The organism is Pseudomonas sp. GW822-FHT02D10, from assembly GCF_058802345.1.
Genome location: NZ_JBXAOB010000008.1, coordinates 169,312 through 225,221, shown reverse-complemented (window position 1 = coordinate 225,221; position 55,910 = coordinate 169,312). Strand labels below are relative to the sequence as shown.

The 55,910-nt window shown below is 60.1% G+C and carries 53 protein-coding genes and 4 pseudogenes (2 of these 57 only partly in view); 30 read left to right on the top strand and 27 right to left on the bottom strand.

From position 1 onward, the window contains the following. The 3 genes and pseudogenes from AC1RPZ_RS15870 to AC1RPZ_RS15860 form a co-directional block, all read left to right on the top strand. Window positions 1-290, top strand: partial view of a BMP family ABC transporter substrate-binding protein gene (locus AC1RPZ_RS15870; protein WP_493137940.1) — the 3' end only. The gene continues 793 nt to the left of window position 1, outside the view; 290 of the gene's 1,083 nt are visible here — the last part of the coding sequence; its start codon lies beyond the left edge, outside the window; its stop codon occupies window positions 288-290. 94 nt (window positions 291-384) lie between these two features. Further along, window positions 385-576: pseudogene (locus tag AC1RPZ_RS15865) on the top strand (2OG-Fe(II) oxygenase); the annotation flags it as partial. 82 nt (window positions 577-658) lie between these two features. Next, window positions 659-1,612, top strand: coding sequence for an adenosine deaminase (locus tag AC1RPZ_RS15860; protein WP_493137939.1), 954 nt, complete (start codon window positions 659-661; stop codon window positions 1,610-1,612). A gap of 132 nt (window positions 1,613-1,744) precedes the next feature. Here the strand turns inward: AC1RPZ_RS15860 and AC1RPZ_RS15855 are convergent, their stop codons facing one another. From AC1RPZ_RS15855 to AC1RPZ_RS15845, 3 genes and pseudogenes are all read right to left on the bottom strand, one after another. Next, on the bottom strand, window positions 1,745-3,127 hold the full coding sequence (locus AC1RPZ_RS15855) for an MFS transporter (protein ID WP_493137938.1): 1,383 nt from the start codon (window positions 3,125-3,127) through the stop codon (window positions 1,745-1,747). Window positions 3,128-3,258: 131 nt separating this feature from the next. Continuing rightward, window positions 3,259-3,993, bottom strand: a complete 735-nt coding sequence (locus AC1RPZ_RS15850) for an ArsR/SmtB family transcription factor (RefSeq protein ID WP_493137937.1) — start codon at window positions 3,991-3,993, stop codon at window positions 3,259-3,261. Window positions 3,994-4,310: 317 nt separating this feature from the next. Next, a pseudogene (locus AC1RPZ_RS15845) lies at window positions 4,311-4,472 on the bottom strand (LysR family transcriptional regulator); the annotation flags it as partial. Here AC1RPZ_RS15845 and AC1RPZ_RS15840 point away from each other — a divergent pair. Next, a pseudogene (locus AC1RPZ_RS15840) lies at window positions 4,462-4,563 on the top strand (hypothetical protein); the annotation flags it as partial. The pseudogenes AC1RPZ_RS15845 and AC1RPZ_RS15840 sit on opposite strands and share 11 nt — an antisense overlap. A gap of 136 nt (window positions 4,564-4,699) precedes the next feature. Next, window positions 4,700-4,870: a hypothetical protein gene (locus AC1RPZ_RS15835; RefSeq protein WP_401124379.1), complete on the top strand. Its 171-nt coding sequence runs from the start codon at window positions 4,700-4,702 to the stop codon at window positions 4,868-4,870. A gap of 1 nt (window position 4,871) precedes the next feature. Here the strand turns inward: AC1RPZ_RS15835 and AC1RPZ_RS15830 are convergent, their stop codons facing one another. Beyond that, complete coding sequence (locus AC1RPZ_RS15830; RefSeq protein ID WP_493137936.1) at window positions 4,872-6,065, bottom strand: multidrug effflux MFS transporter; 1,194 nt, start codon at window positions 6,063-6,065, stop codon at window positions 4,872-4,874. A gap of 94 nt (window positions 6,066-6,159) precedes the next feature. Beyond that, window positions 6,160-6,357: a heavy-metal-associated domain-containing protein gene (locus tag AC1RPZ_RS15825; RefSeq protein ID WP_493137935.1), complete on the bottom strand. Its 198-nt coding sequence runs from the start codon at window positions 6,355-6,357 to the stop codon at window positions 6,160-6,162. Window positions 6,358-6,503: 146 nt separating this feature from the next. Here AC1RPZ_RS15825 and AC1RPZ_RS15820 point away from each other — a divergent pair, with 146 nt between their 5' ends. The 3 genes from AC1RPZ_RS15820 to cueR all read left to right on the top strand — a co-directional run bounded on the left by AC1RPZ_RS15820 (window position 6,504) and on the right by cueR (window position 9,791). After that, complete coding sequence (locus tag AC1RPZ_RS15820) at window positions 6,504-6,881, top strand: hypothetical protein (protein WP_493137934.1); 378 nt, start codon at window positions 6,504-6,506, stop codon at window positions 6,879-6,881. Between the two features lie 103 nt (window positions 6,882-6,984). Next, a complete protein-coding gene (locus AC1RPZ_RS15815) occupies window positions 6,985-9,381 on the top strand; it encodes a heavy metal translocating P-type ATPase (protein WP_493137933.1) in 2,397 nt (798 codons plus the stop codon). After that, window positions 9,378-9,791: a Cu(I)-responsive transcriptional regulator gene (gene cueR / locus AC1RPZ_RS15810; protein ID WP_493137932.1), complete on the top strand. Its 414-nt coding sequence runs from the start codon at window positions 9,378-9,380 to the stop codon at window positions 9,789-9,791. Before AC1RPZ_RS15815 ends, cueR begins: the two co-directional genes overlap by 4 nt. A gap of 50 nt (window positions 9,792-9,841) precedes the next feature. Here the strand turns inward: cueR and AC1RPZ_RS15805 are convergent, their stop codons facing one another. Beyond that, window positions 9,842-10,735 (bottom strand): PA4780 family RIO1-like protein kinase, encoded by an 894-nt coding sequence (locus AC1RPZ_RS15805; protein WP_493137931.1) that lies wholly within the window; start codon window positions 10,733-10,735, stop codon window positions 9,842-9,844. Between the two features lie 367 nt (window positions 10,736-11,102). Here AC1RPZ_RS15805 and AC1RPZ_RS15800 point away from each other — a divergent pair. After that, window positions 11,103-12,191: pseudogene (locus tag AC1RPZ_RS15800) on the top strand (cache domain-containing protein); the annotation flags it as partial. 90 nt (window positions 12,192-12,281) lie between these two features. Continuing rightward, entirely contained in the window at window positions 12,282-13,049 is a 768-nt protein-coding gene (locus AC1RPZ_RS15795) for a methyl-accepting chemotaxis protein (RefSeq protein ID WP_493137954.1), read from the top strand. A 116-nt stretch (window positions 13,050-13,165) separates the two neighbouring features. Here the strand turns inward: AC1RPZ_RS15795 and AC1RPZ_RS15790 are convergent, their stop codons facing one another. Beyond that, window positions 13,166-13,957 carry an AraC family transcriptional regulator gene (locus tag AC1RPZ_RS15790; RefSeq protein WP_493137930.1) on the bottom strand — a complete coding sequence of 264 codons (792 nt, stop codon included), beginning with the start codon at window positions 13,955-13,957 and terminating at the stop codon, window positions 13,166-13,168. Window positions 13,958-14,040: 83 nt separating this feature from the next. Between AC1RPZ_RS15790 and AC1RPZ_RS15785 the strand changes: the two genes are divergently transcribed. Further along, on the top strand, window positions 14,041-15,069 hold the full coding sequence (locus AC1RPZ_RS15785) for a bile acid:sodium symporter family protein (protein WP_493137929.1): 1,029 nt from the start codon (window positions 14,041-14,043) through the stop codon (window positions 15,067-15,069). On the opposite strand, the gene AC1RPZ_RS15780 is transcribed toward AC1RPZ_RS15785, so the two are convergent. Beyond that, complete coding sequence (locus AC1RPZ_RS15780; protein ID WP_493137928.1) at window positions 15,056-16,333, bottom strand: acetyl-CoA C-acetyltransferase; 1,278 nt, start codon at window positions 16,331-16,333, stop codon at window positions 15,056-15,058. The genes AC1RPZ_RS15785 and AC1RPZ_RS15780 overlap by 14 nt on opposite strands. Before the next feature lie 303 nt (window positions 16,334-16,636). On the opposite strand from AC1RPZ_RS15780, the gene AC1RPZ_RS15775 reads away from it, so the two are divergent. After that, window positions 16,637-17,989 (top strand): 3-oxoacyl-ACP reductase, encoded by a 1,353-nt coding sequence (locus AC1RPZ_RS15775; RefSeq protein ID WP_493137927.1) that lies wholly within the window; start codon window positions 16,637-16,639, stop codon window positions 17,987-17,989. 2 nt (window positions 17,990-17,991) lie between these two features. Beyond that, a complete protein-coding gene (locus tag AC1RPZ_RS15770; protein ID WP_493137926.1) occupies window positions 17,992-18,846 on the top strand; it encodes a MaoC family dehydratase in 855 nt (284 codons plus the stop codon). Window positions 18,847-18,866: 20 nt separating this feature from the next. Here AC1RPZ_RS15770 and AC1RPZ_RS15765 read toward each other — a convergent pair whose 3' ends face one another. Continuing rightward, window positions 18,867-19,316, bottom strand: a complete 450-nt coding sequence (locus tag AC1RPZ_RS15765) for a DMT family transporter (protein WP_493137925.1) — start codon at window positions 19,314-19,316, stop codon at window positions 18,867-18,869. A 139-nt stretch (window positions 19,317-19,455) separates the two neighbouring features. After that, window positions 19,456-19,659, bottom strand: coding sequence for a Flp family type IVb pilin (locus tag AC1RPZ_RS15760; protein ID WP_493137924.1), 204 nt, complete (start codon window positions 19,657-19,659; stop codon window positions 19,456-19,458). Between the two features lie 330 nt (window positions 19,660-19,989). Here AC1RPZ_RS15760 and cpaB point away from each other — a divergent pair, with 330 nt between their 5' ends. From cpaB to AC1RPZ_RS15725, 7 genes are all read left to right on the top strand, one after another. Next, window positions 19,990-20,934 carry a Flp pilus assembly protein CpaB gene (gene cpaB, locus AC1RPZ_RS15755; RefSeq protein ID WP_493137923.1) on the top strand — a complete coding sequence of 315 codons (945 nt, stop codon included), beginning with the start codon at window positions 19,990-19,992 and terminating at the stop codon, window positions 20,932-20,934. Between the two features lie 60 nt (window positions 20,935-20,994). After that, complete coding sequence (locus tag AC1RPZ_RS15750) at window positions 20,995-22,185, top strand: CpaE/TadZ family protein (protein ID WP_493137922.1); 1,191 nt, start codon at window positions 20,995-20,997, stop codon at window positions 22,183-22,185. After that, window positions 22,182-23,456 (top strand): TadA family conjugal transfer-associated ATPase, encoded by a 1,275-nt coding sequence (locus AC1RPZ_RS15745; RefSeq protein WP_493137921.1) that lies wholly within the window; start codon window positions 22,182-22,184, stop codon window positions 23,454-23,456. Before AC1RPZ_RS15750 ends, AC1RPZ_RS15745 begins: the two co-directional genes overlap by 4 nt. A gap of 18 nt (window positions 23,457-23,474) precedes the next feature. After that, window positions 23,475-24,359 carry a type II secretion system F family protein gene (locus AC1RPZ_RS15740; protein ID WP_493137920.1) on the top strand — a complete coding sequence of 295 codons (885 nt, stop codon included), beginning with the start codon at window positions 23,475-23,477 and terminating at the stop codon, window positions 24,357-24,359. A 1-nt stretch (window position 24,360) separates the two neighbouring features. Continuing rightward, window positions 24,361-25,245 carry a type II secretion system F family protein gene (locus AC1RPZ_RS15735; RefSeq protein WP_493137919.1) on the top strand — a complete coding sequence of 295 codons (885 nt, stop codon included), beginning with the start codon at window positions 24,361-24,363 and terminating at the stop codon, window positions 25,243-25,245. A 220-nt stretch (window positions 25,246-25,465) separates the two neighbouring features. Continuing rightward, window positions 25,466-26,809, top strand: a complete 1,344-nt coding sequence (locus tag AC1RPZ_RS15730; RefSeq protein ID WP_493137918.1) for a hypothetical protein — start codon at window positions 25,466-25,468, stop codon at window positions 26,807-26,809. Then, window positions 26,806-27,594, top strand: coding sequence for a hypothetical protein (locus AC1RPZ_RS15725; RefSeq protein WP_493137917.1), 789 nt, complete (start codon window positions 26,806-26,808; stop codon window positions 27,592-27,594). The genes AC1RPZ_RS15730 and AC1RPZ_RS15725 overlap by 4 nt, the downstream gene beginning before the upstream one ends. Before the next feature lie 116 nt (window positions 27,595-27,710). Here AC1RPZ_RS15725 and AC1RPZ_RS15720 read toward each other — a convergent pair whose 3' ends face one another. The 3 genes from AC1RPZ_RS15720 to quiC all read right to left on the bottom strand — a co-directional run bounded on the left by AC1RPZ_RS15720 (window position 27,711) and on the right by quiC (window position 31,305). Next, window positions 27,711-28,100: a DUF6124 family protein gene (locus AC1RPZ_RS15720; protein ID WP_493137916.1), complete on the bottom strand. Its 390-nt coding sequence runs from the start codon at window positions 28,098-28,100 to the stop codon at window positions 27,711-27,713. A gap of 521 nt (window positions 28,101-28,621) precedes the next feature. Next, window positions 28,622-29,299: a TetR/AcrR family transcriptional regulator gene (locus AC1RPZ_RS15715; protein WP_493137915.1), complete on the bottom strand. Its 678-nt coding sequence runs from the start codon at window positions 29,297-29,299 to the stop codon at window positions 28,622-28,624. Window positions 29,300-29,400: 101 nt separating this feature from the next. Continuing rightward, complete coding sequence (gene quiC, locus AC1RPZ_RS15710) at window positions 29,401-31,305, bottom strand: 3-dehydroshikimate dehydratase QuiC (protein WP_493137914.1); 1,905 nt, start codon at window positions 31,303-31,305, stop codon at window positions 29,401-29,403. 569 nt (window positions 31,306-31,874) lie between these two features. On the opposite strand from quiC, the gene AC1RPZ_RS15705 reads away from it, so the two are divergent. Further along, entirely contained in the window at window positions 31,875-33,212 is a 1,338-nt protein-coding gene (locus tag AC1RPZ_RS15705) for an MFS transporter (protein ID WP_493137913.1), read from the top strand. 47 nt (window positions 33,213-33,259) lie between these two features. Here the strand turns inward: AC1RPZ_RS15705 and AC1RPZ_RS15700 are convergent, their stop codons facing one another. Both AC1RPZ_RS15700 and AC1RPZ_RS15695 read right to left on the bottom strand, forming a co-directional pair. Further along, window positions 33,260-34,138, bottom strand: coding sequence for a DMT family transporter (locus AC1RPZ_RS15700; protein ID WP_493137912.1), 879 nt, complete (start codon window positions 34,136-34,138; stop codon window positions 33,260-33,262). Window positions 34,139-34,291: 153 nt separating this feature from the next. After that, window positions 34,292-35,068: an IclR family transcriptional regulator gene (locus tag AC1RPZ_RS15695; RefSeq protein ID WP_493137911.1), complete on the bottom strand. Its 777-nt coding sequence runs from the start codon at window positions 35,066-35,068 to the stop codon at window positions 34,292-34,294. A 333-nt stretch (window positions 35,069-35,401) separates the two neighbouring features. On the opposite strand from AC1RPZ_RS15695, the gene AC1RPZ_RS15690 reads away from it, so the two are divergent. Further along, the gene (locus AC1RPZ_RS15690) at window positions 35,402-36,367 is read left to right on the top strand and encodes an alpha/beta hydrolase (protein WP_493137910.1); all 966 of its coding nucleotides are present in this window, start codon (window positions 35,402-35,404) and stop codon (window positions 36,365-36,367) included. A gap of 131 nt (window positions 36,368-36,498) precedes the next feature. On the opposite strand, the gene AC1RPZ_RS15685 is transcribed toward AC1RPZ_RS15690, so the two are convergent. From AC1RPZ_RS15685 to AC1RPZ_RS15675, 3 genes are all read right to left on the bottom strand, one after another. Then, window positions 36,499-37,092 (bottom strand): HAD family hydrolase, encoded by a 594-nt coding sequence (locus AC1RPZ_RS15685; RefSeq protein ID WP_493137909.1) that lies wholly within the window; start codon window positions 37,090-37,092, stop codon window positions 36,499-36,501. Further along, window positions 37,089-37,958, bottom strand: coding sequence for an acyl-CoA thioesterase II (gene tesB, locus AC1RPZ_RS15680; RefSeq protein WP_493137908.1), 870 nt, complete (start codon window positions 37,956-37,958; stop codon window positions 37,089-37,091). The genes AC1RPZ_RS15685 and tesB overlap by 4 nt, the downstream gene beginning before the upstream one ends. Before the next feature lie 96 nt (window positions 37,959-38,054). After that, a complete protein-coding gene (locus AC1RPZ_RS15675) occupies window positions 38,055-38,624 on the bottom strand; it encodes a GNAT family N-acetyltransferase (RefSeq protein WP_493137907.1) in 570 nt (189 codons plus the stop codon). A 77-nt stretch (window positions 38,625-38,701) separates the two neighbouring features. On the opposite strand from AC1RPZ_RS15675, the gene AC1RPZ_RS15670 reads away from it, so the two are divergent. Continuing rightward, window positions 38,702-39,625 (top strand): histone deacetylase family protein, encoded by a 924-nt coding sequence (locus tag AC1RPZ_RS15670; protein WP_493137906.1) that lies wholly within the window; start codon window positions 38,702-38,704, stop codon window positions 39,623-39,625. Between the two features lie 294 nt (window positions 39,626-39,919). Continuing rightward, window positions 39,920-41,161, top strand: coding sequence for a TIGR03862 family flavoprotein (locus AC1RPZ_RS15665; protein WP_493137905.1), 1,242 nt, complete (start codon window positions 39,920-39,922; stop codon window positions 41,159-41,161). A 107-nt stretch (window positions 41,162-41,268) separates the two neighbouring features. On the opposite strand, the gene rhlE1 is transcribed toward AC1RPZ_RS15665, so the two are convergent. The 5 genes from rhlE1 to AC1RPZ_RS15640 form a co-directional block, all read right to left on the bottom strand. Then, a complete protein-coding gene (rhlE1, locus tag AC1RPZ_RS15660; protein WP_493137904.1) occupies window positions 41,269-42,603 on the bottom strand; it encodes an RNA helicase RhlE1 in 1,335 nt (444 codons plus the stop codon). Between the two features lie 52 nt (window positions 42,604-42,655). Then, window positions 42,656-43,582, bottom strand: coding sequence for a drug/metabolite exporter YedA (yedA, locus tag AC1RPZ_RS15655; protein ID WP_493137903.1), 927 nt, complete (start codon window positions 43,580-43,582; stop codon window positions 42,656-42,658). A 176-nt stretch (window positions 43,583-43,758) separates the two neighbouring features. Then, on the bottom strand, window positions 43,759-44,370 hold the full coding sequence (locus AC1RPZ_RS15650; RefSeq protein ID WP_493137902.1) for a 3'-5' exonuclease: 612 nt from the start codon (window positions 44,368-44,370) through the stop codon (window positions 43,759-43,761). Window positions 44,371-44,392: 22 nt separating this feature from the next. Next, entirely contained in the window at window positions 44,393-44,872 is a 480-nt protein-coding gene (locus AC1RPZ_RS15645) for a LabA-like NYN domain-containing protein (RefSeq protein ID WP_493137901.1), read from the bottom strand. Window positions 44,873-45,010: 138 nt separating this feature from the next. Continuing rightward, window positions 45,011-45,793, bottom strand: coding sequence for a DUF2076 domain-containing protein (locus AC1RPZ_RS15640; protein WP_493137900.1), 783 nt, complete (start codon window positions 45,791-45,793; stop codon window positions 45,011-45,013). A 177-nt stretch (window positions 45,794-45,970) separates the two neighbouring features. Here AC1RPZ_RS15640 and AC1RPZ_RS15635 point away from each other — a divergent pair, with 177 nt between their 5' ends. Both AC1RPZ_RS15635 and AC1RPZ_RS15630 read left to right on the top strand, forming a co-directional pair. Then, window positions 45,971-46,645, top strand: a complete 675-nt coding sequence (locus tag AC1RPZ_RS15635; protein WP_493137899.1) for a YciC family protein — start codon at window positions 45,971-45,973, stop codon at window positions 46,643-46,645. Window positions 46,646-46,706: 61 nt separating this feature from the next. Continuing rightward, entirely contained in the window at window positions 46,707-47,786 is a 1,080-nt protein-coding gene (locus AC1RPZ_RS15630; protein ID WP_493137898.1) for an endonuclease/exonuclease/phosphatase family protein, read from the top strand. Between the two features lie 145 nt (window positions 47,787-47,931). Here AC1RPZ_RS15630 and hrpB read toward each other — a convergent pair whose 3' ends face one another. Further along, window positions 47,932-50,466 (bottom strand): ATP-dependent helicase HrpB, encoded by a 2,535-nt coding sequence (gene hrpB / locus AC1RPZ_RS15625; RefSeq protein ID WP_493137897.1) that lies wholly within the window; start codon window positions 50,464-50,466, stop codon window positions 47,932-47,934. Between the two features lie 109 nt (window positions 50,467-50,575). On the opposite strand from hrpB, the gene AC1RPZ_RS15620 reads away from it, so the two are divergent. Both AC1RPZ_RS15620 and AC1RPZ_RS15615 read left to right on the top strand, forming a co-directional pair. Then, window positions 50,576-50,995, top strand: a complete 420-nt coding sequence (locus tag AC1RPZ_RS15620) for a polyribonucleotide nucleotidyltransferase (RefSeq protein WP_493137896.1) — start codon at window positions 50,576-50,578, stop codon at window positions 50,993-50,995. Window positions 50,996-51,023: 28 nt separating this feature from the next. Next, on the top strand, window positions 51,024-51,920 hold the full coding sequence (locus AC1RPZ_RS15615) for a cation diffusion facilitator family transporter (protein ID WP_493137895.1): 897 nt from the start codon (window positions 51,024-51,026) through the stop codon (window positions 51,918-51,920). On the opposite strand, the gene AC1RPZ_RS15610 is transcribed toward AC1RPZ_RS15615, so the two are convergent. Next, entirely contained in the window at window positions 51,914-52,990 is a 1,077-nt protein-coding gene (locus tag AC1RPZ_RS15610; protein ID WP_493137894.1) for a DUF6515 family protein, read from the bottom strand. The genes AC1RPZ_RS15615 and AC1RPZ_RS15610 overlap by 7 nt on opposite strands. A 422-nt stretch (window positions 52,991-53,412) precedes the next feature. Between AC1RPZ_RS15610 and AC1RPZ_RS15605 the strand changes: the two genes are divergently transcribed. Together AC1RPZ_RS15605 and AC1RPZ_RS15600 are read left to right on the top strand one after the other, a co-directional pair. Further along, window positions 53,413-53,892: an Lrp/AsnC family transcriptional regulator gene (locus AC1RPZ_RS15605; protein WP_007894448.1), complete on the top strand. Its 480-nt coding sequence runs from the start codon at window positions 53,413-53,415 to the stop codon at window positions 53,890-53,892. 217 nt (window positions 53,893-54,109) lie between these two features. Then, window positions 54,110-54,319: a DUF2788 domain-containing protein gene (locus AC1RPZ_RS15600; RefSeq protein ID WP_003185724.1), complete on the top strand. Its 210-nt coding sequence runs from the start codon at window positions 54,110-54,112 to the stop codon at window positions 54,317-54,319. On the opposite strand, the gene AC1RPZ_RS15595 is transcribed toward AC1RPZ_RS15600, so the two are convergent. Next, complete coding sequence (locus AC1RPZ_RS15595; protein WP_493137893.1) at window positions 54,314-54,955, bottom strand: pseudouridine synthase; 642 nt, start codon at window positions 54,953-54,955, stop codon at window positions 54,314-54,316. The genes AC1RPZ_RS15600 and AC1RPZ_RS15595 overlap by 6 nt on opposite strands. 70 nt (window positions 54,956-55,025) lie before the next feature. After that, window positions 55,026-55,910, bottom strand: partial view of an AMP nucleosidase gene (gene amn / locus AC1RPZ_RS15590; RefSeq protein ID WP_493137892.1) — the 3' portion only. 615 nt of this gene lie beyond the right edge of the window; the window shows 885 of its 1,500 coding nt (coding positions 616-1,500); the start codon falls outside the window, past its right edge; it ends in the stop codon at window positions 55,026-55,028.

Here is a 55,910-nt window from a genome sequence, read left to right as displayed (position 1 = left end):
AGGCGACTCAGAGCGTGATCGACCACTCATGGAAATCTCAGGATTACTGGGGCGGCTTGAAGGAAGGCACGGTTGAATTGCCGATCAGCGATCTGGTGCCAGCGCAGGTTAAAACCGAAGCCGAGCAGATCATCACGGACATCAAGAGCGGTGCATTTCAACCGTTCACCGGGCCGATCAAGGATCAGGCCGGGACCGAGAAAATTGCCGCCGGCGTGAGCGCCAGCACGGCAGAACTGGCATCGATGAACTATTACGTCGAAGGCATGAAGGCCGAGATACCGAAGTAACACAAAACCCTGTGGGAGCGAGCTTGCTCCGGGCGGCGATCCGACGATAGCGGACTGACAGTCAACAATGATGCTGAATGTTATGGCCTTTTCGCGAGCAAGCTCGCTCCCACAAAAGCTCATCTCGCGTTTATCAGGGCCGCATCCCGACACCCGCATCGAATGTCTGCCTGGCTGTCGGGATGAGCTGCACACGGCGAAGTACCCGGTCGCTACCTGCGCCGAATTCCTGCTTTCTCGGTTTGCCAACACCTATGCTTATCGTCAGGAAGAGGAAGTGGATTGATGAACCGACTGGTCAGGTTTTGCTAATTGTTTCCACAAGCATCTGTAGAATGCTCGCCATCTGCACCTGATGAGAAAAGAATATGTACGACTGGCTGAACGCCCTGCCCAAGGCAGAATTGCACCTGCACCTGGAAGGCTCGCTGGAGCCTGAGTTGCTGTTCGCCCTGGCTGAACGCAACAAGATCGCCCTGCCGTGGAGCGACGTTGAAACCCTGCGCAAGGCGTATGCCTTCAACAACCTGCAAGAGTTCCTGGACCTGTATTACCAGGGCGCCGATGTGTTGCGCACCTCTCAGGATTTCTACGACCTGACCTGGGCCTACCTGTTGCGTTGCAAGGCGCAGAACGTGATTCACACCGAACCGTTCTTCGATCCGCAAACCCACACCGACCGTGGCATCCCGTTCGAAGTGGTGCTTAACGGCATTGCCAGCGCGTTGAAAGATGGTGAGCAGCAACTGGGCATCACCAGCGGTTTGATCCTCAGCTTCCTGCGCCACTTGAGCGAAGACGAAGCCCAGAAAACCCTCGACCAGGCGCTGCCGTTCCGTGATGCGTTTGTCGCCGTCGGCCTGGACAGCTCCGAGATGGGCCACCCTCCGAGCAAGTTCCAGCGCGTGTTCGATCGCGCCCGTCACGAAGGTTTCCTGACAGTTGCTCATGCCGGTGAAGAAGGCCCGCCGGAGTACATCTGGGAAGCCCTCGACCTGCTGAAAATCCAGCGTATCGACCATGGCGTGCGTGCCATCGAAGACGAACGCCTGATGCAGCGGATCATCGACGAGCAGATCCCGTTGACCGTTTGCCCACTGTCCAACACCAAGCTTTGCGTGTTCGATCACATGTCCCGGCACAACATCCTCGACATGCTTGAGCGTGGAGTGAAGGTCACGGTGAACTCGGATGACCCGGCGTACTTCGGCGGTTATGTCACCGAGAACTTCCATGCGCTATATACCCATTTGGGCATGACCCAGGATCAGGCCAAGCGCCTGGCGCAGAACAGCCTGGATGCCAGACTGGTCAAGCCGTAAGCCTTACCAAAGAACCAATGTGGGAGCAGCCGGGCAGCGTTCCGTTTGCTCGCGATAGCGGACTGACATTCAACATCGATGTTGACTGTGAAGCCCTCATCGCGAGCAAGCTCGCTCCCACAGGGTCGGTGTTTAACCGACGGTCACTGCCTCGCTCAACTCCTCCAGCGTCTTGCCCTGCGTCTCCATCCCGAACAGCCAGACAACACCCGCGGCAATCGCGAAACACATCGCCCCCAGGGCGAACACCCCGCCCTGCCCCGTTATCGGGAACACCAGCCCGGTGACCAATGGCCCGATCAACGAGCCGATCCGGCCAATCGCCGAGGCAAACCCGGAACCGGTGGCGCGCGCCGAAGTGGGATAGAGCTCCGGCGTGTAGGTGTAGAGCACCGCCCACATACCGAACAGAAAGAACTGCATCAACAGGCCCGAGCTGATCAACAGGCTGACATTGCCGCCAAATACCGCGCTCTGCCCATACAAAAATGCCATCGCCCCACCACCGAGCAAGGTGATGATGCACACCGGCTTGCGTCCCCAGCGCTCCACCAGCCAGGCAGCCATAAGAAAGCCGGGAATCCCGCCGAGGGAAATCAGCACCGTGTAATACACCGACTGGGTTACGGCAAACCCCGACTGTTGCAGCAATGCGCTGAGCCAAGAGGTCAGGCCATAGAAGCCAAGCAAGGCAAAAAACCAGACACTCCAGATCATCATCGTGCGTTGGCGGTACAACGGTGACCAGATTTCACTCAAGGCCGAAAAGAAGTGGCCCGGGCGACTCTCGATCCTCGGCAAACGAACCGGCTCCGGCAAGTCGGCGCGCCCCAACGAGCCGCGCACCTTGTCTTCAATGCGCTGCAAAACCTTGTCTGCCGCCACGTGGTGTCCGGCCTGTTCCAGCCAGCGCGGTGACTCGGGAATGAAGAAGCGGATCGCCAGGACAAATACTGCCGGCACCGCCAGCACCAGGAAGATGTCGCGCCAGCCAATCACAGGTAACAGGAAGTAAGACAGCACGCCCGCCGCCACAAATCCCAATGGCCAGAAGCCGTCCATCAACGCGATATATCGCCCACGTCGTTTGGCTGGGATCAGTTCGGACAACATCGATTGGGCAATCGGAAACTCCATGCCCATGCCGATCCCCAGAAGAATTCGAAACAGCGTCAGCATCTCGACGGATTGCGCCGTAGAACAGAGATAACTGGCGATGCCCCACAACACGATGCTCCACTGGAACACCGGCTTGCGCCCGAAGCGGTCGGCGAGCATCCCGGACAATGATGCACCGAGCACCATGCCAAAGAAGCTCGAGCTGGCGAGCAACCCGGCCTGCGCCGTGCTCAGAGCGAACTCGGCTTTGATCGAGCCCAGGAGGAAGGTCATCATTGCCAGGTCCATGGAGTCGAAGAGAAACGCCAGGGCAATGATGATGAAAATGATCCGGTGATAACCGCTGATGGGTAGTCGTTCCAGCCGTTCTGCCGCGCTATAGCCTTGCGTTTCCATACCGTATGCCCCAATTCGAGAATCCCCGAATCGAGTGTGCGGGATCGCCTGGGGTAGCTATTGCTGGATACGACCTGGCCACAGCTCTGAGCGACGTCTGAAACCTCTCGCCACAGACGCCGCAAGCGTTGCTAAAGGGCCATTTCCAGTTCGACTTCTTTGGCAAACAGATCGATTTCACGCTGGCCGGCCGCTGTGATCTGCAGAACACGCGTGTCGCTGGGCAGATTCAACCAGCCGGACTGCATGAACAACTGCAATACCGCCGCCCCCAGCGTGCCGCCCAGGTGCGGTCGGTGCTCGCTCCAGTCAGGGCAGGCGCAGGCTACGCGGGAAGTGCTGTGGGCCAGCGCCTGAATGAACACGCCGTGGGTCGCCAGCTGGTTGGCGCCTTTGTGGGTCACGATGACGCGCTTGTCCAACTGTTCGATCCAGCCGGCATCGAGCAGCCGCTGATACAGATCAGCCGCCAGGCTTCCCCCCAAATGGTCTTCACAGAGCCTGGCCCGCAGCAATGACGAAGGCGCCGTATGCACTTTCGTCGATGGGCCGGTGCGTTTGAGCAACTCTGGAACCTTGCCTGGCAAACTGGCCAGCGTGGCGCTGGCCAGCGCTTCAACCGCCGCACCGATTTCGGGAGCCGCAAGCCGGAAAAACCGCTTGCGCCCACGCGCCTCGACTTTCAATAGTCCACCGCTGGACAACCGCCCCAGGTGCGCATTGGCCGAAGACGGCGACAAGCCAGCCAGCAATGCCAACTCCTCGGATTGCCGCGCAGTACCGTCCATCAAGGCCCACATCATCGCGCTACGCTTCGGGTCCGCCAGCAACGTGGCTATCTGGCTGATGCAAGGTGCATGTTCCATGTATTCACTCCCTGTTGAATCATTTGTCTACTGCTCTGGGACATCTTGACCAGTAATGTGCTGCCGGCCAAGGCGTGAAAACCGCCAAACGCCGGGCGGTGTAACCAACGGATACGACAAGCCTCTTCGAAAATCCCGACTGTGCTCAACGACGATCAGCGCAGCGGCCAACCGCTTTGAACGAGGTTTCGCAACTTCGCTGACAACGGTGCGACACCAGGCAGGCGTTAGTATAAGCGCGATGATCTTCGGTTCCTGCCCGCAGGAAGCATTTTGAGGTGATAGTTCCTGCCAGAATTTTCCCTATTTGCGTGCGACTACTCGCCTGCAACAAACATTGTGGGTAATTGTCCCGACAATTTGGCACTTCGCGACTTGAGCAGTTCACGCAGCAGGTTCACCGGCTTACTCAATTGAGCGCGATGGGCGCACAGCAAATTCAGCGGTGCACGCTCGCAGAGCCGCTCCGGCACAATCAACGCGGCCAATCTGCGCCGTGCCCATGAACGACTGGAAAGCGGCCAGTCCAAGGGCAAGATTGTCCTCGAAGGCTTCCAGGATTTCAGATGACAGTGTGTTCCTTTTGGTGTTTCAAAAACGGACTACACCGTCAGTCTGAGGAGTTGATCCACGTCACAACTGCGATCAAATTCGGGTCTACAATCGAGCTTCCCGCAGCGCAATTTTTTACGTGAGGAAGTCAGCAATGAAGATCCTGATAAAAGAATTGGCAAAGTCCCAGTGGCAGGTCCGCCTGGACAATCACGCGGTGAACTTCCGCAGTGAAGCCGAAGCCCGTGCTTTTACCTCGACCCTCGAGGCCCGATTGCAAGCTCCTCATTACCTCCCCGAACGCCAGCAACGAGCAGCCGGCTGACTCAAGTCACGGCTTGCGCTGTCCGGGCAATTTGCAGCCGACGGGTGAGCATCGCGACGCTCACCACCAAAATTCCGCACAGGCTGATGACCATTGCCATTGGCATCGCTGTGCCGTCGTGCAGCACGCCCACCAACGCTGCCGCCCCTGCGGCGACACTGAACTGCAAGCAACCAAGCATTGCCGAGGCACTGCCTGCGCGAGCGCCCTGACCGCTCATGGCGCACGCCGATGCATTGGGAATGATGCAGCCCAAGCTTGCGATGCAGATAAACAGTGGGATCAACAACGGCCATAAATGCTCGGTATGCAGTGAACTGACCGCCAGCAATGTCAGGCCCGCCGCCAGATAAATCCATACGGTGCGCGCCAGCAAAAAGGCCGGGCCGCGTTTGGAAAGCAGTCGTGCGTTGAGCTGAGCCAGCAGAATGAAGCCCGCCGCATTGGTGCCGAACAGCCAGCCGAAGTGCTCGGCCGGGACACCGTACAGTTTGATGAACACGAAAGGCGAACCGGCGATGTAGGCAAACATCCCGGCAATGGCGATGCCGCCGGTCAAGGCATGGCCGAGGAAAATCCTGTCAGAGAGCAGTCGACCGTACTGGCGCAGAGCACCCGACAGCGGCTGACGCGGCTGGTTGGTCGGCAAGCTTTCCGGCAGGCCCACTGCAACCGCCAGGGCCGACACTGCACTGAACACCGTCAAGGCGATAAAGATCGACTGCCAGCCATGCAGGTTGACCAGCAGACCGCCGAGCATTGGCGCAAGAATCGGTGCCAGGCCCATCACCAGCATCAGTTGGGAAAAAACTTTCGCCGAACCCACCGCGTCACACTTGTCGCTGACCACCGCACGGGAAATCACCATCCCGGCGCAGCCGCCCAACGCCTGAACGAAACGTGCAGCGATCAACCACTCAAGGCTCGGTGCAAACGCGCACACCAGCGATGCCAGGGTGAACAGGCCGACGCCCACCAGCAACGGAATGCGCCTGCCGAAGCGATCGGCCACCGGGCCATAAGCCAACTGACCAATCGATAGCCCGAGGAAATAGGCTGCCAAGGTCAGTTGGACGTGTTTTTCATCAGTGCCAAAAGCCACCGCCATCGCCGGGAAAGCTGGCAGATAGAAATCGATGGCCAGCGGCCCGAAAGCGCTCAGGGCGCCAAGAATCAGAAGGGTGCGGAGGTTCATCAGGCGTCCAGTTATGCGTCAGTCGGCAGCCCGACAGTCTAGCCGTGCCTGGACACCTTGAACATTCCGATAGGTCGCTAACTATTAAAAAGGTTCAGGCCAGCTTTACGTCATAACCTTCTTCGCTGATCAAGCTGATCACCTGCTCTGCCGACAATGCGCTCTCGACGCCGACTTCCTTCGCCGCGAGGTCGACCCGAACACTGGCCGCCGGATCCTTGGCTTGCAGCGCCTGGGTAATGGCCCGAACACAGTGACCGCACGACATTCCCTGAACGTTGAATACTTGCATGAGGCAACTCCTTTTATGAGGTTGGAACCAGTCTTGACCTTGCCACGGTGGCAAGGTCAAGTTCTGAAGTGATCTGCCGGGCTGGCAATCATCGTCGCGCTCGGCCAAGCTGCGCCATCAATGACTCAAAAGCAGGAGATGCAGCCATGCGCTGGTCAGCTTTCAGCCTATTCGGCATGCTCAGTCTTTTCGCCGCCGCGCCCTCGGCCAGCGCCGAAGACTACGGTGTGCTGATCATTTCTCGCGAGCGCCTGGAAGTCGCGACCTCGTGCGAGATTGGCGTGTACGTCCAGGATCAGTTGTCGGCGCGACTGTTCCAGGAGCAGAGCACCTCATTCAACTTGCCGCCGGGTAATTACTCCTTGCGGCTCAAACTGCTGCCCGGCCAGGCCCCCGGTTGCAACGCCGGGATGCTGGCCCCCGGCTCGCAGAACATCACGCTCAGGGCGGGTGATTTGTTGAAATTCCGTATCGCCATGAATCAGCAAGGGATGTACCTCAAACCCGCCGCGCTGGGGTATTGATCCACCTCTAAAAGATCGCAGCCTGCGATCTTTTAGAAGAGACTTGACCTTACCCGCATGGCAAGGTTGATCCTGTAGGTCATTTCTACAGGGAGTAAGACCGATGTCCGATTCCACCACCTTCGATCTGCCGATATCCGGTATGACCTGCGCCAGCTGCGCTGGCCGGGTCGAGCGTGCGTTGAGTAAAGTGGTTGGCGCAAGCAGCGTCAGCGTCAACCTGGCCACCGAGCAAGCTCGCGTCCAGGCCCCTCGCGACAGCTTGCCGGCGCTGATGGAAGCGGTGCAGCAAGCCGGTTACAGCGTGCCGGCACACAGCCTCGAATTGAGCATCGGCGGCATGACCTGCGCCTCGTGTGTCGGTCGGGTCGAACGTGCCTTGAATAAAATCGCCGGGGTGAAAAGTGTCAGCGTCAACCTGGCCAACGAACGCGCGCACCTCGAACTGCTCGGCCAGATCGACCCTCAAGTATTGATCGGCGCTGTCAGCAAGGCTGGTTATACCGCCAGCGTTTGGCAAGCCGAACAATCCACTGACGACGCTCAGCAACAACGTCTGCGCCACGAACGCTGGAGCTTGCTGATGGCAATCGTTCTGGCCTTGCCGCTGGTGCTGCCGATGCTGGTACAGCCGTTCGGCCTGCACTGGATGCTCCCGGCCTGGGCACAGTTTGCGTTGGCGACCCCGGTGCAATTCATCTTCGGTGCACGCTTTTATGTCGCCGCGTGGAAGGCCGTTAGAGCGGGCGCTGGCAACATGGACCTGCTGGTAGCCCTCGGCACCAGCGCCGGTTATGGCTTGAGCATTTACCTGTGGGCCACCGCCAGTGCCGGCAGCATGCCGCATCTTTATTTCGAAGCTTCGGCGGTAGTGATCGCGCTGGTGTTGCTGGGCAAATACCTGGAGAGCCGCGCCAAACGCCAGACTGCCAGCGCCATTCGCGCCCTTGAAGCCTTGCGTCCTGAACGGGCGATTCAGGTACTCGACGGCCGCGAACAGGACGTCGCCATCAGCGCGTTGCGCCTCGGCGATCTGGTGCTGGTCAAACCCGGCGAACGCTTCCCGGTGGACGGTGAAGTGATCGAAGGCCAAAGCCACGCCGACGAAGCGCTGATCAGCGGCGAAAGCCTGCCGGTGCCAAAACAACCCGGCGACAAAGTGACTGGCGGTGCGATCAATGGCGAAGGCCGTCTGCTGGTTCGGACTCAGGCCCTTGGCGCGGAAACCGTATTGGCGCGAATCATCCGTCTGGTGGAAGACGCCCAGGCCGGCAAGGCACCGATTCAAAAGCTGGTGGATAAAGTCAGTCAGGTATTTGTGCCGGTGGTGTTGCTGTTGGCGCTGGCAACCTTGATCGGCTGGTGGCTGTACGGCGCACCGCTGGAAACGGCGGTGATCAACGCGGTCGCGGTGCTGGTGATCGCCTGCCCTTGCGCCCTCGGCCTGGCCACACCGACCGCGATCATGGCCGGCACTGGCGTGGCCGCACGCCACGGAATTCTGATCAAGGACGCGCAAGCGCTGGAACGTGCCCATGAAGTCAGTGTGGTGGTGTTCGACAAGACCGGCACACTGACGTCCGGCACGCCACGCATCGCTCACTTGCGCGCCGTCGACGGCAACGAAGCAACCCTGCTGCAACAGGCCGGCGCCCTGCAACGCGGCAGCGAACATCCGTTGGCCAAGGCCGTGCTGGACGCCTGTGCCGAGCGTGACTTGTCGGTGGCCGATGTCAGCGCCAGCCAATCACTGACCGGTCGTGGCATTGCCGGCACGCTGGGGGGGCGCCGGTTGGCGCTGGGCAATCGCCGTCTGCTGGAAGAAAGCGGCTTGAACGCCGGCCCCTTGGCCGATTCCGCCAACGCCTGGGAAGCCGAGGGTCGGACCTTGTCGTGGCTGATCGAACAAAGCCCCGCAGCGCAGGTGCTCGGCCTGTTCGCCTTTGGCGACACCCTCAAGCCCGGCGCGCTGCAAGCCATCGAAGCACTCAACGAGCAACACATCGGTAGCCACCTGTTGACGGGTGACAACCGTGGTAGCGCCCGAGTGGTCGCAGAAGCACTGGGGATCAGCAACGTTCATGCCGAAGTACTGCCGGCCGAAAAAGCTTCGACCGTCACTGAACTGAAGAAAACCGGCGTGGTGGCGATGGTCGGCGACGGCATCAACGACGCCCCGGCGCTGGCGGCGGCGGACATCGGCATCGCCATGGGCGGCGGCACCGACGTTGCGATGCACGCCGCAGGGATCACCTTGATGCGCGGCGACCCTCGCTTGGTGCCAGCGGCGCTGGAGATCAGCCGCAAAACCTACGCGAAGATCCGCCAGAACCTGTTCTGGGCCTTCGTTTACAACCTGATCGGGATTCCGCTGGCGGCGTTCGGCTTGCTCAACCCGGTTCTGGCCGGTGCAGCAATGGCCTTGTCCAGCGTCAGCGTCGTGAGCAATGCTTTACTGCTCAAAACCTGGAAGCCGAAAGACCTGGAGAACGTTGAATGAACATCGGCCAAGCAGCCAGACACAGTGGCCTGAGCGCCAAGATGATTCGCTATTACGAGTCGATCGGCCTGCTCAAGGCCGCGCATCGTACCGACAGCGGCTACCGCATCTATGGCGACGACGACCTGCACAGCCTGGCGTTCATCAAGCGTTCGCGCGACCTCGGGTTTTCTCTGGAAGAAGTCGGCAAACTGCTGACGCTGTGGCAGGACCGCCAACGGGCCAGCGCCGACGTCAAGGCACTGGCCCGTCAGCACATCGATGAGCTGAACCAGAAAATCCGCGAGCTCGGCCAGTTACGCGACACTTTGCAGGATCTGGTGGAACATTGTCAGGGCGATCACCGCCCGGACTGCCCAATTCTCAAGGAGCTGGCGTCGGGCTGCTGCGCCGAGCCATCGACTGCCTGATCTGATGTCCACAAAAAATCCGGCCGAAGCCGGATTTTTCATTCAACCGATCACTGCATCCACGGTGGAGGCGGCTCTTCGGTTTTACTCGGAGGTGCATCGTCTGCGGCGCGAACCGCTTGCCGACGTTCCTCGTCAAGGCGTGCGGCCTCGATCTCACGCATGATGCCGCCAACGTCCGCCAGCTCTTCCGGCTCGTCGAACTCACCGGTCAAGGCGCTGGCCGGGTGCAGAGTGCCGGCTTCATACAGGGCCCACATTTCCTTGGCGTACTTGGTCCGCTTCAACTCCGGGGCAAAGCGCCCGAAGTACGAGGCCATGTTGCCCACATCGCGCTCCAGCATGCTGAACGCGTGGTTGTTGCCCGCAGCGTCCACCGCCTGGGGCAGGTCGATGATCACCGGGCCATCCGGGGTCAGCAATACGTTGAACTCGGACAGGTCACCGTGCACCAGACCGGTACACAGCATCAGCACGATCTGCGAAATCAGGAAGGCGTGGTATTCGCGCGCCTGATCCGCTTCCAGCACCACGTCATTGAGACGCGGCGCGGCATCACCGTACTCGTCCGCCACCAGTTCCATCAGCAGCACGCCTTCCAGGAAGTCGAACGGCTTGGGCACTCGCACCCCGGCACTGGCCAGACGAAACAACGCCGCGACTTCGGCGTTCTGCCAGGCGTCTTCGGTTTCTTTACGACCGAACTTGGATCCCTTGGCCATGGCGCGAGCCTGACGGCTGTTACGCACCTTGCGACCTTCCTGATACTCGGCCGCCTGACGAAAACTTCGTTTATTCGCCTCCTTGTAAACCTTGGCGCAACGTAACTCGTTGCCGCAGCGCACCACATAAACAGCTGCTTCTTTACCACTCATGAGTGGGCGCAGCACCTCGTCAACCAGACCGTCCTCGATCAGCGGTTCAATGCGTTTTGGAGTCTTCATCAGCTTTTATTGTGGGTCCTTTATTACCAAACACGCGAATGTCACTCGTTATACGGCAATCCTCTCCCGGCGGGGAGGGGTTGCCGACCTATGAACGTTGCAGATGCACTCAATGTGCCAGATTAATCAGGCAAACCCTCTCGGCCGACGAAGATCATAGCTGAGAGTCAGCCGCACGTTAGTGATTGGTTCAGAAGGCATTTGCGACAGAGTCTGAAATCAGCCAGCCCACTCTTTGTAGGATTTTTTTCAATAGCCCTCAATTTCCGCTGCCGGCGGCCGAAGTCATCAAAGAGAACGGGATTTGTCCGACAATCCGCGAGTCGTCAGCACTACGTGGGCTTATAAGAAAAAATCTGGAGCGCGGATGAACATCAAACAAAAACTGACGTGGGCGTTTGCAATCATCGCCTGCTTGCCGGTTGTGCTGGTCGCCACCCTGGTGGTCATGAACCTGCGCAGCGAAGCCAAAGATAACTTTGTCGACGGTAGCGGTCGAGAGATCCGCCAGGTCAGCAACGCCATGCAACTGTTCTTCGACGGCATCAGCCAGAACGTTAACTACCTGGCCTCTCAGCCGCTGATCAAAAACACCGACGCCAGCCTCAAGACCTACATGAGCGCCAACGCAACGGAGATCCCGCAAGGCGAGATGGACAAGCAGGTGTTCACCTTGCTGCAAGACCTGGGCGCCAGTCACCCGTCTTACGCGTATGCCATCATCGGCACCAGTGCCGGTGGTTACGTGTCGTGGCCCGATGATCCGAAGCTGGCCAATTACGACCCACGCCAGCGTCCCTGGTACAAAGCGGCCCAAGCCAAACCGGGCAAGCCATTTCGCACAGATGCCTATTACTGGGCTCAGGATGATGCGACTTACGTCAGCACCGTGCGCACCCTCGACAACAAGCTCGGCACCAACGGCGGCGTGGTCAGCATCGACGTAACGCTCAAGCAGCTCACCGAGATCGTCAAGCAGATCAAGCTGGGTGAAACCGGCTACCTGATGTTGATGGAAAACAACGGCACCGTGCTGGTCGATCCGAAACAGCCGGAGCATAACTTCAAACCTTTGAGCAGCCTGGGCGACGGTTACGCGCAACTGGCCAAGGCTGGCAAAGGTCTGGTGGAAATCGAGTTGAACGGCGAGCGCTACATGGCCAACGTCTGGCCGTCGGAGCAACTGGGCTGGACGTTCGTCGGCCTGATCAAGCAAACCGACGTGATGAGCTCCGCCACTGCACTGACCTGGTTGATCGCAATCATCGCCGCCGTACTGGCCGTGCTCTTCGCCGTGATCGGCGCCAGTTTCGCCAGCCTCATCGTGCGGCCGATCCGCAGCGTCGCCAGCGGTCTGGAAGGCATCGCTCAGGGCGAAGGTGACCTGACCCAGAACCTGCAGATCCGTGGCAGCGACGAAACCGCGCAACTGGCCAACTGGTTCAACCAGTTCCTCGCCGCGATTCGCAGCCTGATTCAGCACATCGGCGGCGCCGCGACCAAGATCCTCGCCAACTCGCAAAGCGCCACCCAGGTCTCCAGCGACATGGCCGAAGCCGCCGGGCGTCAGCGTGAAGCGGTGGACATGGTGTCCACGGCGTTCCACGAAATGGTCGCCACCGCCAACGAAGTCGCGCGCTCATGCAGCCAGGCCGCCGAGTCGGCCGACAGCGGTCAGCGTCAGGCCCGCGAAGGTCAGCAACAGATCGATGCCGCAGTGAGCAGCGTCGACAAGTTGAGCCAGGAAATCGAACAATCGGCGCAGTCGATGCAGCAGCTGGAGCGCGACAGCAATGATATTCAGTCGATCCTTGGCACCATTCGCTCCATCGCCGAGCAAACCAACCTGCTGGCGCTGAACGCCGCGATCGAAGCGGCTCGCGCCGGCGAGCAAGGCCGCGGCTTTGCGGTGGTGGCCGATGAGGTTCGCGCACTGGCTAAACGCACTGCCGACTCCACCGCAGAAATCGACGGGCTGCTCGGCAACCTGGCCAAACGCACCAGTCAGGTCACCCAGCAAATGCACGCCAGCCTTGAGGTGTCGCAACAGTCGGTGAACCGGATCGGTGAAGCACGCAACAGTTTTGGGCAGATTCGTGAATCGGTGGACGTGATCCGCGACATGAACACCCAGATCGCCACGGCCGCTGAAGAACAGCATCAGGTCGCCGAAGACATCAACCGCCACATCAGCCAGATCCATGGCGATGCGCAGTTGGTGGCCGAACTGGCCAACTCGGCACGGCTCGACTCCCAGAGTCTGGCTGGGTTGTCGAATGAGCTGGATGGGTTGGTGCGGCGGTTTAGAACCTGATCATAGAACCAGGGTGGCCGCTTCGCGGCCAATCGCGAGCAAGCTCGCTCCCACAAGGACACTGCAAAACCTGTGGGAGCGAGCTTGCTCCGGGCGGCGATCCGACGATGGGGCCATCACTGCCTGAAAAGCTCGCCTGGGGTAAACCCGAACAGGCTTTTGAACGCCGCAATAAACGCCGACGTCGAGTCATACCCGCTGGACAGCGCCGCCGTGGTCACGCTGTCGCCGTCCTCCAGCAGGCTCAATGACGACAGCAGTCGCATACGCTGGCGCCAGCTGCGAAAGCTCAATCCGGTTTCACGCTGGAACAAGCGCATCAAGGTTTTCTCCGACGTGCCCAATCGCTCGGCCCATTCATGCAACGTCACGCTTTTCTCCGGGCTCTCGATCAGCTCGTTGCACAGCCCAAGCAAACGCGGGTGACGTGGCAACGGCAGAGAAAACCCGACTTCCGGCAGGCTCGCCAACTGATCCAGCAGCACCTCGACCAAGCGCGCTTCGCGGCTGTCGCCCTCTGGATAATCCACCGGCAGTTGGCAGAAGCTCTTGATCAGTTCACGCGCCAAGGGCGTAACTTCCAGCACCCGACAACGCTCATCCGCCCAGGCGCACTCCTCGCGCCGCACATAGAGGCTGCGCATTTCCGCGCGCATCGAGGTCACCACCTGGTGCTCCAGATCGGCCGGAATCCAGATGCCCCACTGTGGCGGCGCAAAGAAACTGCCCTCGGCTGTATGCACACCGAGGACTCCGCTGATGGCGTAGGAAAACTGCACCCAATCATGACGATGAGGTGGCGTCCACGATCCGGCGCTGAGGCTTTCCGCGCGGGCATACAGCGGACGCGGCAACGCCGTCAGGGTCGGGATGGTCCGTTCAAGGGAACGTTGTCCGTTAGCCGGCATTGATTGGCCTTATGTCGCAAGACGGGCGGAAGTCATGACCTTAGGCTAGGTCATCCATTCTTACAATGTCTTCGGTGCCCGCTATGCATGCCTTCAAACACCTCAAACGCGTGGTCACCGACTGGTTCCTGTGTGGGATGCTGATCGCCACGCTGCTGTCTTACGTCTTCCCACGCTTCGGTGCCACGGGCGGCGCGATGCACGCCGAGTGGGTGATCAACATCGGCGTGTTCCTGGTGTTCTTCCTGCACGGGGTCAACCTGTCGAGCGAGCAGATCCGTCACGGTTTGAAAAACTGGCGCCTGCACGTCATGGTCCAGATTTTCACCTTCCTGGTGTTCCCGCTGATCTGGCTGATGAGCGACAAGTTACTGGGCCCACATATTCCGTCACTACTGATGCTCGGGTTCCTCTACCTGTGCGCCCTGCCCTCGACTATTTCCTCTTCCGTGGCCTTGACCGGCAGCGCAGGCGGCAACGTACCGGCGGCGATTCTCAACGCCAGCCTGTCCAGCGTGCTGGGGATTTTCCTCACGCCGTTGCTGGTGAGTTTCGTGGTGGGCAGCGGTGCTGGCGGCATCGACCTGGGCTCAACCCTGCTCGATCTCTGCGCCATGTTATTGCTGCCGCTGCTGCTGGGTCAGTTACTGCGGCCGCTGTTTGGCAGGTTTTTCAGTCGCCACAAGCGCTACACCAACGTCGTCGACAAGCTGGTCATCCTGCTGCTGGTCTACGCCGCGTTCTGCAACTCGATGGTCTCCGGGATGTGGCAGCAACAGGGCAACACCGTCATCATCAGCGCACTGGTGGGCAGTGCCGTGCTGCTGGCGACCATTCTGTGGATGACCACCCGCACCGCCCGCGCCCTGAAGTTCAGCCCGGCCGATGAGATCGCCGCGGTGTTCTGCGCCAGCAAGAAGTCCCTGGCGGCCGGTGCGCCAATGGCCGCGTTGATCTTCGGTGCCAACCCGGGCCTGGGTCTGATCCTGTTGCCGATCATGATCTATCACCCGTTGCAGTTGATCGTCTGCTCGGTGATGGCCGAGGGTTACGCCAACCGCAATCGGCTACTCGCCGAGCAGCAACGCGGCGCTGCCCTCAGCGTTCAATAATGGCCGTCACCCCCTGACCGCCGGCGGCGCAGATCGAGATCAATCCGCGACCCTTCCCGGCGGCATCCAGCAGCTTGGCGAGGTTGGCGACGATTCGCCCGCCGGTCGCGGCAAACGGATGCCCGGCCGCCAGTGAACTGCCTTTGACGTTGAGTCGACTACGGTCGATCGATCCCAGCGGCGCGTCCAGGCCAAGCCGGGTTTTGCAGTAGTCCGGGTCTTCCCAGGCCTTCAAGGTGCAGAGCACTTGCGCGGCGAAGGCTTCGTGGATTTCGTAGTAGTCGAAGTCCTGCAACGTCAGGCCGTTACGCGCCAGCAACCGCGGCACCGCGTAGACCGGCGCCATCAGCAGCCCTTCGGCACCGTTGACGAAATCCACCGCCGCCGCTTCGCCGTCGCGCAAGTAAGCGAGGATCGGTAAACCACGTTCTTTCGCCCACTCCTCGCTGCCCAGCAACACCAGCGACGCGCCATCGGTCAGCGGTGTCGAGTTGCCGGCGGTGAGCGTGCCTTTGTCACTCTTTTCGAATGCCGGTTTCAACGACGCGAGTTTTTCCAGCGTCAGGTCCGGGCGCAGGTTGTTGTCACGGGTCAGCCCGAGGAACGGCGTCATCAGATCGTTCTGCCAGCCTTCGGCGTAGGCCGCGGCCATTTTCTGGTGGCTTTCCAGCGCCAGCTGATCCTGCTCGGCGCGGGGGATGTTCCAGGTCTGCGCCATCAACTCGCAATGCTGCCCCATGGACAACCCGGTACGCGGCTCGCCGTTACGCGGAAACTCGGGGATCAAATGCCGGGGACGCAATTGCAGAAAGGTTTTCAGCTTGTCGCCGGTGCTCTTGGCGCGGTTGGCTTGCAGCAGAATCTTGCGCAGGCCTTCGCTGACACTGATCGGCGCATCCGAGGTGGTGTCGACACCACCGGCAATGCCGCAGTCGATCTGCCCCAGGGCAATCTTGTTCGCCACCAACAACGCCGCCTCCAGACCGGTGCCGCAGGCCTGCTGAATGTCGTAGGCCGGGGTGCTCGGCGACAGCCGCGAGCCGAGCACGCATTCGCGGGTCAAGTTGAGGTCCCGGGAAAGCTTGAGCACCGCCCCCGCCACCACTTCCCCCATGCGCAGGCCATGCAGGTTGTAGCGTTCGATCAAGCCTTCGAGCGCCGCCGTCAACATCGCCTGGTTGCTGGCAGTGGCATACGGCCCGTTGGAGCGCGCGAAAGGAATGCGATTGCCGCCGATGATCGCAACGCGACGCAGCTGAGTCATGAAAAGCTCCCTATCAATATCTGAATGTGAAAACAGGCCCCTGTGGGAGCGGGCTTGCTCGCGATTGCGGTGTATCAGCCGGTAAATACTTTGAATGTGCAGACCTCTTCGCGAGCAAGCTCGCTCCCACAGGTACTGCATTCTCATGCCAGTTCCGCATTCGCCTAAATACCCTGCCTGCCAACAAAAAGTCCTGAAGCAAACTAATCTGCTGTGATCAAGCGTAGGCCTTATCTCGCGGATCGAACGCCTGATGACGATTCATGGTCCACACCTTTAATCCCAGCCGCTGGAGCATGTTCCATGTCTGACCGCTATATCGACTTCGCCAACTCGTCCCTCGGCCACCGCGTGGTCGGTGCCCTTGGCCTGCCGTCGCCGGTCCGTCTGGAGCGCTGGGAGGCCGGTCGCCTGCGGCCCGTCAATGGCGCGCTGCTGATCGGTGGCGGCCCGTTGGCGCAGAATGTCAGCGCGTTCGCCAACAAACTCACCGAGCAAATTTACAGCTACGGGCCCGAACCGTTGGTGGCCCAGGCGTGGATTCCCGGCCATGGACCCAAGCTCAAAGCGGTGGTGTTCGATGCCAGCGATCTGGTCCAGACCGAGCAGCTCAAGCAGCTGCGTGAGTTCTTTCAGCCGTTGATGAAAAACCTCGACCACTGCGCCCATCTGGTGATTTTCGGGCGTGCACCGCAGACCCTGAGCGACCCATTCGCCGCCAGTGCCCAACGCGCACTCGAAGGCTTCAGCCGCTCGCTGGCCAAGGAACTGCGCAGCGGCGGCACCTTGCAGTTGCTGTATGTCGGGGCCGGAGCCGAAGGACAGCTAGAAGGTGCACTGCGGTTTTTCCTCTCACCAAAAAGTGCTTATGTCTCGGGGCAGGTCGTGCGGCTGAATGCTTGCGACACTCAAGTCCATGACTGGACCCGCCCGTTGGCCGGACGCACGGCGCTGGTCACTGGCGCGGCTCGCGGCATCGGCGCATCGATCGCCGAAACCCTGGTACGCGATGGTGCGCAGGTGGTGCTGCTGGATGTGCCACCGGCCAAGACCGATCTCGATGCCCTCGCCGCCCGCCTCGGCGGCCATAGCATCACCCTCGATATCTGCGCCGAAGACGCAACTGAACAGTTGGTCCAGCAGTTGCCGAACGGCATCGACATTGTGGTCCACAACGCCGGCATCACCCGCGACAAAACCCTGGCCAACATGACGCCGGAATTCTGGGATGCGGTGCTCGCGGTAAACCTGAATGCACCGCAAGTGCTGACCAAGGCGCTGCTCGACAGTGGCACCCTGCACGATAACGCTCGGGTGATTCTGCTGGCCTCGATCAGCGGCATCGCCGGCAATCGCGGGCAAACCAATTACGCTGCGAGCAAGGCCGGATTGATTGGCCTGGCGCAAGCCTGGGCGCCGCTGTTGAGTGAGCGCGGGATCAGCATCAATGCGGTGGCGCCGGGTTTTATCGAAACCCAAATGACCGCACGCATTCCGTTTACCTTGCGTGAGGCCGGGCGACGCATGAGCTCACTGGGACAAGGCGGATTGCCGCAAGACGTCGCCGAAGCCGTGGCCTGGCTCGCCCAACCCGGCAGCGGTGCGGTCAGCGGGCAAGCGCTGCGGGTGTGTGGGCAAAGCGTATTGGGAGCTTGAAAATGGCGACGGATTGGCATTCACAGAGCAGTACACCGTACTTGTCCGAGTTGTATTGGCGGGCCGCGACGCGGCGCAAGATCACCGGCACCCGCCTGCCTGAGGATGGCTTTCGTTGCTGGGTCAATGTCGACCCCAAGCGCTTGGCGGCCTATCGCAAGGTGTGCGGATATACCGATGACGGTTTGCTGCCACCGACGTATCCCCATGTGCTGGCGTTCGCCTTGCAGATGCAATTGCTCACCGCCAAGGCGTTTCCGTTTCCGCTGCTGGGGCTGGTTCACCTGGCCAATCGCATCCGCATTCTGCGACCCTTGGGCGGCGTCGGCCGGGTGCAGGTGAGCGTGCGGGTGCAGAACCTGCAACCCCACGCCAAGGGCGCCACGTTTGAGTTGATCACGCGCATTGACGACGCACTCGGGCCGCTCTGGGAAGCCGAAAGCCAGATGCTCTGCAAAGGCGTGAAGCTTGCCGGGGAGGCCATTGAGCCGTCGTCGGATTCGGTGCTGGCCATGAACGAGGTCACCCGCTGGTGGGCACCGAGCGAGATTGGCCGACGCTACGCCAGGGTTTCCGGTGACTACAACCCGATTCACCTCAGCGCTGTCAGCGCCAGACTGTTCGGTTTTCCCCGGGCCATCGCCCATGGTTTGTGGATCAAGGCGCGCGCCCTTTCGGCACTGAGCGGGCATCTGCCGACCTCGAACATCGAGATTGCCGTGCAGTTCAAGAAGCCGGTGCGCTTGCCCAGCGAAGTGATCTTGCTGGCCAGCGCTGCCGGCTCAAGCGGTGATTTCAAGGTGGTCAGCGCCGGGGATCTGGAACACATGCTCGGCACCTGGCGACCACTTGCCTGAGGCGCCTCAGTCGCGCCGAATCAGCCACGCCTGATAAAAAACACACCCGCCATAATCAACACCAGCCCGGCAATCTTGCCGGCGCTGACGGGTGCTTCGCGAAACCCGGCCCAACCGAAATGATCCAGGGCCATCGCCATACCCAGTTGCCCCGCCAGTACCAGCGCCATGAACAGCATGGCGCCAATGCGCGGCCCCGCGAAGGCTGCCGTGGTGATGAAAAATGCGCCGAGCAGACCACCGCTCCAGTGCCACCAGGTCAAGCTTTTAAGCGTCGCCAATGCCGGGGTTTCGCGCTGGATCAAGACCAGCAGCAACAACGCCAGGGTGCCGACAAAAAACGAAATCAGCGCGGCAGCCAGCACGCTCGACACCTGCTTGGCCAATTGGCCATTGATACCGGCTTGCAGCGGCAAAAAAGCCCCCGCGATAAAGGGCAGGCAAAGCAACCACCAGACGGGGGCCGGCATGCTGTTCTCCAAAGAGTGAATGAGGCGCGCAGTATACGCCGTCCCCTCGCTCAGTCGCAGGAGCTGCCCAAGGCTGCGATTTTTCAGGTTTCAGGTGGAAACCACCGCAAAAGATCGCCGATCGGTATCAGTGATGAAGTCATGCCACCGGTGTCCCGCCCAAAGCATTGACGACCCTGTTGAAAGTGGCTTTCACCGAGTCCCCCAGCGGTGTGATAAAGGCCACGACGACCAGGCCCACCATCGCAATAATCAGCGCATATTCAATCGCTGAAGCCCCCTCGGTCCTGGTCATGAACAGCTGTAAACGGATGTACAGATACCGAATGAAGTTAAAGAACATACGACTTCTCCTTTACGGCCAGGGGCGCGGATGCAAGGGGCTGCAACATGATTGCTCTTTGCCATCGCAGCATTGTCAACAAACCCCACTCCAGCAAGTGTAATAAGCGGTTAATCACAAAGTATTAACCGGAATGTGGGCGCCTGAAATTCAACCCACTCACGGAGGCGTCATACGTTCTCGGGTTATTTTTGTGACCAGTGATGGCGTTTTGACTTAGCTGCGCTACTTTCAAATAGCAAAATAGTTACATGTTCATAGCTGCCTGATTGCGAAATCATCTCGTTGAAGTAAACGGGCCGGTGAGGCAGCAGGAAAGGGAGAGCCGTCATGAACAGCCGCATCACCATGGGCCTGGCCGGACTACTGTTAGTCGGTGCCGTCATTGTCGGGTACTGGGGGTTGGTGCTGAGCCGGCAAACGGCAGCCGTTACCGAACCCGTCGCCGCCCCTGTCACCGTAGCGGTGGAAAAAACGCTGACCAGCGCAGAAGACCAGATGCGCCAACCCGTCGTCGTGCTGGTGCATGACGTCCTGCCTTTCAGCCCTCTCACCGCGGCTGACCTGACCCTGGAAAAACTGCACAATGCTCCCGCTGGCAGCTTGAGCAGCCTGGACCAGGCCGTTGGCCGTACACCCTGGCGGCGCCTGAGCGCGGGCACCTGGCTGAGCAACGACAGCTTCGATGCCGGCGGCCCGTTGGCACGGATGATTCACAGTGATGAACGGGCGCTCGCGGTGGCGGTGGACGAAGTGATCGGCGCTGCCGGCCAACTGATCCCGGGCGACTACGTCGACGTGCTGCTGTTCCTGCGTCAGGACGCCACCAATGCGCAGCAATCGGCGCAAATCGTCATACCCGCCATGCGTGTATTGGGTGTCGGCGAGCAATTCGGGTTGACCAACGACGGCAAACCCGCCTCCCCGGCCGCCACTGCCGAAGACAAACTCAAACAGGACCAACGCCGCATCGCAGCCCGCAGTGTGGTATTGGCGGTGCCCGAACAACTGCTAAGTCGAATGATGCTGGCGACTCAGGTCGGCACCTTGCGCCTGGCCGTGCGCAGTAGCGAAGAGCAGCTCCTGGCCAAATACTGGGCCGGTGAAAGCGACTCATCCTCCCACCTGAATGCCACCAACATTCAGCTGTTCCAGTTCACCCAGCTGGCCTTGGGCAGTGCCCCGAAAAACATCGTCAGCGCACGTCCGGTGGTGGTGTCACGGCGCAGCATTGAGGTCATACGCGGTAATCAGGTCACCCAACAAACGCCTTGATCGAGCACGGGTGCAGGCCCTCAAAAACGGCAATTTCGACAAACGCAGCGGACTCTCACCATGAGCCAAGACCTGAGCCAGACATTCCTTGCGATTACCCGCAACAGCACTGATCTGGAGTGGCTGCAAGGCGCACTGGCGCCGTTGGGCCAAGTGGTCAGCGCCGGTGGCGGCAGCCTCGATGAACTGCTCGCGCTGGTGGACGTGACCTTTGCCAGCCTGGTGTTCGTCGGCCTCGACCGCGAGCACGTGATGACCCAGAGCGCGTTGATCGAAGGGGTGCTGGAAGCCAAACCAATGCTGGCCGTCGTGGCGCTGGGCGACGGTATGGACAATCAGTTGGTGCTCAATGCCATGCGCGCCGGGGCTCGGGATTTTGTCGCCTACGGTTCACGCGCAAGCGAAGTCGCGGGTCTGGTGCGACGCCTGAGCAAACGTCTGCCGCCCGTCGCACCCAACACCCAACGGGGTGGCCTGACGGTGCTCTTTGGCACTCAAAGCAACGCCGACGGTGCCTTGCTCGCCGGACACCTGGCCCTGGTGATCCAGAAGAGTGGCCAGCAGACCTTGCTGCTCGACCTTGGCCTGCCCCATGGTGACAGCCTGGCGTTGCTGGGGCTGGAGAGTTCGTTTCATTTCGGCGATGCCTTGCGGCATCTGCGGCGCCTCGATGCGACGCTGATCGACAGCGCCTTCACCAGCGCCGAAGCCGGGCTGCGAATCCTCGCCTACGCCAGTAACGACGAACCGCTGGAGCGCACCAGCGCCGCCGAGCTGTACATGTTGCTCAGCGCCTTGCGCCAACACTTTCAGCACATCGTGGTGAACCTCACTGGCCAGCCTGACAGCGAAGCCCTGCGTACCTTCGTCAGCCATTGCGACAAGCTGCTGTGGTACACCGACCAAAGCGTGCTCGATTGCCGGCGCAACCTGACAGTGCTCAACCTCTGGCGCGAAAAAGGCATGAAGCTTGAACACGCGCGATTGCTGGTCGACCGCTACCTGCGCCACTCAGCCCCGGACTCCGACACACTGGGCAAGACCTTTGGCCTCGAAGTCATCGCCGTCCTGGCCTACAGCCCCGAGATTCGGCTCAACGCCAAAAACCAGGGCGTGACACTGTTCGAACTGGCCCCCCGCGAGGTCCTGAGCCAAAGTTTGCGCACCCTCGGTGAACGTCTGGCCAAACGCTCAGAAGGTCTGGCCACGCCCAAAGTCAGTTGGCTGAATCGCTTGCGGGGCCACACATGAGCGGTGAAAAACTCTTCGGCGCACAAACCCAGGGCCCGATCGGCAACACCGATCATGAAGGCCTGAAGCTGGTGCTGCATCGCTACATCATCGATGCCATCGAAGAGTCCGGGAAAAACCTGCTGGAAGGCTCGCGTCAGGTCCTTTCGCAATTCGTCATCGACAAGGTCGCCGAATACATCGCCCGTTTGCACCTGGCGATTTCGCGCTATGAAATGGAGTGCCTGGCGGAAGAACTCGTCGACGAGCTTACCGGCTTCGGTCCGCTGGAAGTGCTGCTGCGCGACCCGGCCGTGACCGAGATTCTGGTCAACGGTCCGCACCGGGTGTTTATCGAGCGTGACGGTGTATTGCACCAAAGCGATCTGCGCTTCATCGACGCTCATCACATCGAGCGGGTCATGCAACGCATCCTCGCGCCACTGGGGCGGCGTCTGGATGAATCTTCGCCAATGGTCGATGCGCGCCTGCCCGACGGTAGCCGGGTTAATGCGATCATCCCGCCCATCGCGCTGGACGGACCGTGTCTGTCGATTCGTAAATTTCGCAAGGACATGCTTAAAAGCAGCGACCTGATGGCGATGCAAACCATCGACCAGGCGATTTTCGACTTCATCCAGGAAGCGGTCAGCAAACGCTGCAACATCCTTATCAGTGGGGGGACCGGCACCGGTAAAACCACCTTGCTGAACATCCTCAGTCAACTGATCGATCCTCACGAACGTCTGGTGACCATCGAAGACGTCGCCGAACTGCAACTGGGCCACCCTCACGTCGTACGCCTGGAAACCCGCCCGCCGAATGCCGAAGGCCATGGCGAGGTAAAAGCCAGCGACCTGATCCGCAACGCCCTGCGGATGCGCCCGGATCGAATCATCCTTGGCGAAATCCGTGGCGTCGAAGTGCTCGACGTACTGACCGCCATGAACACCGGTCACGACGGTTCGATGAGCACCGTGCACGCCAACAACGCCCAGGATGCACTGTTGCGCCTGGAGACTCTGGTCGGCCTGACCGGGCGTCAGATCGCCGAACGCACGCTGCGGCAGATAATCTGCGCGGCACTCGATGTGGTGATTCAACTGACGCGCCTGCCCGATGGCCGGCGTTGCGTCAGCGAGGTGGTGGAAGTGGTCGGGATCCGCGAGGACATCTACGTCACTAACACCTTGTTTCGTTTCGATCGGCGGACCGGTTTCGGCTTTCTGCGCGAAGCGGTCAACCCCGCTGGCGACAAGCTGCGCCATGAGTTGTCTCTGCCCCTCAACTGACTTGACGAGGCTTGCGCGATGATCGGCCCGATACTGCTCAGCCTGATGTGCGTGGTGTTGCTGGGACTGTCGATTCGGCTGTTCTATCAGGGCCTGCGCAAGACCAGCAACGAACGCGTGCTGAACCGACTGAACCAGGGGCAACCACAACTGATCATTGAAAAAACCTCATGGGCGAGCCTTGAACGCGCCTTTTTGCGCGCAGGCCTTGGCCGCCCGACCGAGCGTCTGGCGCAGTGGCTGGTGCTCTGGGCTTGCGCTGGCCTCCTCGGCTTTTTGCTGGCGGGCGGGCTGGGGCTACTCATCTTTCTTCTGCTCCCCCCCTTGGCGTTGCGCTTGTACATTTCCTGGCGTTATCAACGTCGCCGAAGACGAATGATCGAACAATTGCCGCAGTTGCTCGATCACAGCGTGCGCAGTCTCAAATCCGGTCGCACCCTGACCGATGCGGTGATGGGCAGCATCGACGCCAGTGTCGACCCGCTTAAAAGCGCCATGGGGCGCGTCCAGCGCAACGTGCAATTGGGCGTCAACCTGCCCGACGCGGTGCACGATTTTGCCGAGCTCTTCGACCAGGATGAGCTGCGCATGTTTGCCTTGGGATTGAAGGTCAATCACCGCTACGGCGGCAACGCCAGCGAGCTGCTGGAGAACCTGATGAAACTGATTCGCGAACGCGAGCAAGGCGCCCGACAGCTTCGGGCCATGACGGGTGAAACCCGAATGACGTCCTGGGTTCTCGCATCGCTGCCCATGCTCATCGCGAGCTACTTCATGCTGACCAACCCCGGTTACATGCTGGGCATGTGGCACGACTCCGCCGGCCAGCACATGCTGATCGCCGCGGTGGGCTTGCAGATTTTCGGGTGCCTGGCGCTGTGGCGCATGTTGCGGAGTGTCTGAGATGGCAATACTGGTGAGCGCATTGCTGTTCCTGGGAGCCGTGGTGCTGGTGCTTGGCAATCTGCTGGAACAGCGACGGCGTGAGCGGCACGTCGCCCAGCGCATACAAGGGAAAATGCTGCAAGACCACACACTCGGCAGCTGGCTGCGCGCGCTCGGGGACAGCCGATTTGGCCAGCGCTCGCTCAGCCTGGACAGCGAAACCCAGACCCTGCTCACACGCCTGGGGTGGCGCAAATCCAGCGAGCGCTCGTTGTTCGCCGCGTGCCAGGTCGGCACGCCCCTGCTGGTGCTCGGGTTGGCGGTGTTCTTTCAACAGGTGTTCTACCCCAACGCACAAAATCACTGGCTCGCGCCGTTTCTGGGCGCCGGACTGGGTTATCTCCTGCCCAAACGTCTATTGGCCTATGCCGTAAACCGTCGGCAAAAAAACATTGCCATCGAGATTTCGACGTTTATTCCACTGCTGCGGATTCTGTTCGAGTCGGGCATGGCCATAGAGCAGTCTTTGCGTGTGCTCAGCATCGAGGCGCAAAAGCTGCTGCCGGAGCTGACCAGCGAATTACGGCTGATCCTGACTCGGGTCGACTCCGGTCTGGAGCTCGGCCAGGAACTGCACAAGACCGCGACACTGCTGGCGGTGGACGAATTCACCGACACCTGCGTGATCCTCCAGCAACTGATCCATCAAGGCGGCGGCGCCATGAAATCGCTGCTCACACTCAAACAGCTGCTCGACGACCGGCGCCTGACAGGCTTGCAGGAATACATCTCGAAAATGTCCGCCAAGATGTCCGTGGTGATGATGCTGTTTCTGTTTCCAGCCTTGCTGATCGTTTTGGCCGGCCCGGGCTTCACCGCCATTGCTCGGGCGTTTGCGCCTTAGAACCGCAAGTGGTGACCACGACACCTGGCGGCTGGCACACTCGTGTAGCAGCCGGATTACCAGTGATGAGGCCCATAAGCCTTGCAGTGAACAACAGGTGCCATCTCTGGCAAGCCAGCTCCAGACTCGGATTCACCCTACTCAATTAAGCAACTTGTCCGACATCCGTACTTGAGCCGACTCGCCACAGTCTCCCGTTTCCACGGAACGGGACACGGGCGTGACCAAACTCATCCCCAAAAGCCAACTCGCCGGCCAGCGCGGCCAGGTGCTCGACAACAGCCAGGCTGCCTACGACCTGGCTCAGGCGCTGAGCTATCCAGACAGCCTGCAAGGTTTCGACGATTTGTTGAATGCAGTCGGCGCCCATCGCTCCAACTACATGCAGGCGGCCCATCAGAAAAAAATTATCGACGCCGTCAGCAGCGGCGACTGGGTGATGGTGGCGCCACGCGTCGACCCCGACAACGGCGGCGCCTCATGGAACGCCTTCAAGCCCAAACCCGAACCACCACCGGCGCAGCACCTGGTCGAGGACCACGCGTTCACCCTGCCCCAACCGGTCGAGTCGGGCTTCCACATCATCCAGCGGCCCATGAGTCTCGAAACACTGGAGCGCTCGCTGTACGAAAACCCGCCTAGCGATGCCTTGCGCAAAGCGTTCCGCTCGCTCAACCGCCATCTCGGCGAACAGGTGAAACCAGGGCAGATGGTGATTTTCAGCGATTCTCGGCATTACATGTGTCGCCGGGAGGAGGCGCAATTGATGATCGCTGCGAATAAGGTCAACGAAGCGATCAAGGATCTGAGCGATGAAGAAGCTTCGTTCATGGTTGAGCATCACGAGGTGATCGAACCGTTTCTTGAGGTGTCCGCTGGGTCGCTGGGCGTGGCATCGTTTATGGTTGGCCAACATCTGGAAGCATTGAAAACCACCCTCAACAATCTGGAGAACCTGCACCAGCAGCACTACCGCCAATACGGCCATCTACGCTCACCAGAATTCTTTGCCCAGCGTAAAAGGATGATGGCCAAGCTTGATGCCAGCCTGGGGCCGCTGATACGCAAGGGTACCGGTATACCCGATCACCCCAAACTCAAACGCGCGCTGGGGCTGTCAACTCGGCGAACGATTCATCATTGGGGCAAAGCGGGAGCACCGACTCAGTTGCCGGGGTATGCGACGAATATTGACGGCGTGGCTCGGGCAGCGAAGTACATGAAAGCTGGAGGGTATGTGGGAATCGGCTTGGCAATAGGTGCAGCGGGAATGAGAGTAGATGAAGTCTGTCGTACCGGAAGCGAAGAGGAATGCACAAAAGCCAAGTACGTCGAAGGAGGTAAGTTGGCAGGCAATATCAGCGGCGGTGTTGCTGCCGGGGTTGTAGCGGGCCAAGCGCTGAAGTATGGAGTTTGCGCAGCTATAGGTGTGGAAACATTGGGTGTGGGAGGCCTTGTTTGCGCGCTGGTTGTGTCTGGCGCGGTCGCTAGTGCTACTGGAACAAAAGCCTCTGAGCTAGGTGGGGACATGGGTGAAAAACTGTATGAGTTCACACAGCCATGAATGACGCCAAAAATATCCAGCTCACTTTATGGATGGTTGTTTTTCTTCTGATTTTTCTCAGCCAGGTAATCATATTGTTTGCCGCCTACTTCAAGCTCGATCACATTGAAAAACACTTCATCGCGTCTCATCTCGTGAGCATTAATCGAAAAAATGTAGGCAACGGTCCGTTTGGACGGATGAACAGACTAAGACTGATAGGTGCGTTAACAGGCAGTTTCTATCAGCATCAGATGCTGGACCCTTATGCATTTATGGAAGCTGAAACCCTGCCAACGAAACTAAGAAAATGGGCGGGAATTCCAAGAAATCTGATACGCATCGCGATGACCTGCGCCGGGCTTCTCTTGCTCTGGGACGGCTTGCTGTATATGCGCACGACAATTGGCAGCCCAATGGGCGAGCTGAAATTGCTCTACACAGCCATATTGAGTGCCTTTCTTGCCCTGACGCTGATGATTTTATTGCTGCGGGTATACATCGGTTTTTTCAAACTGGAAGAACTTGAATCACATCTCAGCAACTCTTACTTCGTAGGCCGCAATCTCCGAGTAATGGGTAATGGGTTGTACGGTCGTAGCTACCGCCTGAGTCACCTCTCGATAATGCTGCACGCGCAAGATTCATTTCTGCTGAGAAGCGACCCGCACTCTATCGATGACATCAAGCGCTTTCCCTTGCATCTACGACGTTGGGTCATCATTTCCCATCGAATGGTTGCCTATTCATTCTTCGGTTTTTTTGCCCTATGGGGATGGGGGAAGTACTCTGGACTGTTGGGCTGAGCGGACCACACACTTCAATTTGGCGTAAAGGCGTTCGGAGCGAACTCAAGATCGTTATCGCGGGCACCTGACCCACACCCGCGATAAACGACAACGAGGCTTACCTGAAGCAATGCTCAGGGTTTGACGACATACTCCGCTGGCTCTTCAGGATCCATATTGTCCAGCGCTCGGTCCACCAGCAACCGGATCCCATCGATCATCCTGCAAATGCCTAATGCCACATTGCGTCGAGAACCTTCGATCTCGAACGCCAGGTCAGCGGCCATGGCTTTGACCGAGGCCAGGTCCTCCGAAGCGTTTGCCAGCAGACTTTCGGTGTCGATACCCGGGTTGACGGCAAACAACCGGTCCGAATGCAGATCGCTGAAGCGCAACTTCACAAGGGTCGGTTTCAGGTAATGATCGAGGGCACGGTGTGCGGCGTCGTGGAGCTTTTTTGAATCGAGGGATTCGTAGGGGGAAACGTCGTCGGTTTCGGGGGGATTGGGGGTTTCTTTAATCATGGTGCATCTCCGAGTTTGAATGGAGCTGCCACCGATCGCCGCGACGCGAATGAAGGTGGCAGCTGTACGCAGGTTCGCGGACCGAGACTCGAAAACCCGGCATACCCGAAGGCATCCCGCGCACAGCCACCATGACACGCAACGACAAGCACGTTAAAAACGCCTGCTATTGGGCCGAGTGATTATGCATCAAGTTAACGGGCCGCGACGCCCGGACGCTGAATTGGCAGCGACGTTCGAAGGCTAGAGGTGGCACTTCCGAGCGGCAACCTGAAAGACATGTCGGAGATTTCTACGTTGCCTGCGATGCTGTCATCGAATTCAAGCCTCTTCCTACAGGCATTACACAAACCCCAATAACGCAGGAACGATCGAGCAAGATCAAAAGATCGCAGCCTGCGGCAGCTGCTTGGTTATGGGTTGCTCCCACGCTCTGCGTCAGCTCGTGAATCGGAACGCGGAGCGTCCCTGGTGGCATTCCCACGCAGTGGGAACGATCTGCATAGCCGACGCTGTGAGCTTCAGGCCTGCAAATAGCGCAGCACTGACTCGCAAATCATCTGGCGATGACGTTGTTTGATCGCCTCGTCCGGCAAGTCGATCTGAAAAATCTCGCCAAAGGTATGACGGTTCGACACCCGGTAAAAACAGAACGAACTGATCAGCAAATGCACGTCCAGCGGATCCAGCCCGCTGCGGAACACCCCCTCCTCGGCACCGCGACGCAGAATCACGCCCAGCGAATCGAGAATGGTGTTGTTCATCGCCTTGATCGCTTCGGACTGCTTCACGTACTCGGCGTTGTGAATGTTCTCGATGCTGACGATCCGCACGAAATCGACGTTGCGGTCATGGTGATCGAAAGTGAACTCCACCAGACGCCGGATCGCCTCACGCGGTTCCAGCTCAGTCAGGTGCAAGCGACTTTCAGTGCTGCGAATATCGCCGTAAAGCTTCTCCAGCACCTCGACGTAGAGCTGCTCCTTACTACCGAAGTAGTAATAGATCATCCGTTTCGAGGTGTGGATGCGCTCGGCGATCGCATCGACACGCGCACCGGACAGTCCCTGCTGGACGAACTCGACAATGGCTTCTTGAAGAATGTTCTCGCGGGTCTTTTCCGGGTTGTTCTTGCGACTCTTGCGCGGCTCGATCAAGGGTTCGTCGGGCGCGATGGTGAGTTCTGTGGTCATTCTCATTCCGGGCTCATGGCCTTCACTGCACAGCTGGCGATTATGGGCCGCACGCTGCAGTGAAGGAAGCTTCGCCACGGCCGTTTGCCCCTGCGTTTACCAATTTCCTACAACTTGGCGTGACGCACGCCACCGCTGCGTGATTTCGCCATTGCCGCCAGACGCACCGCGACGTTGGCCGCACCATATCCCGCATAAGCATTTTTACGCTGGATGATTTCGAAGAAGAAGCGCCCTTCAAAGGGTTCGGTGTACACATGAAACAGCTCACCGCCCTGAGCGTCGCGGTCATACAGCACGTTGTAATAGGCCAGTTCGCTGAGGAACTCATCATCGAAATCAAAGCGTGCCGCGAGGTCATCGTAATAGTTGAGTGGGATGTCCAGCAGCGGTACGCCGGCCTCTTTGGCGCGACTGACTTCAGCGAAAATATCGTCGCAGTCAAAGGCAATGTGGTGCACACCGGAGCCGCGATAACTGGACAAGGCGTGAGAGATCGCGGTGTTACGGTTCTCGGAAATGTTCAGTGGCAAACGGATCGAGCTGCAACGGCTCCGCAGCGCACGGCTTTTCACCAGGCCGTAAGGATCAGGCAACACCACTTCATCGTCGGCCTCGAAATCCAGCAGGCTTTTGTAGAACAGCACCCAACTGTCGAGGCTGTCCGCCGGCAGCGCCATCGCCATGTGGTCGATCCGTTTGAGCCCGCCACCCGTGGCCACCGTCGGTTGCAACCTGAAGTCGGTGCCGTAGACATCGGCGTGTTGATCCACCAGATAAATCAGGCTGCCATCCGGCGCGCGGACCGCCGCCAGTTCCAGCTCATTGGGGCCGACCAGCCCGCGATAGGGTTGTCCTTTGTAGGCCACCGCTCGGGCTAGCGCACTGGCGCTGTCCTTGACCCGCACCGCGGTCGCGCACAATGACGGCCCGTGCGCTTCAAAAAAACTGTGGGCAAACGAATAGGGTTCAGCGTTGAGGATCAGGTTGATCTCGCCCTGACGCAGCAACGTAACGCTCTTGGAGCGGTGCTCACCGGCCTTGACGAACCCCAGGCGCTCCAGCCATTGCGCAAGTTTGGCGCCGAGGCTTTCGTCCACCGCGAACTCGAGAAACTCGATGCCGTCATACTCACTGGCCGGCGGCGTGGCGAACAGAATGTCGAGATCCGGTGCGGGCGTAGCGTGTTGCTGCTGCAAACGCGCTCGGGTCTTCTCTTCCAGATACAGTAACGAGCGCAAGCCATCGGCGGCGTTGGCCCGTGGCGGCGCGGCGCGGAAGCCGTCGTTGAAGATTTCCAGCGACAACGGCCCGGTGTAGCCGCTCTGGATGATCGGTGCGAGAAAACCCGGCAAGTCGAACTCGCCCTGCCCGGGGAAGCAACGAAAATGTCGGCTCCACTCCAGCACATCCATCGCCAGGATCGGCGCATCGGCCATTTGCACAAAGAAAATCTTCTCGCCGGGAATGTCCGCGATAGCCCGTGGATCACCCTTGAGCGACAAGGTATGAAAGCTGTCCAGCAACACGCCCAGACTTGGATGGTCTGCCTGACGGACGATATTCCAGACCTGTTGATAAGTGTTCACATGCCGGCCCCAGGCCAGCGCTTCATAACCGATCCGTAGACCGCGAGCCCCGGCGCGCTCGGCCAGCAGGCGCAAGTCCTCGACCAGAATCTGCTCATCGCCAACGCTGTCGGCCGAGGCATTGCTGCACACCAGCACCAGGTCGGTGCCCAGTTCCTGCATCAGGTCGAACTTGCGCTCGGCGCGTTCGAGGTTGCGCGGCAGACGGTCGCGGCGACAGCCTTCGAAATCACGAAAGGGCTGAAACAGGGTGATGGCGATGCCCAGGTCAGCGCACATCTGCTTGATTTCACGCGGGCTGCCGTCGTAGTACAGGAGGTCATTCTCGAAAATCTCCACCCCATCGAAACCCGCGGCGGCGATGGCTTCGAGTTTTTCCGGCAGGGTACCGCTCAAGGAAACGGTGGCAATGGAACGCTGCATGTTTCGACTCCCGTTGGGATGGGCTGATCGTGTTGATCTTGTGAGAGACGCCAAGCGTTTGTTGTGTGCGCTGAGGCCGGGGGGAATTATTGAGCTGGCCTGTTCATTGAGCAATTCAAAGTGTACCAACCGGTTAGTTTAACGTGCGATTATCGAACACAATGACTATTGGCGAATTGACGATTTTTCGCTCACTGCGCACCATCGACAGCACATTGAGTCCGGTCATGAACCACTGGCCTCAGTGACCAAAGACCCAGAACACACCATAAGAATTTCAAAAATCGGGTACACGCTCATGCTTGCATTCAACGCCTTGCTCCGTTGCGCTCTCCTTCATTCCCCGTGCCTGGCGCTCAACCGCCAACCGCCTTCAAACCTTTCTGGCGCCCGCGACCGAACCCGGCCCGCACACTGAACACGTGCCTTGGTTGGCTCAACCCACCCAACGCCTGTGCAAACACTCAGCCGATCAATCATTGAATTCGCCCTGCGCATCCCGACGATTGATCACGCGCCCATGAAGTCCCGACGAGCCTTGCTTGTCAGTCATTGAACGGATGGCACACATGATTCCTTCTCAAAGTTCACGCATGGCCGCAGGCCTGGGCGTCTCAACCGGCGGCATCGGCGACAAGATCCGCGGCGCCATGGCGGTCGGCAAAACCCGTTGGGGCATGCTGGCGCTGGTGTTTTTCGCCACCACCCTGAATTACATCGACCGCGCCGCACTGGGCGTGATGCAGCCGATTCTGGCCAAGGAAATGAGCTGGACGGCGATGGACTACGCCAACATCAACTTCTGGTTTCAGGTGGGTTACGCCGTCGGTTTCGTGCTGCAAGGCCGGTTGATCGACCGGGTCGGTGTGAAGCGCGTGTTCTTCTGCGCGGTCTTGCTCTGGAGCCTGGCCACCGGCGCCCATGGCCTGGCAACCTCGGCCGCAGGCTTTATGGTCTGTCGTTTTATCCTCGGGCTGACCGAAGCCGCCAACTACCCGGCCTGCGTGAAAACCACACGGCTGTGGTTCCCCGCCGGTGAGCGCGCCGTGGCCACTGGCATCTTCAACGCCGGGACCAACGTCGGCGCGATGTTCACGCCGATGCTGCTGCCGCTGATCCTGCAGGTCTGGGGCTGGCAAGCCGCGTTCCTGTGCATGTCGGCGCTGGGCGGAATCTGGCTGTTGTTTTGGGGCCTGAAGTACTTCAACCCGGAAGATCACCCGTCGGTGAAACAATCGGAACTGGACTACATCCAGAAGGAAGTCGAACCGGAACAAACCCGCGTACCGTTCTCACGGATCCTGCGGATGCGCGGTACCTGGGCCTTCGCCCTCGCCTACTCGATGACCGCACCGGTGTTCTGGTTCTACCTGTATTGGCTGCCACCGTTCCTCAACCAGCAATACAACCTGGGGATCAACGTCACGCAAATGGGTATCCCGCTGATCATCATCTACCTGACCGCCGACTTCGGCAGCGTTGGCGGCGGCATTCTGTCTTCGTTCCTGATCGGTCGCGGGATCAACCCGATCAAGGCGCGACTGATGTCGATGCTGCTGTTTGCCTGCTGCATCATCGGCGTGATCATGGCCGCCGGTTCCAGCAACCTGTGGGTCGCGGTGTTTGCCATCTCGCTGGCCATCGGCGCGCACCAGGCCTGGACCGCAAACATCTGGAGCCTGGTGATGGACTACACGCCCAAGCACATGATGAGCACCGTGTTCGGTTTCGGCGGGATGTGCGCAGCTATTGGCGGGATGTTCATGACCCAACTGGTCGGGCACATTCTGACGGTCACCAATAACAACTACACCGTGCTGTTCACCATGATTCCCGCGATGTACTTCATTGCGCTGACCTGGCTGTACTTCATGGCTCCGCGCAAAATCCCGAACCTCGAAGACTGATCCCGCCTTCTCGCAGGCCTGACCCCAGGCCTGCGTTCTCCCCCCGCTCAACGACGCCGCTGTTGCCAGGCCGCCGCCAGACCGCTGAGACAAATGACCGCGATGCCAATCACCGTGGTCAGGCTCGGCGTGTGGGAAAACAGCAGCCAGCCGAGCAGTCCGGCAAACACAATCTGACAGTATCCAAAAGGCGCCAGCAGTGCCGGTGCGGCATGCCGAAACGCCTGAGTCAGCAACAGATGCGCCGTCATCCCGCAGGAGCCCAGCGCCAGCATCAACAGGCCATGAGTCAAACTCGGCACTTGCCAGAACATCGGCACCAGCGCGCTCATGACCAGGGTGTTGCACAAACCCGCAAAAAAGTTACTGGTGGTCGGGCTGTCGATCTCGCTGAGTTTGCGCGTCAGCAGTTGGTAAAAGCAGAAGAACAACGCCGAGCAGAACGGCAGCAACACCGCCGGAGTGAACAAATCACCGCCCGGATGGACGATGATCAACACGCCGATAAACCCGCAAATCACCGCCAGCCATTGCCCGCGCGTCACCCGCTCACCGAGCAAGGGCACCGACAACGCGGTTACCAACACCGGCGCGAGAAAGTTGACCGCGGTGGCTTCCGCCAACGGGATGAACAACAGGCCCGTGGTGAACAACAGACTGGTGCCCAACAAGCACAACGCCCGCAACAACTGCAGCAACGGGCGTTTCGTGCGCAGGACACCCAGCCCGGATTGCGGCAGAAAAATCCCGGCCATCAGCAGCGTGTGAACCAGATAGCGTGCCCACACCACCATGATCACCGGATAAAACCCTGAGAGATATTTCGACAAGGCGTCGTGGCTGGAAAACAGCAAGGTCGCGACGACGATCAGCAGAATCCCTTTGAAGGGCTGATTGATACCGGAGAGCGGGGTGCTGAGCGTCATGGGGTATCCCTTGTGTCTTGCATCAAAGGTCAAAAAGCATCGCGCGCAAGGCACTATGGAATTCCAACAATCTAGAACTTGATTCCAGTTTCCTGAACAATAAAAAGCAAAAAGTGTTCGATCATCGCACAGCTTCTACAGGGGGAATGGCAATCAGCTGAACAGCTCCGAGGCCTGACTCGCCGCCGACAGTTCCTGAGCAAACTGCAACAACAACGGCGCCAGTTCATGCAGTCGTGATTCGGGCAGCCGCGCACTCGGCCCGGCGACACTGAGCACGCCGACCACCCGCCCATCCACCGGATGGCGCACCACGGCGGCGATTGCCGAGGTGCCGACCGCCGAGCTCTCCTGAACCCAGGCATAGCCGTGTTCGCGGGCCAGGCGCAGGCGTTCGAGCAGTTCGATGTTGGAGCGCGGCGCATTCGGTCCCAGCTCCAGCGGCACGTCCGCCGCCTGCCGCTCCACCAGCGACAAGGCCTCGGCGTCGCTCAGACACGCCAGCCACGCATGCCCGGACGCGGTATAGAACAACGGCGCATCGCGGCCCATGTCCGGGTCATAGCGCAAACCTGAACGCGCGCCCTGGGACTTGGCGATCCAGGTCTGACGCTCGCCTTCAATCACGCCCAGTCGCACCAGCTCGCCGGTTTCCTGGGCCAACCGATCCAGCACCGGCTGGACGATATCCGCGCCGCTGCTCGACAGGTAACGAAAGCCCATGGCTACCAGTTTGGTCGACAGGTGATAGCGCAAGTTGTCCGGATTCTGTCGCACATAACCCAGCCGGATCAGTTCGGCGAGCAAGCGGTGCGTCGCACTTTTCGGGATCTCCAGCTGCTCGGCCAACACCTGCATCGGCAGGCCTCGCGGATCGCTGGTAAGACTTTCGAGCACACTGAAGACACGTTCGATTTGACTGCCGGCCATGGTGGGATTCCAGACGAAATTTAGCCGATTCTAGAAGACAACCGAAAGAATACGAAATGTGGAACTGCCGCGTTCAACGACTGCCAGCAAGGGAACCAAACATCCTGCGTGATGCCTGAGATGTTCGCCGAAGCTCGCCGGCAGCCATCGGTTTCGCAGGTGAATGCCATACTGCCTTTCATCCGTCATAGTCTGACGATCGGACTGGCGACTATCCCTCTCACCAGCAACACTCATCACCACGCGCAAACAGAGGACTCCCGCATGTTATGGAAAAAAGGCCGCCGCAGTCAGGTCAGTCAATGCGACACCTTCGCAACGAAGAGTCTGTAAATGCACACGCGCTGGCTGCTGGTATTCGCTCTATTACTGGGCAGCGCCAACCTCCTGGCTGCCGAGCATGGGGTCAAGGTCATCAGCCCTGGTCGCTTGAACATGGGCGACTCTGAGTTGGCGGTTGGCGTGAGCCAGTCATCACCGCAGATTCAGCGTGTACTGATCGTGATTCATGGGCGCTTGCGCAACGCTGAAACCTACCGCCAGAGCGCGGAAAGAGCCGCTGAGCAGGCCGGACAAAGCACTACTACCCTGGTGATCGCACCGCAGTTTCTGAATGAGACTGACATCGCTCGTCATCAACTGCCCGACAGCCTGCTGCGCTGGCGCGGCAATGACTGGATGGCTGGCGAGCTGTCCACCGGACCGAATCCGCTGAGCTCCTTTGCGGTGCTCGACAAGATTCTGGAACGTCTGAGCGATCGCCAGCAGTTTCCAACCCTGAAGGAAATCGTCATCGCCGGCCACTCCGGTGGCGCGCAAGTGGTGCAACGGTATGCGTTGCTCGGGCACGATCAGCCAGCACTGCAAGCGGCGGGAATCAGTGTGCGTTACGTGATCGCCAACCCGTCTTCGTATGCGTATTTCGATGCACAGCGGCCGGTGCCATTCGATGCCGCGCGTTGCCCCGGTTTCAATGACTGGAAGTACGGACTGCTGAAACTGCCGGACTACGCCAATGGGCAAACGGCGCAGCAACTGGAGCAAAGCTACGTTCAGCGCAACATCACCTACTTGCTGGGCCAGCGAGACACTAACCCGCATCATCCGGCACTGGATAGAAGTTGCGCCGCCGAAACGCAAGGCGCGTCTCGGCTGATTCGTGGGCACCGTTATTTCGACTACTTGCAGCAGCGTCATCCCGAAGGGCTGAATCAACGGCTGATCGAAGTGCCCGGCGTCGGGCATAACGGGGACAAAATGTTCACCTCGCCCGAGGGGCAGAAGGCGTTGTTTCAGTAGTTGGAAGTATGTCGCCTGATTTGGCCCTATCGCGAGCAATCGAGCGTCGACCGGCTGCTCCCACACTGGATCACATGAAGATCAAATGTGGGAGCGAGCTTGCGATAGCGGTTAACCAGACAACAACTCTCTCAAGCCGACAGCATCTGTCGCAGCTGCACACAATCCTGCGCATGCCAGTCAGCCAACTCGGGCCACGGGTTATCCGGCAGATTCACCAGCACCGTGCGTGCGCCCGCCGCGCGCCCGCAATCCAGATCAAAGCGGTAATCACCGACCATCACCAGCTCGCTCGGCGCGACATCCCAGGCCTCGGCCAATTTCAGCAGACCACCCGGATGCGGTTTGGGCGGTGCTTCATCACGACCCAGCACATCCTCCACCGCAAAGCAGTCAGCCAGGCCAATCGCCTCAAGCGTGACATGGGCCAGTTCGCGAGCATTGCGCGTGAGAATGCCGAGGCGATAGCCGCGTCCGGCCAGCTCACGCACCAGTTCCACGGCGCCGGGGGCCGGTTTGGAGCCCAAGGCCAGGTCCCGCTCATGTTCCAGCAACCAGGCGTGTTTCGCCGCGGCTTCAGCGGCCGGCAGTGCCGCGAGGTGGGTGAGGATGTCGTGTTCGGCGGGAATCGCCAGCGCCTGGCGAATCGCCACGAAATCGTGCACGGCAATGGTCAGCGTGCCGTCCATATCGAACACCCAATGCCGCACCTCGGAGAGACTCATGCCCAATCCTTGCGATGACGAATCAAGCCTTCCTGAGTCACCGACGCCACCAGTTTGCCTGCGCGGTTGAACACACTGCCGCGTGAGAAGCCGCGAGAATTGCCGGCCCATGGGCTGTCCATGGCGTACAGCAGCCAGTCATCGGCGCGCAGATCGGCGTGGAACCACAGCGCGTGATCGAGGCTGGCGACTTGCATGTCTTTCTGCCAGACCGACTTGCCGTGGGGCAGCAAGGAGCTGGTCAGCAAACCAAAGTCAGAAGCGTAGGCCAGCAGGTATTTGTGCAGCGCTGGTGAGTCGGCCAATGCACCGTCGGCGCGAAACCAGACGTACTTGATCGGGTCAGCCGGTTGCGGGTTGTACGGGTCTGCTTCCGTCACCGGGCGGAATTCGATCGGCTTGGGGCACAGCAGTTTTTCACGCATGTGCTCCGGAATCAAATGCGCGCGCTGCTGAGTGAGTTCCAGCTCCGACGGCAGGTTTTCCGGGCCGACCACTTGCGGCATCGCAGTCTGGTGTTCGAAGCCTTCTTCGTCGTACTGGAACGACGCGCTGCACGTGAAGATCGGGTTGCCCTTCTGGATCGCCGTCACGCGGCGGGTGCTGAAGCTGCCACCATCGCGCACCCGATCCACCTGATAGACCACCGGCATACCCGCATCGCCCGGGCGCAGGAAATAACCGTGCATCGAATGCACATGGCGCGCGTCTTCGACCGTCTGGCTGGCCGCGGAAAGGGACTGGCCCAACACCTGGCCGCCGAACAGCTGACGAAAACCCAGGTCCTGGCTGCGACCACGAAACAGGTTTTCTTCGATCGGTTCCAAGGTCAGCAAGTCGACCAGATCATCCAACACATGGCTCATTCAGACTCTCCTCACACAGAGCAATGCCGCGCAGTCTTGGCTGCGGCGGTCGATTCAGATAGTGGCCCGGGCCAACCATGAGCCCATTGTAAACATTTAGCCATGCAAGGTTTCCAACCATTGTTCACGGGTAATGCGGTACAGCACATGGTGACGCAACGGATCTTCACGCCCGACCTTTGGGTGTTCGAAATCCGCCGACGGGTCGTAATGCATACCGATGGCCTGCATGACTTTCTGCGAAGGCATGTTGGTCTCGGTGGTAAACGCCACGACTTCGTCCAGCGCCAAACGGTCAAAGCCGCAACGCAGAGCGGTCCAGGCCGCTTCACTGGCGTACCCTAGCCCCCAGTGCTCGCGAGCCAGGCGCCAGCCGATTTCGGTGGCCGGCGTGAAAGCAGCCTCGAACCCGACTACCGCCAATCCGGTAAAACCGATAAACGCACCGGTGTCCTTGCGCTCCAGCGCCCAGAAGCCGAAACCATGCTCTGCGAAATGACCACGGATTCGCCCGATCAATGCAGCGCTTTCCAGACGACTCAAGGCTGCCGGAAAATAGCGCATGACCTGCAGGTCGGCGCACATCGCCGCAAACGCTGGCAAATCCTCATCGCGCCATTGGCGCATCAGCAGCCGCGCGCTCTCAAGTTGCAGTATCGGCTCCATCGTTCCCCCTCCGTTCCCATGCAAACAAGTCTACATCGCTGGTAGGATCCTTCACTCATTCACTCCCTGAAATCGCCATGTCGTCGCTGCCGCTGATTTACCACGAAGACTACAGCCCCGAGTTCCCGGCGGAACATCGCTTTCCCATGGATAAGTTCCGGCTGCTGCGCGATCACCTGGTGGACAGCGGTCTGACCTTTGATCACCAGTTGCTGCGCCCGGAAATCTGCCCGACCGAGATTCTCGCCCTCGCCCATGACCCTGCGTACATCGAACGTTATATGGGCGGCGAGTTGTCCCGCGAAGACCAACGGCGTCTCGGCCTGCCCTGGAACGAAGCCCTGGCCCGACGCACCGTGCGCGCGGTCGGCGGCTCATTGCTGGCCGCCGAGCAGGCGCTGGAGCACGGCATGGCCTGTCATCTGGCCGGCGGCACCCATCATGCCCATTACGATCACCCAGCGGGTTTCTGCATCTTCAATGACCTGGCGGTGATCAGCCATTACCTGCTGGAAAGCGGCCGCGTCGGTCGGGTACTGATCTTCGATTGCGATGTGCACCAAGGCGATGGAACAGCACGAATACTGGAACATACCCCGGACGCGGTGACGGTTTCCCTTCATTGCGAAAAGAACTTTCCCGCACGCAAGGCCAAAAGCGATTGGGACATTCCGCTGCCCATGGGTATGGGCGATGAGGACTACTTGAAAGTGGTCGATGACGCGCTGAATTACCTGCTGCCGCTCTATCAGCCCGACCTGGTGTTGTATGACGCCGGTGTCGATGTGCATAAAGACGACGCGTTGGGCTACCTGAAACTGACCGATGAAGGCGTCGCCGCCCGCGATGAAAGCGTATTACGCCATTGCCTGGGGCGCGACATTCCAGTGGTTGGGGTGATCGGCGGCGGTTACAGCAAGGACCGCCAGGCCCTGGCACGACGGCATGGCATCCTCCATCACAGCGCGCAACGGGTCTGGCAGTCATCAGGTTGTCATTGAGCTGTGGATGCTTTACCCACAATGCCTGTGGAACGGCCTGTGGATAACCTGAGTGAAAGGACCTACAGCCCATAGCGCGTATAGCCTGCAAGCCGTTGAGCATTTTTTAACCAGCAACAAACACACCCCGTAGGAGCTGCCGCAGGCTGCGATCTTTTGATCTTGAGCTCCCGCGACCGACGAAACGTCAAAAGATCGCAGGCTTCGCCAGCTCCTACGGACCGGCGCAGGGCTGCCAAAGACTGCACTCCTGATAGAATGCCCGCCCTATTCCGCCGAACCGCAGCTCACGCCATGACCCAGCCCCCTGCCAACCTCACTCACCACGTCGCCATCATCGGCGGCGGCCCCGCCGGCCTGATGGCCGCCGAGGTGCTGAGCCAGGCCGGGGTCAAGGTCGATCTGTACGACGGCATGCCCTCGGTGGGTCGAAAATTCCTGCTGGCCGGCGTCGGCGGCATGAACATCACCCATTCCGAAGCCTACCCGGCGTTTCTGTCGCGCTATGCCGAACGCGCCCCGCACATCGCCCCGCTGCTGCGCGAATTCGGTGCTGACGCCTTGTGCCAATGGATTCATGGTTTGGGTATCGAAACCTTTATCGGCAGCTCTGGCCGCGTGTTTCCTACCGACATGAAGGCCGCCCCCCTACTGCGCGCCTGGCTCAAACGCCTGCGCGATGCCGGTGTAGTTATCCACACCCGCCACCGTTGGCTGGGTTGGAACGCTGATGGCAGCCTGCGTATTGATAGTCCTGACGGTGAAAAGGCGATCAGCGCCGATGCACTGTTATTGGCACTGGGTGGCGGCAGTTGGTCGCGTTTGGGTTCGGACGGTGCGTGGATGCTGCCGCTTGCGCAACGAGGGGTTGCCCTGGCGCCACTGCAACCGAGCAATTGTGGTTTCGAGGTGAAGGCCTGGAGCGAGCTGATGGTCAGCAAATTCGCCGGGGCCCCGCTGAAAAATATCGCTATTGGCCTCAACGACGATCTGCCGCGACTCGGTGAATGCGTGATCACCGCCACCGGCATCGAAGGCAGTTTGATTTACGCGTTGTCGGCGCCGATCCGCGAGGCCATCAATCAAACCGGCTCGGCAACCCTCCACCTCGACCTGCTGCCCGGCCGGCCTGTGGATAAAATCCAGGCGGCGCTGAGCAAACCCCGTGGTTCACGCTCCATGGCCAAACACCTGCACAGCCAACTCGGCCTCGACGGCGTCAAAGCTGCATTGCTGCGCGAACTGACACCGGCCGAATGTTTCACTGACCCGCTTTTGCTGGCCAGCGCCATCAAGGCGTTGCCGCTGACGCTGGTCAACACCCGCCCATTGGACGAAGCCATCAGCAGCGCCGGTGGCGTGACGTTCGAAGCGATGAATGAAAACCTGATGCTCAAGCAATTGCCCGGCGTGTTTTGCGCGGGGGAAATGCTCGACTGGGAAGCGCCAACGGGTGGCTATCTGCTGACCGCGTGTTTCGCCAGCGGGCGAGCGGCAGGGTTGGGGATGGTGGAGTGGCTGCAGCGCCAGGCCTGAAGACCGGGTCGCGCCCTTCGCGAGCAAGCTCGCTCCCACAGGGGAACGCATTTCCAATGTGGGGGCGAGTCTGCTCGCGAAAGCGGTCTAACAGGCGCAGCGTCTAATCAAGGCTTGCGCTTACGCGGCCCGGTATTGAACACCGGCACTTTTCGCACAGGCTTGATCGAAGGCTCCGGCGCCGAAGCATCACCGCTCTCCACCCACTTGCCCAGGTTGCGTTTGCCGCCACCGGAGACTTTTGGCTTCTTCGGCTTTTTCGGTTTCTTGACCACTTGGCCGCTGGCATCAGTGTCCGGCACGCGGTGCTCAGGTTCAAAGTCTTGCTCCATCTGACGGGTCAAGGTCTGACGCGTCAGCATCTCGATGGCCGACAGCTGATTCACCTCATCGGCACACACCAGCGAAATCGCCTCGCCGGTCGCGCCCGCACGGCCGGTACGACCGATACGGTGGATGTAGTCCTCGGCAACAATCGGCAGGTCGAAGTTCACCACCAGCGGCAAGTCCTCGATATCCAGGCCACGGGCCGCAACGTCAGTGGCGACCAGAATCTGAATCTCGCTGGCCTTGAAACGGTCCAGTGCGCGCTGGCGCGTGGCTTGTGGTTTGTCGCCGTGGATACCGTCGGCATTCACGCTCAGGCCCTGGAGCTTTTCCACCAACTGGTCAACGCCGTTGCGAGTCTTGGCGAACACCAGCACCTGCTTCCAGCGGTTCTTGCGCAGCAGGTGAATGAACAACTCTGCCTTGCGCTTCTTGTCGACCGTGACCACCCACTGCTTGACGGTGTTGGCGGCCACGTTACGCGGGCTGACTTCGATGCTCAGCGGATCATTGAGCATTTGCCCGGCCAACTCGCGAATTGCATCGGAGAAGGTCGCGGAGAACAGCAGCGTCTGGCGCTTTTTCGGCAGCGCCTTGTAAATGTTCGCCAGCTCTTCGGAGAACCCCAGATCGAGCATCCGGTCGGCTTCGTCCAGCACCAGGGTTTGCAACTGGTTGAACTTCAGCGCGTTCTGGCGGAACAGATCCAGCAGACGACCGGGCGTGGCCACCAGCAGGTCGACGCCCTTGCGCAGCTTCATCATTTGCGGGTTGATGCTGACGCCGCCGTACACCGCGTAGGTGCTCAGCGGCAGGTTTTCAGCGTACTGACGCACGCTTTCATGAACCTGCTCGGCCAGTTCGCGGGTCGGCACCAGGATCAGCGCACGCACCGAGTTACTGGTGACTTTCGGCCCTTCCATGGCCAGCAACTGCAACAGCGGCACGGCGAAACCGGCGGTCTTGCCGGTGCCGGTCTGTGCCGCAGCCATCAGGTCGCGACCGGCCAGCACCGCCGGAATGGCTTGCGTCTGCACCGGGGTCGGGGTCTGGTAACCGAGCGTCTCAAGAGCGCGCAGCAAGGGTTCGATCAGGCCAAGAGTGGCGAAAGTCATGGGGATACCGTAGGAAGAATCAGCGCGAGTGTGCAATGGCGCGCAGTTTACCCTAATTCACACGGGATTCTGTCGGCACCAAGACGGCAGGCCGCTCAGGAGCACGACGCCACTGCGGCAGACCGATCAACACCACGGCGCTGATGATCACCGCCATCGCCAAAGCCTCTTCAATGCCGATGCTTTCGCCGGCGAAAACGATCCCCAGCAACACTGCCACCGCCGGGTTGACGTAGGCATAACTGGTCGCCGCTGCCGGGCGCACATTCTTCAGTAAGTACATGTACGCATTGAAGGCGACGATCGAGCCGAACACCACCAGGTACATCATCGCGACCCACCCCTCGAGCGGCGGCAGGCTTTGCAGGTGTTCACCGGTCAGCACGCTGCCGATCAACAGCACCACGCCACCAACGAGCATTTCTGCCGCGCTGGCCATCGCCCCTTGAGGGAGCGGCAAGTGCTTGCTCCACACCGAACCAAAGGCCCAGGCCGCGGCGGCGAAGACCAGCAAGGCTGCGCCCATCGGGCTCGATTGCAGGTTTGAACCGAGGTTGAGCATGGCGATGCCGATCAGACCGAGCACAATCCCCGCCCATTCCAGACGGGTATTACGCGCGCCCCAGAAGTATCCGCACAGCAAGGTAAACAACGGAACCGTCGCCACTGCCAGTGCCGCGACGCCGGAAGCCACACCCGTGTGTTCGGCGACACTCACCGCGCCGTTGCCGAAGCTCAGCAGCAACACCCCGATCATCGCCGCGGCCTTCCACTGCGGCCAGGTCGGTGCCGGCACCCCGCGCCAGCGCAGAAAGGCGTAAAGCAAAGTCCCGGCGATGATGAAACGCACGCCGCCAAGCATCAGCGGTGGCCAGTACTGCACACCGATACGAATCACCAGGTAGGTCGACCCCCAGATCACGTACAGCGCAAAAAAGGCACCCATCAGCGGTAACGGGAAACGGCGTAGACCAGGCATGGGGACGCTCGAAGGCAGGACAAGGAGAGCGTTATTTTAGAAAGCCGACGGACGGAACTTAAGTTACAAAACCGGTTTATAAGGCCGGTACACTTTTCAAAGATCGCAGCCTGCGGCAGCTCCTACAGAGATACACGAGCAACGTAGGAGCTGCCGCAGGCTGCGATCTTTTGATTTTAAAACCCGCGATGGCGCTTGAGGTGTTCGTTGATCTTCGCCGCCGGCACTTTCTGCAAGCTGCACAACAGATCGTGGGACAACTCGCGCAAGCCGTGTTTCTGCCGCAGTTCTTGCGCCAGATGCGCGGTGAGGTTGGCGGCCATTTCGGCGTCGGCCATGGCCCGGTGAGCAGTACCTGTGTGGGGCAATTGGGCGAAGGTGGTGAGGGTGCCGAGTTTGTGGTTCGGCGCGGCCGGCATCAGGCGGCGGGCGAGTAACAGCGAGCAGGCAAAGTTCTGCAAGCGTGTGCGTTTGATCCGCCCAAGCTCAAAGTCCCAGAACTTCTGGTCGAAGGCGGCGTTGTGGGCCAGCAATGGGGTGATGCCGACAAATTCGTTGACCTCGTTCATCACCTGCTCGGCCGAAGGCGCGGTGCGCAGCATGGCGTTGCTGATGCCGGTCAGCTGTTCAATGAAGGCCGGCACTCGCACGCCAGCGTTCATCAGGCTTTGGTAACGGTCGACGATGCGCCCCTGTTCAAGAATCACCACGGCGATTTCCGTGGCCCGGCAGCTGCTGCTCGGGGAGATCCCGGTGGTTTCAAAGTCGATGACGGCTATGCGTTCCAAACCTGTTCCTTGCGTTGAATAATCAGTTTTTAAGCAGCAACGCGCCTTCGATCGGCACGTAACGGCTGGCCGCGCGAATCAGCGAATTGGCGGTGAGCCCCGGCACACCATAGGCGACCGCTTCAACACCGTGCTTGGCGATGATCCGCTCCAGCAACATGTCGAAATCACCGTCCCCCGAGGCCAGCACCACTTCGTCGACGTGATCGGCGGCGTCCATGATGTCGAGGGTGATGCCCACATCCCAGTCGCCCTTGGCCGAGCCGTCGCTGCGCTGGATGTAGGGTTTGAGCTTCACGGTGAAACCGAGGTTGCGCAGGATCTGCTGGAATTGCTGCTGCTTGCTGTCGCCGCGATCGATGGCGTAGGCATAGGCCTCGACGATCTGCCCGCGCTGGCTGATGTCAGCCCACAGGGCGGCGTAGTTGAAGTGACAACCGTAGGCCTGGCGCACGGTGTAATAGAGGTTTTGGACATCGGCGAACACCGCGATCTTCTTCACCGCAAATCCTCATGGCGCGCACAAGCGCAGGCGATTGATCAGACTCAAGGTCTGAAAAGTCGCCCAGTATGCCAGTCAGAAGGTTTTTTCCGCGAATAATCAGTCCGGGGCGCAGCAAGGCCCCGGACGAATGGCGTATCAGACGAAGGAGTCGTCGTCATCGCCAAACAACGACGAGCTGTCATCGCTGTAGTCGGCGTCTGCAAGTCCGCCCTGATCGTTGTTGCTCCAGGAATCGTTGTTGGCCAGGCGCTGGTCGTCATTGCCCCAGCCGCTCTTGTCATTCACTTGAGCCGGCTCTTCCTTGATGACCTCAACGATTTCCTGCGGCTGCTGGTTGCTGTGAAACAGGCTGCTGATGCCCTGTGCCAGCATCACGCCGCCGGCCACGCCGGCTGCGGTTTTCAAGGCGCCACCGAGGAAGCTGCTGCCGGCTGCCGGAGCCTGTTGCTGGGGTGCGGCGTAGTTCTGTTGTGGTGCACCAAAGCTCTGCTGTGGCGCGCCATAATTTTGTGGCGGTGGCGCAGAAGGTCGCGCCGGTTCACGCCAGCCGCCGCTCGACGCTGGAGCGCTCTGGGCCGGTGCAGGCTGCGGATCACGCGCGCCGCCGAAGATGCTCGACAGAAAACCACCGCCGCTGTTGCCCGGCGCCGGGGCGCTGGTCTGGGCCTTGGCTTGTTGCAGTTCGGCTTGCAGCTGCTGGATTTGCTGGGTGAGCTGTTTGTTCTGCTCGTCGAGGCTCTTGATCGCCGCCTCTTGCACCAGAATCGCCTGAGTCATGAAATAGCCCGCCGCAGGCTGGCGGCCCAAATGTTCCTTGATCCGCGCTTCGGCCAGGGCATCGCGCGGGGATGAATCCGTTTCGGCCTGTTGCAGCCGTGAAAACAGTCCATCGATCAGGGTTTGTTCTTCGCTGTTCATGGCGACCTCATAGATTGCCGGGAAATCATCGCCCTTTTCCCTTATGGATAAGGTGCCCACTAGTTATGGGGCTGTTACCGGCTGTTTCAATAGCCTTTACCGAACGTTTACGTTTGCTCGATTGCCGGTCGCATCGGTTACAGTGTCCACACACTTTGTAACCAGCGAAAGCGACCGATGAATCCGTTAGACGTACTCCGCGACTCTTTGTACTTTTTCCAGCGCAACCTGGGCCGCATCGTGCCGCTGTGTCTGCCGTTGGTGGTGCTCGAAGCCTTGCTGCAGCAACTGGTCGACCATTCTCAGGGACCAGAGGCATTTCCCGGCTATAGCGTGATCGTCGGGCTACTGGTCTACCCCTTGTACACCGCCGCGCTGATCCTGTTTCTCGATGCCCGAAGCCGTGGCGAATCGCCGCGCACGCTGGACCTGTTGTCGGCGTCAGTCAGCCTGTGGCCGCGCTTCGCCCTGCTGACGGCGCTCAATACATTGCTGATTCTGGTGGGTTTGTCGCTGTATTTCCTGCCAGGCATCTGGCTGATGGTGATGCTCGCCTTTGCCGAGTACCTGTTGGTGCTGCGCAACATGCAACCGCTGCAGGCCATCAGGGAAAGCATGCGCCTGGCCCGTGGCAATTTCCTGCGCATCCTGTTCTGCATTTTCTGCGTGATGGGCCCATTGTGGGTGCTCAAGGGCGCGAGCATGGCCATCTACCCGGAGCCACAGAACCCGGCACTGACGCTGATTATCGAAAGTGTTCACAGTTTTCTGCAACTGTTCACCAGCGTGGTGCTGTTTCGCCTGTTCATGTTGATCAGCGAGGCGCCCGACAACCCCGAAGGAAGCGCCTGACTGCTCTACCCTTGGGGTCTGATATGCTCTGGCTCAACTTTGTAACGCCATAAGCCGAGCCATGACCCGTCTACTGCGCTACACCCTGCTGGGCCTGCTGATGCTCATCGGCCTGCTGTTTTCCTTGCTCTACAGCCTGACCTGGCGCCCCGATGCCAAAGAGACGCTACCCGTCAGTTGCAGCACCGGGGCGCCCACGCTGGTGCCCGGTCAGGCATTGAAGGTGATGACCTGGAACGTCCAGTACCTGGCGGGTAAACGCTATGTGTTCTGGAATGACCTGGCCCAAGGCCCCGACGAAAGCCCGACCCCGGAAGACATGGCCTTCAGCCTCGACGAAGTGGCGCGGGTGATTCGTGATGAGCAGCCGGACCTGGTCCTGTTGCAGGAACTGGATGATGACGCCAAGGCCAGCGATTATCAGAATCAGCTCAAGCTGCTCCAGGAACGCCTGGCCGACCTCTACCCTTGCAGCACACACGCCTTCGACTGGAAGGCCGACTTCGTCCCTGACCCGCACATATTCGGCAGCGTTGGCCGGCAATTGGCGACCTTGAGCCGCTACCAGATCGAACATGCCGAACGTCTGCAACTGCCCGAGGCACCGGTCAATTTCATCAGCCGCCAGTTCCAGCCAAAAAACGCCCTGCTGGTGAGTTACCTGCCGCTGCGCGACGGCGGGCAAATGGCAGTGCTCAATACTCACCTCGATCGGGCGGCGCAGCCTGATGAGACCCAGCAGACGAAGGTGACGGCGGTTGCCAAGGTGCTCGACAAGTATGAAGGTCGCGGCACGCCGTGGCTGATCGGCGGCGACTTCAACCTGTTGCCGCTGGGTCAGTATCAACGCCTCGCGCCCGAGCAGCGCACGCCCTACTCCGCGGACAGCGCGCTGCATGTACTGTGGGATAAATACCCGATGATCCCGACCAACAACGAGGCCAGCGGCATTGATCGGGACCAGTGGTTGACCCACTTCCCCAACGACCCCGGCCTCAACGGCCCGGATCGCACCGTCGACTACCTGTTCTACAGCCCACGGATCAAACGGGTCGAAGCGCAGGTGCGGCAGGACGATACGTTGCGCATCTCCGATCACTTGCCGGTGATTGCACGGTTTCTGCTCCCGCCTGCCCCTTAACCCACTCATGAAGATCGAGTGTGGGAGCGAGCCCGCTCGCGATAGCGGTGGGTCAGTCAACAGTGATGTTGACCGGTATGCCGCTATCGCGAGCAGGCTCGCTCCCACAGGGGGATCTCCAACATTTTGAGAGTACGGTTAGACATTAAGACTTACGCGGTTTAGCCCGCGCCGTGGCCTCAGCCACCAATGGATCATCCGGCCAGTAATGTTTCGGGTAGCGTCCCTTGAGGTCCTTCTTCACCTCGGCATACGTGCTGCGCCAGAAGTTCGCCAGATCCTGGGTGACCTGCACCGGCCGCCGTGCCGGTGACAGCAAATGCAGTTTGACCACCTGTCGACCACCGGCAATGCGCGGGGTTTCGGCCAGGCCGAACAACTCCTGCAAACGCACCGCGAGAATCGGTGGCTGCTCGCTGTAATCCAGACGAATCGACGAACCCGAAGGCACGCTCAGATGATGCGGCGCCTGCTCATCGAGGCGTTGTGGCAATGGCCACGGCAGCAGGTTATGCACAAAGCTCGACACGTCCAGGCTGGCAAAATGACTGAGTCGCGAAACCCGCCCCAGGTATGGCATCAACCAGTGTTCCAGACTGGCCAGCAACGCTGCATCGCTGACATCTGGCCACTCACTCTCGCCCAGCTTGCTCAGATCCAACTGACGCAGCAATGCCACTCGCGCCTGCCACTGCCGCAGCTCGGGAGTCCATGGCAACAGCTCCAACCCCTTGCGGCGCACCAGATTGACCAGCGCCTGGCTGCGCGCCGTTTCATCGAGGCCGGTCAACGGTTCGCGGCTGAGCACCAACTCGCCGACCTTGCGCTGACGTTCGGCCCGCAGCACGCCTTCACGCTCGTCCCAATCGAGCTGATCGACGCAACGCACCTGTTCCGCCAGCACCGAATCGAACAGCGCCGGATCAAAATCCGCCGCCAGATAAATCCGTTCTTCGCGCTGCCCCTGACGGCTGCCCAGGTCGGCGATCACCAACCAAGGCTGCTTCATCAGGCTGTCGGCCTCGGCGAACAACGCTGCGCGACCGTTGGCCAGCCGATATTCAGCACCACCGGCCCGCCGCTGTTGGGCAACACGGTCCGGATAGGCCAACGCCAGCAACGCGCCAAGCCAACGCGAATGCTCCGGATCGCTGACCGGCGACTCGGCTTTGCCGCGCAGATAACCGCGATATTGCCGGGCCAATTGTCGCGCCCGCTGCACGCCACCCTGAGCGCCACGCGCCGCTCGCTCTTCGCCGGACAACAGCACCAGACGACTGTGCAAATCCGCACCGCCACCGCGCAAAATATCCCGCTCACCGAGCAATGCAGCGACGTCGCAGGCCATGTTCGCCAGCCCCAACGCCTGCCCACGCAGTAACAAATGCGCGATGCGCGGATGGGCCGGGAGTTCGGCCATGGCCTGACCGTGGCGAGTGAGCTTCCAGTCTTCAGCGGACGAACCCTGCAACGCGCCGAGGCGTTCGAGCAAGTCCTGAGCCTGTGCATAAGCCGCCGCCGGAGGCACATCGAGCCAGACCAACTGCCCAGGCAGAACGCCCCAGCGCCCAAGCTGCAAGGCCAGCCCGGCAAGGTCCGCCGAGAGAATTTCCGGGCTGGCATACGCCGCCAGTTGTTCATGCTGGTCCTGCGACCACAGCCGATAACACACACCTGGTTCCAATCGTCCTGCGCGGCCAGCACGCTGAGTGGCGCTGGCGCGGGAGATGCGTTGGGTATCGAGGCGGGTCATGCCGCTGCCGGGGTCGAAGCGCGGCACTCGCGCCAACCCGGCGTCGATGACCACGCGCACGCCATTGATAGTCAAACTGGTCTCGGCGATGTTGGTGGCCAGCACCACTTTGCGCTGGCCGGGTGGCGCCGGGTCGATGGCCGCGCGTTGCGCCGCCAGATCGAGTTCGCCATGCAACGGGCAGAGCAGCACCTCAGTGCGTTCGCCCAAGGCATCGGCCAACTGCTGATGCACGCGGCGGATTTCCGCTTGCCCAGGAAGGAACACCAGCAGGCTGCCCGTTTCATCGCTCAAGGCGTCGAGAATGGTCTGTACCAGTCGGGGCTCGATGAATTCGCCCGGCTGAAACGGTCGGCCCCAGCGCATCGTCACCGGGTACATGCGACCCTCACTGCGCAGGATCGGCGCGTCATTCAGCAGCTCCGCGAGGCGCTCGCCTTCGAGGGTTGCCGACATCAACAGAATCTTCAGAGGTAGCTCATCACGAAACAACTCACGGCCATTCAGGCTCAGGGCCAGCGCGAGGTCGGCATCGAGACTACGCTCGTGGTATTCGTCGAAGATCAGCAGACCCACGCCATCCAGCGCCGGGTCCTCCTGCAAGCGGCGAGTGAGGATGCCTTCGGTGACCACTTCGATGCGCGTATTCGGTCCGACTTTACTGTCGAGGCGAATCCGGTATCCGACGGTTTCACCGACTTTCTCGCCCAGCTCGCTGGCCAGCCGTTCGGCCGCCGCCCGCGCTGCCAGTCGACGCGGTTCAAGCATGAGAATGGTTTGCCCGGCCAGCCACGGCTCATTCAACAGCGCCAATGGCACGCGGGTGGTTTTACCGGCGCCGGGCGGTGCTTCGAGCACGGCTTCGTGGCGTGTCGCCAAGGCTTCACGCAGCGCGGGTAAAACTTCATCAATTGGCAAAGAAATCATGCTGGCTCCAAAACAGAGGCACGAGTATAACGGCGAACTGCCTGGCGTTAATCACGGTCCTAATTCATACCGACGACGTTTCGTTTCATGTTTGCTCAGGAGATTTATCATGCGTACTCCGTTTCGCCTGATTGGCGGTGTATTGGTTGCGACCCTGCTGACCCAAGTGACCGCTTGCGGTACGATTTTCTACCCGGATCGCCGTGGCCAGATCGATGGCAAGATCGACCCGGCCATTGCCGCGCTGGACGCCGTGGGCCTGCTGTTCTACATCATCCCCGGACTGGTCGCGTTCGCCGTGGACTTCACCACCGGCGCGATTTACTTCGAACCCGGCAAGACCGCGCAAGTGGCGCCGGAGAAACTCAAACAAGCCATCGATGCCGACGGCAAGGTCGATAACCACAAGTTGCAGGCTATTCTCGAAAGCGAACTGGGCCGCAGCCTTCCACTGGATGACTTGCGCCTGATCCAGCACAAGGGCAGTGCTCAGCAACTGGCCATGTTCGGTCTGCAACCCGCCGCTTGATGCGCAACACCGAGGGAACGCTCCACCTATGACCAGCAGCCCGGAACACGCTCGCCTGTTACGCCTGGCCACCCGCGCCTCGGTGGCGGTGGCAAGTACCCTGATTGTCGCCAAGGCCATTGCCTGGTGGCTGAGCGGATCGGTGAGCATGCTCGCCGGGCTGACAGACTCGGCACTCGACGGCGTGACGTCGCTGCTCAATCTGTTGGCGGTGCATTACGCATTGCGCCCGGCCGATGACGATCACCGCTACGGGCACGGCAAGGCGGAATCCTTGTCGGGCATGGCCCAGGCACTGTTCATCGGAGGCAGTGCGGTATTGATCGCCTATCAGGCATTCGAGCGCCTGAAACACCCGGAACCGGTGGGCGCGCCGTGGATCAGCATTGGCGTGATTATCTTTTCCCTCGTCCTGACCCTGGCGCTGCTGATGCTGCAACACCGGGTGATCCGCGAAACCGGCTCCAACGCGGTGCGCGCCGACTCGCTGCATTATCGTTCCGACATGATGCTCAACGGCAGCATCCTGGTGGCGTTGATACTGGCCGGTTTTGGCTGGAATCAAGTCGATGCCTGGTTCGGACTGGGGATCGCTTTCTACATTCTGTGGAGTGCGATTCAAATCGCCCGAGAAAGCTTTGCGGTGTTGATGGATGAAGAACTGCCGCCAAACGTCAGCCAGCACATGCTCGAACTGGCGTGCGGCGTGCCCGGTGTACTTGGCGCCCACGACTTGCGCACACGAATCTCCGGCAGTCACTGGTTCGTGCAATTGCACCTGGAGTTGCCGGGGGAATTGACGCTGTCAGTCGCACACGGCATCAGCGATCAAGCGGCGGATGCCATTCAAACGGCCTACCCGCGAGCCGAAGTGCTGGTGCACGCCGACCCGAAGGAAGTGCTGAAGGCCGCCCAGGATCAGTAAGTGACCTGATAACCGCGTGAAACAAGGCAGTTGCCCTCGGCCTGGCGGTAAGTCTGTACCACTTGTGGCGCCGGCTGATAGGTCACGGTCCGTGGATCAAGGCCGCTTTGCTGGACCGCCCAACGATAGCAATCGTAACCGTCCTGATTGACCTGCTCGGGCGACTGCCCGTTGATCGGGTACGCAACCACGTCATAACCATTGCTGGTCGGTTGCGGTTCCGGGTTGCCTACCGGCGGCTCAACCACGACGTACTCTTGAGTGCTCTCCTCGTAGGCGTAGTACGCACCTGCCGCCAGAAACATCAACGCGCCACCGATCCATACCTCCTGAGCGTAATCGGGCAGATACCTCACACGGATCCCGCGAGGCGGTTCGACCACCACATAACGCGGTCCTTGTGGGCGATACCAATAGCCACCGGAATAGAAATAATCCTGCCCACGATACAGCACACGGTCGTGGCGCTCAGGGAAGCGGTCGATCATTTGACCTGGCCGATACCGCGGACCATCACCCCAGCCATTGCCATGCCCTTCCGGACGTCCTGCCCAGCGGCGGTCATCCCGATGGTCATCGTGACCGCCGGCCTGCCAACGCTGGTTGTAATCGTTGCGCCGTGGAATGTCCTGATAGTAGCCACGCTGTGGCTCCTGGGTCTGGCGAACCGTGTCTGGACGGCTCTGGATCGGCAGGTTGTTCGCCGGCATAGGCACAAGTCGGCCATGATCCTGGCCATTGGCGTCGTGTCGCTGACGGTTCTGCCAGTCGCCACCCTGATTCTGACCGTTGTGTTCGAACTGGCGACTGTTGTTGCCGCGAATGATTTCAGTCTGCGGACGTGGCGGATTGTTTTGGGGACGTGGCTGGTTGGATTCCACGCGCGGTTGAGTATTTTCGGGACGCGGTTGAGTGTTCCCCTGCCGCCCCTCACCACCATTATTGTGTTTCTGTTGCTGTTGCTGCATCTGAAGGTGCTCTTCCCCCCCCTGACCTTCTGCCAGCAATGGCGTGCTGACACTGACACACAACACACCAACACCTGCCATACGCCAGATGCGCGACTTCATGCTATTCCTCACTGCAGGTCATGACCTATACATAAGACTGGAAAAGTACAGGCCGGTTCTGTAACAGGTTATCAGTCGCTAGACTTATTTCCTGATTTACACGCAATAAAAAAGGGAGACCCGTCGGCCTCCCTTTGAGAACTTCGTCCGTGCTCGACGCTTTTGACGCCGGCTCACCTCACTCCGTCTTCTGGACAGTGTGTAGCCCGGAGGCCAACTCAACCCCTGTGGGGGTGGTGGCCGCGGCTGGCCTGATTCGGCGGGCCGCTGCGGACTGTTTGTCCGGGCAGTGATTCTGGTGATAAGAATAGGCTTGGGGCGGCGACAGAGGATTGCGAATATTGCTCAAATAAACATGACTTGCGCAATTTTTAATCACGGATAGATAATCTGTCGCAATAGTTAAGACAAAGGCCTGATTCATGAGCAAACTCGACCGATACGACTTGAGCATTTTGGCGGAATTGCAGCGCGACGCGCGCATCTCCAATCAAGAACTGGCCGAACGCATCGGCCTGTCGCCATCGCCTTGTTCGCGGCGGGTCAAGCAGCTTGAAGACGACGGCTACATCACCCGCCAGGTGGCCCTGCTCGACCGCAAGATGCTCGGTCTGAGCCTGACCGCCTACGTGTTGATCGGCATGGACCGGCACACGCCCGAGCGTTTCGAAAACTTCGAAGCCGCCATCCGCACCTTGCCGCAAGTGCTCGAATGCAGCCTGGTGACCGGGATGGACGCCGACTATCAGCTCAAGGTGGTGGTGCCGGACATGGACCATTACCAGAAACTGCTGCTCGGCCACCTGACCCGCATCGAAGGCGTGACCAGCGTTCGCTCAAGCTTCGTACTGAATCAGGTATTGAACAGCACCGAGTTGCCGTTGACCCACCTGCGCAGCTGATTACGCCATCGCGAGCAGGCTCGCTCCCACATTGGATCTTCAGTGAACACATTATTTGTGAGCATCCGAGATCAACTGTGGGAGCGAGCCTGCTCGCGATGGGGCCGGCACAGGCGACGAATCACCGCGGCAGACCGACGCACGTCAATGCGCCGCCAATATCCATTGGCGTATACTTCCCCAGCCTTTTTTGCCCCGCCCGCGCTGGAGATAGTCGATGGATCCTGCAGTATTTGAAGAGTGGATGATGACCGGTCTGGTGAGCATCCTGATCATTTTCATGGGTTTCATCGTCTGGGATCTGGCGAAAAAATCCAAGGCCGGACGCTTTGGCTCGTTCATCCTGTTCTTTGTGCTGGGTCTGGGTGTGGCCGCGTTCGTCATCAAAAGCGTGGTGATCGGCCTGATCGAATCCGGCGCTCTATAGACGCGCCGGCACTTCTTTCCATTGGCCCTGAGCGAGGCCTTCGATCGTCCAGTCGCCGATTCGCACCCGCACCAGACGCAGAGTCGGCAAGCCTACCGCAGCGGTCATACGCCGCACCTGACGGTTGCGCCCTTCACGAATCACCAATTCCAGCCAACTGGTCGGCACGCTTTTGCGAAAACGCACCGGCGGGTTACGCGGCCATAGCTCAGGTTCTTCCAACTGCCGCGCCTGCGCCGGCAAGGTCATGCCGTCATTCAACTCGACACCCTCGCGCAAACGCTGCAATTGCTCGGCGCTTGGCTCGCCTTCCACTTGCACCCAATAGGTTTTGGCCAACTTGTGTTTCGGATCAGCGATGCGCGCCTGAAGCTGGCCGTCGTTGGTCAGCAGCAGCAAGCCTTCGCTGTCACGATCCAGCCGTCCTGCCGGGTAGATTCCGGGAATCTCGATAAAGTCCTTGAGCGTCGCCCGCCCTTCACCGTCGCTGAACTGCGTCAGCACATCGAAGGGTTTGTTGAACAGAATCAGTTTTGGCTCGGCGGGCGGCGCTTTGGCAACACGTCGCGGAGCTGAAGAGGATTGCGCGGGCGCAACACCAGGGCGGCGGGAAGCGGGACGAGGAGGACGCGGCATGGCAAAAACAACATCTAACGGTCAGGGCCGACAATGCTAGTGGCCTGACCGTTAAATAACCACCCTCCGATCAGCGGAACGGCGGTTCGTCGAAGCTGCGCAGTTTGCGCGAGTGCAACGAATTGAGCTCGGTGCGCAACAGATCCACTGCCGCAATACCGATCTTCAAGTGCTGACTGACCGCACGCTCATAGAAGGCGTTGGCCGAACCCGGCAGCTTGATTTCGCTGTGCAACGGCTTGTCCGAAACACACAGCAAGGTGCCGTACGGCACGCGCAAACGGTAGCCTTGCGCGGCGACCGTGCCGCTTTCCATGTCCACGGCAACCGCACGAGACAAGTTGATCAACGGTCGCTCCTGAGCCCAGCGCAGCTCCCAGTTACGGTCGTCGTAGGTCAGCACGGTGCCGGTGCGCAGGCGCTTTTTCAGGTCATCGCCCTTTTCGCCGGTGACGTTGGCTGCCGCTTGCTGCAAGGCCATCTGCACTTCGGCCAGGGCCGGAATCGGAATATTCGGCGGCACCACCCGGTCGAGAATCCCGTCGCGGCGCATGTAAGCGTGAGCCAGCACGTAGTCGCCGATGGTCTGCGACTGTCGCAGACCGCCGCAGTGACCGATCATCAGCCAGCAATGCGGACGCAACACGGCCAAGTGGTCAGTGATGTTCTTCGCGTTGGACGGGCCGACACCGATATTTACCAGGGTTACGCCATGGCCGTCAGACGCCTGCAGGTGATAGGCCGGCATCTGATAACGGTGCCAGACCACGCCTGCGGCAATGGCCGACGCTTCGCCGTGATCCATGCTCTTTTCAATGATCACGTTGCCCGGCAAGACCATACGCACGAAACGCGGATCGTTGCGCAGTTGCTCCAGGCCATGAGTGATGAACTGGTCGACATAACGGTGGTAGTTGGTCAGCAGGATCCACGGCTGCACATGGCGCCAGTCGCT

Bases quoted from the DNA above. Each gene is read 5' to 3' on its own strand.
- AC1RPZ_RS15685 (WP_493137909.1), bottom strand. From the start codon at position 37,092: ATGAGTCTCTCCGAGGTGCGGCATTGGGTGTTCGATATGGACGGCACG.
- AC1RPZ_RS15725 (WP_493137917.1), top strand. From the start codon at position 26,806: ATGAATGACGCCAAAAATATCCAGCTCACTTTATGGATGGTTGTTTTT.
- quiC (WP_493137914.1), bottom strand. From the start codon at position 31,305: ATGCAGCGTTCCATTGCCACCGTTTCCTTGAGCGGTACCCTGCCGGAA.
- AC1RPZ_RS15665 (WP_493137905.1), top strand. From the start codon at position 39,920: ATGACCCAGCCCCCTGCCAACCTCACTCACCACGTCGCCATCATCGGC.
- AC1RPZ_RS15775 (WP_493137927.1), top strand. From the start codon at position 16,637: ATGTCTGACCGCTATATCGACTTCGCCAACTCGTCCCTCGGCCACCGC.
- AC1RPZ_RS15770 (WP_493137926.1), top strand. From the start codon at position 17,992: ATGGCGACGGATTGGCATTCACAGAGCAGTACACCGTACTTGTCCGAG.
- AC1RPZ_RS15750 (WP_493137922.1), top strand. From the start codon at position 20,995: ATGAGCCAAGACCTGAGCCAGACATTCCTTGCGATTACCCGCAACAGC.
- AC1RPZ_RS15855 (WP_493137938.1), bottom strand. From the start codon at position 3,127: ATGGAAACGCAAGGCTATAGCGCGGCAGAACGGCTGGAACGACTACCC.
- AC1RPZ_RS15790 (WP_493137930.1), bottom strand. From the start codon at position 13,957: ATGCCGGCTAACGGACAACGTTCCCTTGAACGGACCATCCCGACCCTG.
- AC1RPZ_RS15690 (WP_493137910.1), top strand. From the start codon at position 35,402: ATGCACACGCGCTGGCTGCTGGTATTCGCTCTATTACTGGGCAGCGCC.
- AC1RPZ_RS15835 (WP_401124379.1), top strand. From the start codon at position 4,700: ATGAAGATCCTGATAAAAGAATTGGCAAAGTCCCAGTGGCAGGTCCGC.
- AC1RPZ_RS15740 (WP_493137920.1), top strand. From the start codon at position 23,475: ATGATCGGCCCGATACTGCTCAGCCTGATGTGCGTGGTGTTGCTGGGA.
- tesB (WP_493137908.1), bottom strand. From the start codon at position 37,958: ATGAGCCATGTGTTGGATGATCTGGTCGACTTGCTGACCTTGGAACCG.
- AC1RPZ_RS15675 (WP_493137907.1), bottom strand. From the start codon at position 38,624: ATGGAGCCGATACTGCAACTTGAGAGCGCGCGGCTGCTGATGCGCCAA.
- hrpB (WP_493137897.1), bottom strand. From the start codon at position 50,466: ATGATTTCTTTGCCAATTGATGAAGTTTTACCCGCGCTGCGTGAAGCC.
- AC1RPZ_RS15820 (WP_493137934.1), top strand. From the start codon at position 6,504: ATGCGCTGGTCAGCTTTCAGCCTATTCGGCATGCTCAGTCTTTTCGCC.
- AC1RPZ_RS15795 (WP_493137954.1), top strand. From the start codon at position 12,282: ATGGCCGAAGCCGCCGGGCGTCAGCGTGAAGCGGTGGACATGGTGTCC.
- AC1RPZ_RS15765 (WP_493137925.1), bottom strand. From the start codon at position 19,316: ATGCCGGCCCCCGTCTGGTGGTTGCTTTGCCTGCCCTTTATCGCGGGG.
- AC1RPZ_RS15640 (WP_493137900.1), bottom strand. From the start codon at position 45,793: ATGAACAGCGAAGAACAAACCCTGATCGATGGACTGTTTTCACGGCTG.
- AC1RPZ_RS15815 (WP_493137933.1), top strand. From the start codon at position 6,985: ATGTCCGATTCCACCACCTTCGATCTGCCGATATCCGGTATGACCTGC.
- AC1RPZ_RS15850 (WP_493137937.1), bottom strand. From the start codon at position 3,993: ATGGAACATGCACCTTGCATCAGCCAGATAGCCACGTTGCTGGCGGAC.
- AC1RPZ_RS15635 (WP_493137899.1), top strand. From the start codon at position 45,971: ATGAATCCGTTAGACGTACTCCGCGACTCTTTGTACTTTTTCCAGCGC.
- cueR (WP_493137932.1), top strand. From the start codon at position 9,378: ATGAACATCGGCCAAGCAGCCAGACACAGTGGCCTGAGCGCCAAGATG.
- AC1RPZ_RS15715 (WP_493137915.1), bottom strand. From the start codon at position 29,299: ATGAGAATGACCACAGAACTCACCATCGCGCCCGACGAACCCTTGATC.
- AC1RPZ_RS15600 (WP_003185724.1), top strand. From the start codon at position 54,110: ATGGATCCTGCAGTATTTGAAGAGTGGATGATGACCGGTCTGGTGAGC.
- AC1RPZ_RS15745 (WP_493137921.1), top strand. From the start codon at position 22,182: ATGAGCGGTGAAAAACTCTTCGGCGCACAAACCCAGGGCCCGATCGGC.
- AC1RPZ_RS15630 (WP_493137898.1), top strand. From the start codon at position 46,707: ATGACCCGTCTACTGCGCTACACCCTGCTGGGCCTGCTGATGCTCATC.
- AC1RPZ_RS15605 (WP_007894448.1), top strand. From the start codon at position 53,413: ATGAGCAAACTCGACCGATACGACTTGAGCATTTTGGCGGAATTGCAG.
- AC1RPZ_RS15705 (WP_493137913.1), top strand. From the start codon at position 31,875: ATGATTCCTTCTCAAAGTTCACGCATGGCCGCAGGCCTGGGCGTCTCA.
- AC1RPZ_RS15780 (WP_493137928.1), bottom strand. From the start codon at position 16,333: ATGACTCAGCTGCGTCGCGTTGCGATCATCGGCGGCAATCGCATTCCT.
- AC1RPZ_RS15695 (WP_493137911.1), bottom strand. From the start codon at position 35,068: ATGGCCGGCAGTCAAATCGAACGTGTCTTCAGTGTGCTCGAAAGTCTT.
- yedA (WP_493137903.1), bottom strand. From the start codon at position 43,582: ATGCCTGGTCTACGCCGTTTCCCGTTACCGCTGATGGGTGCCTTTTTT.
- cpaB (WP_493137923.1), top strand. From the start codon at position 19,990: ATGAACAGCCGCATCACCATGGGCCTGGCCGGACTACTGTTAGTCGGT.
- AC1RPZ_RS15720 (WP_493137916.1), bottom strand. From the start codon at position 28,100: ATGATTAAAGAAACCCCCAATCCCCCCGAAACCGACGACGTTTCCCCC.
- AC1RPZ_RS15805 (WP_493137931.1), bottom strand. From the start codon at position 10,735: ATGAAGACTCCAAAACGCATTGAACCGCTGATCGAGGACGGTCTGGTT.
- AC1RPZ_RS15610 (WP_493137894.1), bottom strand. From the start codon at position 52,990: ATGAAGTCGCGCATCTGGCGTATGGCAGGTGTTGGTGTGTTGTGTGTC.
- AC1RPZ_RS15700 (WP_493137912.1), bottom strand. From the start codon at position 34,138: ATGACGCTCAGCACCCCGCTCTCCGGTATCAATCAGCCCTTCAAAGGG.
- rhlE1 (WP_493137904.1), bottom strand. From the start codon at position 42,603: ATGACTTTCGCCACTCTTGGCCTGATCGAACCCTTGCTGCGCGCTCTT.
- AC1RPZ_RS15670 (WP_493137906.1), top strand. From the start codon at position 38,702: ATGTCGTCGCTGCCGCTGATTTACCACGAAGACTACAGCCCCGAGTTC.
- AC1RPZ_RS15860 (WP_493137939.1), top strand. From the start codon at position 659: ATGTACGACTGGCTGAACGCCCTGCCCAAGGCAGAATTGCACCTGCAC.
- AC1RPZ_RS15595 (WP_493137893.1), bottom strand. From the start codon at position 54,955: ATGCCGCGTCCTCCTCGTCCCGCTTCCCGCCGCCCTGGTGTTGCGCCC.
- AC1RPZ_RS15785 (WP_493137929.1), top strand. From the start codon at position 14,041: ATGCATGCCTTCAAACACCTCAAACGCGTGGTCACCGACTGGTTCCTG.
- AC1RPZ_RS15825 (WP_493137935.1), bottom strand. From the start codon at position 6,357: ATGCAAGTATTCAACGTTCAGGGAATGTCGTGCGGTCACTGTGTTCGG.
- AC1RPZ_RS15760 (WP_493137924.1), bottom strand. From the start codon at position 19,659: ATGTTCTTTAACTTCATTCGGTATCTGTACATCCGTTTACAGCTGTTC.
- AC1RPZ_RS15830 (WP_493137936.1), bottom strand. From the start codon at position 6,065: ATGAACCTCCGCACCCTTCTGATTCTTGGCGCCCTGAGCGCTTTCGGG.
- AC1RPZ_RS15735 (WP_493137919.1), top strand. From the start codon at position 24,361: ATGGCAATACTGGTGAGCGCATTGCTGTTCCTGGGAGCCGTGGTGCTG.
- AC1RPZ_RS15620 (WP_493137896.1), top strand. From the start codon at position 50,576: ATGCGTACTCCGTTTCGCCTGATTGGCGGTGTATTGGTTGCGACCCTG.
- AC1RPZ_RS15615 (WP_493137895.1), top strand. From the start codon at position 51,024: ATGACCAGCAGCCCGGAACACGCTCGCCTGTTACGCCTGGCCACCCGC.